Raw genomic sequence first — 57,671 nt, 5'->3', positions numbered from 1 at the left:
AGTGCCGGTGTTTGGCTACCTGTACAGTTTGGCCTCGGGTTATCCGGTGGTGTGGTTTGGTGTAATCGAGCTGCCGGTGCTGATTGAAAAAAATGCGGAATTGAAAGAGTTGTTTAAAACCTTGCATGAACTTTCAGGCAAAGGCTTGGTCTTGTTGGTGGTGGGCCATGTGTTGATGGCCTTGAAGCATCACGTTCTGGATCGCGACGGCATTTTGGGCCGCATGATCCCCGGAATGCGAGCCGACTAATTTTTTCGATCAATTGCCGATTGTTTTAAAGCCCTGCAGGATTCATATGAATTACTCATTCGCCAAGGCGTTGACAGGCCTGGCATTCTCAGTTTGTAGCATGTCCGCCCTGGCCGCGCCAATTGATGTAACACAAAGTGAAGTCAAGGCCACATTCAAACAGTTCAATGTGCCAGTGAGTGGCAATTTCAAGAAATTTACAGGCGACGTGCAGTATGACCCAGCCAAGCCAGCTGACACCAAAGCCACCCTTGGCGTAGACACCGCCAGTTACGACCTGGGTGACCCCGAGTACAACAAGGAGGTTGCCGGAAAAGACTGGTTTGATTCAAAAAATCACCCCAAGGCCACCTTTGTGATTACTGGTGTAACCGGCAGTGGCAACAATTTGCAGGCCACCGGCGATTTGACCATTCGAGGCATCAAAAAACCATTGAAGTTTCCGGTAAAAATTCAGACAGCGGGTGGCAAACACACCTTCACCGGCAAAACCCAGATCAAGCGCCTGGAGTACAAAGTGGGCGCCGATGGAGAGTGGGGCGACACCAGCCTTGTGGCCGATGAAGTGGTGATCGATTTTAAATTGGTGATGCCTGCCAAGTGAGCAGGCACGCCATGATATATACAGCAACAACAAGGACAACAAGGAGTTAGGGATGTTTAAGCAAGTATCAAAAACAATGTTGGGCGGTGCGCTTGCACTGGGTATGTTCGGTGCTTTGAGCGCAGCCAATGCGGCGGTGGACACTTACATCATCGATCCAAGCCACACTTTCCCGTCATTTGAGGCGGACCACATGGGTGGGCTTTCGCTGTGGCGTGGCCAGTTTGAAAAAACCAAGGGCATGGTGACTTTGGACCGTGCGAAGAAAACCGGCACCGTGGACATTGAAATTGATGCGGCCAGCCTTGATTTTGGCCATGGCAAGATGAACGAGCATGCCAAAGACGTGGACATGTTTGATGTGGAAGCCCACCCCACGATTACCTACAAAGCCAGCAAAATGCGCTTTGAGGGTGACAAGCCTGTTGAAGTGCTGGGCGATTTGACCTTGAAGGGGATTACCAAGCCTGTGCCTTTGAAGATCAACACCTTCAAGTGCATTATGCACCCCATGAAAAAAGCCGAGGTGTGCGGTGCGGATGCAGTGGCTGAATTCAAGCGCACTGACTTCGACTTGGGTTACGCCGTGGACCGCGGTTTTTTCCCGGAGGTGAAAGTGCTGATCACCATTGAAGCTGTGAAGCAACCCAAGTAAATGATGAGGTAATAAAAAAGGCCGGTGACTTTAAAATCACCGGCCTTTTTATTTGCCGCGAACTTTACTTGCTTTCTGTGGCGTGTTCCAGTTTTTCAGGCTTGTTGTCGCCGCGTGTTTTCCACAGCGAGAACAACACACCACCTGCGATCAGGCCCAAGGTTACGCTGAGCGAGAAGGCAGGGGGGAATTTGCCGATGAAGTTCACCAAGAAAATTTTGCTGCCAATGAACACCAGTACCATTGCCAAGGCGTACTTCAGGTAGTGGAAGCGATGGATCATTGCGGCCAGTGCAAAGTACAGGGCACGCAAACCCAGGATCGCAAAAATATTGCTGGTGTACACAATGAACGGGTCGGTGGTGATCGCAAAAATTGCGGGCACGGAATCAACCGCGAAAATCAGGTCCACAAACTCGATCAATACCAAGGCCAACAACAGGGGGGTTGCAAAACGCACCACTTTGCCGGTTTTTGGGTCGGGTTCGTTCACCACAAAAGCATTGCCGCGCAGGCCTTCGGTGACACGCATGCGTTTGCGCAAAAACTTCAGGATCGGGTTGTTCTCGATGTCGGGTTTGCTGTCCGCCATGAACCACATTTTGATACCGGTGATCACCAGGAAGGCACCGAACAGGTAAAGCACCCAGCTGAATTCTTTTACCAGTGCGGCACCCAGGCCAATCATGATGGCGCGCAGCACGATCACGCCCAAAATACCCCAGAACAACACGCGGTGCTGATACTGGCGGGGAATGGCGAAGAACGAGAAGATCATGGCGATGACAAACACGTTGTCCATCGACAGTGATTTTTCAATCGCGAAACCGGTGAAGTAGTTCATACCGCTCTCAGAACCCAGGTACCACCACACCCAGGCACCGAACAGACAGGCTGCAGTGATGTAACCGCCCGAGAGCAGCAAACTTTCCTTGACCCCGATTTCGTGGTCATCTTTGTGCAGCACGCCGAGGTCGAAGGCGAGCAGCGCAACCACAATACCGACAAACAACAGCCAAATCCATGCGGCTGTGCCGAGAAAGTCGGTGTGCATGAATTCCATTAAAACGTCCACTTTGATACTCCATGAGGGTTGAATTGAACACGGCGCCATGGTGTACCAGTTGTGATTTCGAAAAAACCAGTATTTAATGAACTATTACTTCGGTTTTTACGCAGTTAAATTGTTGAGGTGCCGCAGATGATGAACTACCGCCACTTGCATTACTTCTGGATGGTCGCCAAAGAAGGTGGTTTTGCACGTGCTGCCGAGCGAATGGACATGGCCATTCAAACCATCAGCGCGCAGGTGCGCGAACTTGAAAAAGACTTGGGGCATCAGTTGCTAAAGCCGGATGGGCGTGGCGTGGCATTGACTGAAGCCGGGCAGGTGGCCTTTGCCAAAGCCGAGGAAATTTTTCAACTGGGCCAAAGCCTGCCGGAGTTGGTACGGGCGGTGGCCAGCAAACCGGTGAAGCGTTTCCGGGTGGGTTTGTGCGATGGCATCTCGAAACTGGCGGTGCATGCCTTGTTGAAGCCTGTGTTGGATACGGAAGACCTGCACCTGACTTGCCATGAAGGCGAACCCGAGCAGTTGCTGGCGGAGTTGGCTTTGCACCACCTTGATTTTGTGTTTGCCGGGCAGCCCCCGCCAGCCAACCCCAACTTGCGCATGCAAAGCCGGGTGCTGAATACAACCACGGTGGATTGGTTCGGCGCTTCGAGGTGGGTGAAAAAAAGCAGTGTGAACAATTTTCCACAATGCCTGGCTGAATTGCCGGTGTTACTGCCCACTGGACATTCCCGCTTGCGGATAGACTTGAATTACTGGTTTGAGCAGCAGGGAATTGTGCCCCATGTGGTGGGCGAATTTGAAGACAGTGCCTTGATGTCGGTGTTTGCAGCCCGTGGCCTGGGTGTGTTTCCAGTGAGCCGTTTGGGTGTGTACGACGCGGGTACCTTAAGCGGTTTGCGTCTGCTGGGGCAATGCCCTGATTTGCACGAGGAAATTCATGGCGTGTGGAATGTGAAGGGAATCGACCACCCTTTGGTGGTCGAATTGTTGAAAGCTTAAGCGGCGGCCACTGCGGCTTCAATTTCCGCGAAGGTGCTGGCCTTCACTGGGTCCATCACTGGGATACCCATTTGCCGCGCAATTTGTGTAGAAGAGAACAAACCCACTACACGCATTTTGCCTGTGCGGTTGTCGACCACCAGTGCGTGTTGCCGGTTGTGTTCGCGCAGTGTGGCAATAATGTGACCCACTTCAGCGCGCGATACGGCACCGAACTCCAGAAACTCCAGGTCGGGCAGTTTCACCATCACGTCATTCACCGTGAGTTCAGGCACATTGCGATTGCTGGAAGAAGCTTCCTTGATTGCGCGCTCGCCGGCCAGGTCATTGGCGGTGAGCAGGCCTTGCAAATGACCATGGCTGTTTCTAACGAACAGCAGCTTGACGCCACACACGATCATGGTGGTGCGGGCTTGCTCCAGCGTTTCAGAGCCCGAAATGCTCACGGGGTGTACACGCCGAAGGTCTGTCATGGCGTCGAAGGCTGGCGAATCGGCTGTCAGCTTCAAAGGGCGACTGGGGTCGCTGACCGTAATGGTGTCGGTGGCGCTGGCGCTGATGTGTTCGAGTGCTTGGTAGTGTTGTCTGATCATGTTGAAACCCTTTTTGACACACAGTCGTATTGCATCCGCAGGCTTGGGGCCGACGGGCGAGTTTGCAGGACGGACTGCATGCAAAAGAGGGTACAGGCACAAGGGTTTGTTGCCTTGTGTCGTGGCAGCGCAAGCACCGTCCACTAGAAATTTAGTCTACGCTGCTGGCGAAAAGTTTCAAGTCAGTAAAAGCCCGGAGGACACAGGTGAATACCCGTCTATTTCAGCGGTGTACCCAAGGCATAAGGCAGCAGGTTCATGACTTCCTTGCTGACGCCCATGGCCAGGTGGGGGGTGTCGATTTCGATGTGCTCAACATTGGGGCTGAAACGGTCGATACAGGCTTGCCAACTTACGATGGAGTCTTTCTTGCAGTACAGCGCGACGATGGGGCAAACAATTGGATGCTCGAACCGTTTCAGCGTGCTGTTTTCAATGGATTCCACATCCAGCCCTCGAATGTCGTAGAGCGTTTTTACTGCCGTGTATTTTGGCCCGCCAATGACCGGGCTGCCAATGGTGACGATGCGGCTCACGTTTTGTTGCACCTCACGTGCAGCCTCGCGAGCCAGGTAGCCACCCAGACTCCAGCCCAGCAGTTTGATGGGTGCCTGAGCCTGCTCGGAATGTTCCTTGATGTCGGCAATCACCTGTGGAAGCAGTTTGCCCACTTCACCGTGATTGAAACCGGCAGACCAGTGCACGGCCTTGTAGCCCAAAGAATTCAGGTAGCGTTTGATGAAGGTCATGCTGCTGGAACTGGCACCAAAGCCCGGAAGCAACAACACGGTTTGGCCCTGGCCTACATTCTTGCGGGCAAGAAAACGCCAGCCCACGGCCAGCTTGGCGGCTTCGAATGGTGTTTTGGCCTCGCCCAATAACAGGCTGAGTTTGGGTTTGCCAATTGAATTGCCGTAACGTTTCTGGAATTCTGCTTTGTTCATGGGGTGTTACAAGGTTGTGCACACCCGAGAAAATACGGCAAGGCGGGGCTGTACACAAAGAGGAATTCCTCTAGTGGTGCACGGTTTATTGCAGCAGCGCGAGGCTTTGGTTGGCCAGGCGAATGCGCAGGGCCAGTTCGCGGGCGAGGTTGTTCTGAAGAATCTGGCTTAATTCGGGCTGGTATTCCTGCAACTGGTCAAATTGTGCAATGGGCAGAAATAGCAGTGTGCAGTCGGTGTCTGCGCGCACTGTGGCTGAACGCGGTTTGCGGTCAATCAGTGCCATTTCGCCAACCATGCTGCCGGGGCAAAACCGCATCAATCTTTCATTGCTGTGGCCGGTGTGGTGCCACGCACTCAATTGCCCTTGCCGCAACACATACAAGCCGCAAGGCTCAGCGCCTTCGGTGAACAGGGCTTGGCCTGCGGGCAGGGTCTTGGTTAACCAGTGTGCACAAAAGGCCTTTTTTTGTGCAGGGCTCATGTGATCGCACAGGTGGCTGTTTTCAAGGGTGCTATCGGCGCTGTATGCCATATTGTCGAAAGCGATTTGACCCAGCAACAGGTTTTCAATGTGCCAAAAGGCGTCGTCAATGTGGCCTTGTGTGGCAATCCCCAGACGCGCAAGGCAACTGTGCAACAGGGGTTCACCGCCCATGGCTTGTTCGTGTGTGGGCAGCACGGCCACGGTTTGGGTGCGTGGCAACCCTTGTTTGAAAAGCCGCTCAAGGCAGTCGCAGGCGGTGTCGTCAATGTAGCGCAGGTGGGTGAAATCGAGCACAGCGGATTGCGCCGGTGCCAATTCGTCTTGTAGTCGTATTGCAATGGCAGGGGCATTGCCAAAAAACAGATTGCCCTCAAAGCGTACCCAGGCCAAGTGTTCAAAGGCGGCGTCGAGTTGTTGGCGGTGGGCGCGCGGGCGCATGCTGCGTGAACGCGCCGCGGGCTTGGATTCAATGCTGCGCAGACCACTGCCGGATTGTTGTTGCAGAAAGTAAGCTGCCACAAACAGCACGCCGACCAAGGTGCCGATGAGCAAATTGCTGATCCCGGTGACAAATACCATGCTGAGCACCACCCACACGGTGAAGCGTTCTGTGGGTGCCATTTTGCGGCGCGTGCTGCGCGCTGCGAAACGCCTGATCAAGTCCAGTGTGTTGCCTTGAATCAGAAACAGGGAGCTGACTGCCACCGCAGTGGCAAGAATGTGCAGGGGCAGCTGAGCCAGAATTGGCCAGGTGAGCAGCAAAAGCAGGCCCAGCAGGCCCACGTACCAGGCTTCGCTTTGGCGGTGCTGGGCACCCACACCCAAGGCAGCGTTGCTTCTGGAAAAGTAGTTTGAGCTGGGCAGCGCCAAGGCCAGGCCGCACAGAACATTGGCCAGTGCCAGGGTGTTCAATTCTCGGCGGGTGTTGTGCCGGGTGCCGAGCGTTTGGTCGACTTGCAACAGCGATTGCATGCTTTCCAGCACCACCAGCAAGGCCAGCACCGTCGCACCCACCAACACCTGAAGCAGCAGGCCAGGTGTACCCAGCAACAAGGCAGACACCTGTTGAACGCTGCCCACAAGGCTGGTTGTATCCAGGTTTTGCCACAATGGGTGGTTGGGCATGGCGGCTACGGTTTGCATGGGCAATGTGCCGGGCCATGTCCAAAGCAGCACGCCGTGCAGCGCAAAGCCGCAGGCCAGGCCGTACACCAGGCCAAGAGGGTTGGGGCGTATGGCGCGGAAGTACAGCAGCACGGCAACTGTAATTGCCGACACACCGAGAGCCATGGGTGAAAACGAGGCAGGGGTGCTGGCGGCTTGCAGGGCGGTGGTGTACACAGCAAAGCCCAGCATGGCGGGTAGCAATTTGTAGGCTGAGAAAAGACCCAGTGTGGTGTTCATGCCAATGAGCACCGGGGCTGGCAAAAACTGCATCAACTTGCCTACACCCTGTTGTTGGGCCAGTGCGATCAACAGGCCCGCGAGTGCAATTTCAAGCATCAACAACAGCATGAGCTCTGAGTGGTTGCTGGTAATTTGCAGAAAACCGAGCAAGGAACCAGCGACAATCAGTGCGGTTGAAGAACGTGGTCCACCGAATTGAACAGGCGCTCTACCAAACAAAGCGCCCAGCAAGCCGCCCAGAAATGCGCTGGCCAAACCCGCGTAAATGCCATATGCCAGACCGGCCTGACCCAATGGGGCAAAGGCCAACATGCCATACACAATTGCCTGAGCGTATCCACCGAATGCGACCAGTGCGCCCGCTTTGAATTCGGTGTTCAAGGAAGAGTTCGCGCAGCCGAAGTTGAGTTGGACTTAGTCTACGCGAATTGCTTTATTTCGAGGTGGGCATGACGAATTCAGCACCTTTCTCGATGCTGTCTGGCCAGCGCTGCATGATGGATTTCTGGCGGGTGTAGAAGCGAACTCCTTCTTCGCCGTACGCATGCATGTCGCCGAACAGGCTTGCCTTCCAGCCGCCGAAGCCGTGCCATGCCATTGGCACAGGAATGGGCACGTTGATGCCTACCATGCCCACTTGCACCTGACGGCCAAATTCGCGGGCCACATTGCCGTCGCGGGTGTAGCAGCTTACGCCGTTGCCGTATTGGTGGCTGTTGATCAAATCCAGGCCTTCTGCAAAGTTGGCCACGCGCACGCAGCTGAGCACGGGCCCGAAAATTTCTTCCAGATAAATGCGCATGTTGGGCTTGACGTGGTCGAACAAAGTGCCGCCGGTGTAAAAGCCAGTTTCGAAACCGACTGGTTTTTGGCCGCGACCATCCACCACCAGTGTGGCGCCTTCGTCCACGCCGATTTGGACGTAGTCCTCAATGCGCTTCAATGCCTCGGCGGTCACGATCGGCCCCATCTCAGCTGACAAATCCATGCCGTCTGTTACCTTCAATGTTTTCAGGCGGGCGGCCAGTTTGGGGATCAGCTTGTCGCCCACATCGCCCACCATCACAGCCACGGAAATGGCCATGCAACGTTCACCCGCGCTGCCGTAGGCGGCACCGATGAGTGCGTCAGTGACCTGGTCCAGATCTGCATCGGGCATGACCAACAGGTGGTTTTTCGCGCCGCCCAGGGCTTGCACGCGTTTGCCGTTGCGGGCACCGGTTTCGTAAATGAATTTGGCAATGGGGGTAGAGCCCACAAAGCTGAGTGCGGCCACATCGGGGTGATTCAGCAGGGTTTCCACAGCCAGTTTGTCGCCGTGTACCACGTTGAATACACCATCGGGCAGGCCGGCTTCTTTCAGCAGCCTGGCCATGAAGTTGCCAGCGCTGGGGTCGCGTTCGCTGGGTTTCAGAATGAAGGTGTTGCCGCAGGCAATCGCCACGGGGAACATCCAGCACGGAACCATGCAGGGGAAGTTGAACGGGGTAATGCCGGCCACCACGCCCACAGGCTGGCGCAGGGTCCAGTTGTCGATGTTGGTTGAAACCTGTTCGGTGTAGTCGCCCTTGAGCAATTGTGGAATGCCGCAGGCAAATTCAATGATGTCGATGCCACGGCTAACCTCGCCCTGCGCATCGGTGAATACTTTGCCGTGCTCGGCAGTGATGATGGCGGCCAGTTCGTCGCGGTGCTGGTTCATCAAGGCCAAAAATTTGTTCATGATGCGCACGCGCTGAAGCGGCGGCTTGTTGGCCCAGGCTGGCAATGCTGCTTTGGCAGCTTCCACGGCTTTGTTCACAGTGGCTACATCGGCCAGCTCAACCTGGCGGGCGACCCTGCCCAGCGACGGGTTGAATACATTGGCTGTTTTGCTGCCAGCCACGCTCACGGAATTGCCGTTGATGAAGTGGGCGACAGTTTGATCGTTTTTGTAGGGTTGCATGTATCTGGGCCTGCTTGTTTGCTTCGGAAAGACTCACATTGTCGCGCAAGCACGGGGTGGGTTGAATCGGTGCTAACACCAAGCTTCCGGAAATTTTCGATGAGCGCACCATGCACTGGCAATTTACTGAAGCCTGTCAGTAAAGCCCTGATTTTTAATCCAATTGTAATTGTCGGAGGTATTACTGACATAAGGCCTGTCACTAAGGTGGGCCCAGAATGAAAGCAGAGGAGACAGCAGTGATTACAGGCTTGACGAACAAGGCCGCGTTGCGGCGTGGTCTACAGGTGGGCGCAGCCAGTGCTGCCCTGTTGATGTTGGTGGGTTGCCTGGGCAGCAGCAACAACGACATTGCTGGCACCGATGGGCGAACCAATCCCAACGAGAATCCCAACCTGAAATACGATGTGAGCATTACCCGCACCACTTACGGTGTGCCGCACATTCGAGCCAAGGATTACGGCAGCTTGGGTTATGGGCAGGGTTACGCCTTTGCGCAAGACAACCTCTGCGTATTTCTTGAGGACCTGTTGACCATTCGAGGCGAGCGTTCACGCTTCTTTGGCCCCGACGGCACCTACACCATTGAGCCCAATGGCTCGACGGCCAACAACGTGGCCAGCGACTTCTTCTGGAAAAGCCTTTTTGCCTTTGAAGAAGAAGGCGCCGATGGAATTACCCGCAATGCCTGGCAGCGCACCCGCGACAAGACCATTCCCGATTTTCAGAACGTAGTGGCCGGTTATGCCGATGGGGTGAACCGCTACATTACAGAATTGAAAGCAGGCGAGCATGAGTATGAACAGCCCGACGGCAGCAAGGTGCCCGCGCATGCCGCTTGTGCTGATGCTGAATGGCTGGCCCCAATTACGACAGACGACATGTATCGCCGCTTTGTGCGCCTGGCTGTGTTGGCCAGCAGCTCGGTGTTTGTGACTGAAATTGGCAATGCACAGCCACCGGGTGTGTTGCCCGGTTTGCCTGCGGGCGGTGGAGCCCCTGCGTTGTCTGTAGCCAGTGCGGGTAAAAAAGCCAAAACCCCTGGCGTTGCCGAGCAAGTGGCTTTGCTGAAGGCGAACCCGAACCCTTTCACTGCCATGCAGAACAAGGATCACTTCGGTAGCAATATGTACGCGTTTGGCAAAGACGCAACCGCCAATGGCCAGTCGCTGGTGTACGGTAATCCTCACTTTCCTTGGAAGGGCACCGAGCGTTTGTACCTAAGCCACAATATTCTTGAACTGAATGGCGAAAAGGCCATGGACATCATGGGTGTGGGCCTTTATGGCGTGCCCGCGGTGTTGATTGGTTTTAACGAGCACGTGGCCTGGAGCCACACGGTTTCAACTGCTTTCCGCTTTACGCTTTACCAGTTGCAAATCAACCCGGCCAACCCCACTCAGTACATGTACGAGGGTGAGATGCGCGACATGATCGCCCTGCCCACTGAAATTGAGGTGAAGCAGGCCGATGGCAGCATTACGACCATGCAGCGCACCATGTACCGCAGCCACTACGGGCCCATGTTGGTATTGGAGGCCAGTGGAGTACCGGTGCTGGGCTGGAACCAGTTGATGGCTTTTACCCTGCGGGATGCAAACGTGGAGAATGATCGCCTGATCAACCAGTTTGCCAAGTGGAACATGGCGAAGTCGCTGGAAGAATTTATTGGTTTACATGGCAGTGAGCTGGGTGTGCCTTGGGTCAATACCGTGGCCAGTGGCCCGGGCAAGCCTGCTTACTATGGTGACGTGACTGTGGTGCCGCATGTGACCGATGAAAAAATTGCCGATTGTGCAGCAGAACCTTTCAACACGGTGGTGGGCCAACTTTCACCAGGCTTGCCCGTACTGAATGGATCTCGCGAGGCCTGCGAATGGGGCAGCGACCCCGATGCACCCGCGCCCGGCATTTTTGGCCCGGGTAACTTGCCCACGCTTCAGCGTGACGATTATGTAACCAACTGCAACGACAGCCACTGGCTGAGCAACCCACGTCAGCCGCTGACTGGTTTTAACCGGATTATTGGTGATGAAAATGCGGAGCGTACCTTGCGTACCCGCTTGTGCACCCTGCAAGCGGAACGCCGTTTGGGCGGGGCTGATGGACTGCCCGGCAACCGTTTTACGCAAGACAACCTGAAAGACATTGCGCTGAACAGCGAAATTTATTCCGCTACTTTGGCCAAGCAATCGGTGGTGGATGCGCTGTGCCAAGTACCCGTGTTGTTGAGTACCAGCTTGATGCCAGTGCAAACCGCGGACGCTTGTGCCGCTTTGGGTGCTTGGGATGGCAAAGCCAACCTGGATAGCAAAGGTGCACACTTGTGGCGTGAGTTTTGGAGCCGGGCGATTGCCAACCCTGGTGGTTTGCCTGTGGGCGTGCCTCAACTGCATTTGCCGTTTGATGTGCCAGTGCCATTGTCATTGCCAACCAATTTGTGGGCCAATGGCTTCAATGCGGTTGACCCGGTGAACACACCCAACACATTGAACATTGCCAATCCGTTTACCTCAGCTGCTTTGGCCGATGCAATTTTGGCGGTACAAGCCGCTGGTTTTGCGCTGGACGAGCCTTTGGGCAATATTCAAAAATCTGGAGTACAGGCCAGTGCCACGCCAATTTTCGGGGGTACAAGCCCTGAAGGTGCGTTTACGATTGTGAGTACAGAACCAAGCCGTCTGAATTCTGAAGGCTACAAAGTTACGTACGGCAACAGCTACATTCAGGCTGTGACCTGGGATGCGAATGGCAAACCACAGGCCGACGCCATGTTGACCTATTCACTCTCGACTGACCCAGCCAATCCGCACTTTGACGATTACACCAAGGCGTATTCCCAGAAAAACTGGGCTCGTTTGCCTTACACCGATGCTCAAATTCAGGCAGCAAAAGTGGGTCAAACCAAGGTGTTACGCCAGCAAAGGGCGTCAAACTGAGCGTGTTACAAATGTTAAATTGACAATAAGTGTAAAGTAACAATAAAAGGGGGCGAAAGCCCCCTTTTTCTTCGATTGCTTCCTTGCAAAACGCGCACTGTGGGTGAGTTATCACTTTGATTTCAAGCCCCCATGTTCAGTCGCCTGCGTCTTGCGCGTTTCTCCACCGTCATGTTTTGTGCATTCATGGGCTTGTCTTCCTTGGGATGGGCCAGTGAGCCACGCATTGCAGTGTCCAAATCGCCGTTATCTTTGCCATTTTTTGTGGCCAAAGACAAAAACCTGTTTGCAAAGCACAAGGTTGAGCCGGTGTTGATTGAATGCCTGGGTGGCAACCGGTGTGTGAAGGAACTGACGGAGGGGCGGGTCGACATGGCCACTTCTTCAGAACTGCCATTCATGTTTGCGGTTTTTCAAGGCAAACCAATTGGCCTGGTGACCACTTTCAACACCAACAAAGACGACATGAAATTCGTGGTTCGGAAGGCGGCGGTGAAAGGTGGCACCAAGGGTTTGACTGGCAAGCGAATTGGTTATGTGGAAAAGGCCTCTTCCCATTACTACATGGATTTGTTTTTGTTGTACAACGGCATTGACCCTAAAACCACAGTACCGGTGCCCATGGGGCCAGAGGCCTTGGCGGCTGCCTTGGCCAAAGGCGAGGTGGATGCAATTTCGGTGTGGGAACCCTGGGGGCATATTGCACTGGAGCTAGGCGGCGCAGATGTTGCGGTAATTGATACGCCCAAACTGTACAGCCAAACCTTCAACCTGCTGGTTAGCAACGAATACCGCTTGGCACAAACCCGCAAATCGATTGCCGTGTTAGGCGCGCTGGATGAGGCAATTCAATTTATCAAGAAGAATCCCGACGAGGCCAAACGAATACTGGCACGTGATGTGGGTATTGATCTTGACACAGTAAAAGCAGCCTGGTCCACCTATCAGTTCGAGCTGACCTTGCAGCAGTCCTTGTTGACTACCGTGCAGGGTCAGGCCCGATGGGCTCGGCGTGAAGGGCATGTTGGCTCAGCCTTGGCCGAACCCGAGTTCTTGAATTTCATTGATTCCAGTCTATTGCGAAAAATAAAACCCAACGCCGTTGATTTTGTGTACCCATGAAACCTTTGTTGCGACTTAAACAAGGCGTATTCATCGCCTTGGTTTTGCTAATTGGCCTTGTCCTGGTGGCAACGGCCACAGTCGTTTCCATTAACCAGCAACGCAATGACGTGCTGGAACAAAGCGTTGCTGCGCGCAAAATTTCCCGCTTGTCCACGCGTATGCTGGTGTTGACGCACACTGCATCGACCTACATGACCGAGACCAATATTCGCCAGTGGTGGGTGGTGCATCAATCGATTTCCGATGAGCTTGATCACCTTCATTTTTCGGATGAGAGCGGAGAAATTTCCACCAGGCTGGAGGAGCGACTTAGCGACTTTGCAGCCCTGTTCAGTGGTTTTTCGCACATGCTGACTTCTCAGGAAATTGATTTGGACGAAAGGCGCAGCAGTGTGTTGACCGACCGTTTGATTTCCGAGGCTGAGCAACTTGCGGAACTGAGTTACAAAGTCTCAGATGCTGCGTTTTCACTGCAGGAGGCCCTGACACAGAAGCGCAGAAATATCCTGTTCATTTTCGCTGTGTTGTTTACTGCGAATTCTTTCTTGTTGTTGCTTTTGATTCGTTATCGGGTGGTTAGGCCGCTTGCGCAAATTGAAAATGTGGCCAATGCAATGCGCGCGGGAAATTTGAATGCACGTTGCAATTTGCCGGAAGGCGATGAACTTGGTGATGTGGCCGCAGCGCTCGATTCACTGGCCCTTGAACTCAACAACAGACTGGCCGATTTAACATCGACCACGCACTTGCTGGAGGTGGCTGGCCGAATGTGTGGTGTCGGGGCATGGACTCTGGATGTCAACACCCATGCGTTAAGTTGGTCAAAACAAATTTACGACATTGTTGAAGCAGACTTCACGCATCAGCCTACGCTGGAAGAAGCGATTGCACTTTATCCCGAGGAATCCGCTGCGAAGCTTTCCAAAGCGTTGGATGACGCTGCCCGCACCGGCAGTGATGTGAACATGGAATTGCAGTTGCGCACCTACAAGGGCAACTTGATTTGGGTGCATGTGTTTGGTGAAGTGATTTGGCAAGGTGAAGGCACCAAGCGCAAACCCTGGATGATTCGGGGGGCCTTCCAGAACATCACCGAGCGTCGCTGTGTTGAGGAAGAAATTCGACGAGCCAAAGAAGTGGCCGAGTCGGCCAGCAAGGCCAAGGGAGAATTTCTGTCCAATATCAGCCATGAAATTCGCACGCCGCTGAATGCGGTGGTTGGGCTGGCTTACATTTTGAAGCAAAGCAAGCTGGACTCATCTCAACTGGAGTTTGTTGAAAAACTTGAAAATGCAGGCCGAGGCCTGATTGATTTGGTCAGTGGCGTGCTGGATGTTTCCAAGATTGAAGCTGGTGCCATGGAGTTGGAAACCCGGCCATTCTCAGCCCGCCACTTGATGGATTCGCTGGCTGATTTAATGACGGGTTCCCTGGCGGACAAGCCCATCGAGTTTGTAGTTGCTGTAGCCCCCAATGTGCCCGACCAGTTGGTGGGTGATGAAACCAAACTAAGGCAGGTACTGGTGAATTTGGCGGGCAATGCCATCAAGTTCACCGAGAATGGCTATGTCAAGGTGGGCATAACTTTGGATCAGCTGGACACCCAACATTGCGTGTTGCGTTTCATTGTTCAAGACACAGGTTTGGGCATGGATGCTGGTGCCATGAAGCGTTTATTCCAGTCATTCTCCCAAGCAGATTCATCAATTTCTCGCCGTTTCGGCGGCACGGGCATTGGCTTGGCCTTGAGCCAAAAACTGGTGGAGTTGATGGGCGGCACTATATCGGCCGTGAGCGCACCGGGGCAGGGTAGCCTGTTTGCATTCTCGCTGATGTTGAACCTGGATTCGCAGGCCAGCGCAGCGCCTGTTGCCACCGGGTTTGCTTACGATGTGGTGGTCATTGACAGTTTCCAAACCCAACTTGAAAGTGTGGCCCAAATGGTGGAGTGGACCGGCGTGGTTCCCCAACGTTTTGTGAACCCGGAGCAGGCTTTGAGCTTGCCCCCTGGGCAGCGGCCACGATTGTTCGTGGTTAACAACCAGTTGAACCACACCAGCGGGCTGGAATTGGCTGACAAACTGAAAGCCGCGCATGGCCCGGCATCTGCCAAGGTTGCCCTGATGGTGCGGCCCAAAGATGTGAAGCAAGTACAAAACCCGCTTTCCACAGGCCAACTTGATGCGGTGTTGATGAAACCCGTTTCTTTCTCGGCTTTGAAAAATGTATTGCAAGAGGCCACGGGCAATTCGCAGGGCAAGACCAGCGCTGTGAACCGTTTGTTGAATCAAAACGAGTTGGTGTTTCTTGCTGGCTTAACCGTGTTGGCAGTGGACGATCACAAACTGAATTTAATGATTCTGAAAAAAATTCTGGAAACCCATGGGGCCAAAGTTATTTTGGCTGAATCGGGGCAAATTGCCATTCAGGTACTTAGTCAGCCTAATCACAGCGATGTGGATGTGTGTTTGATGGATGTGCAAATGCCAGACATGGATGGCATGGAAACCTGCCACTACCTGCGAGACCAGATGGGCTTGCGGCAGCTGCCCATACTGGCTTTAACTGCGGGCGTAATGGAGGCCGACCACCAGTTGGCCCTGGCTGCGGGCATGGATGAAGTGCTGGTGAAGCCCTTGCAAATTGACAAAGTGCTGGACGCTGTAAAGCGTTGGGGAGCGCAGATCAAGTTGAGAGCTCAAATACACTGAATGTTAAATTGTGAACTAGTGTAAAGTAACAAACTAAGGGGTTGAAATCACCCTTATTCACCCATGCGAGTTGTTCTCATCGATGCAACATGGAGTTGTTAAATCGTGAGGGCAGGCGCTATGAAACAATTTCAGTTGAGCACATGGATCTACTCCCTGCTGCTGGCTTTGCTTTTGGCTGCTCAAAGTGCAGACGCTGCCGATGTGGTGCGAATTGCAGTGCCGCCCACTGTCATGTCTTTGCCGGTGTACGTGGCCACGGAGAGAAAGTTCTTCGAGAAACACCAAGTGAATCCCGTGCTGATTGAGTGCAGCAGTGGACAGGACTGCATCAAAGCTCTGGGGCAGGGAAAGGCTGACCTTGCCAGTTCTTCGGAATTGCCGGTGATGTTTGCTGCATACGACAACAATCCGATTTCGGTGCTGGCTACCCTGGTGACCAACAAGGACGATCTGAAGTTTCTGGTGTCACGCAACTTGCTCCAGAACGGTCGCTTGAGTCTGGCTGGCAAGCGAATTGGCTATGTACCCAAATCTTCATCGCACTATTACATGGATACCTTTTTGTTGTTCAAGGGGGTTGATCCTCAGCAGGTAATTAAGGTGCCCATGGCCGCATCTGAACTTCCCCAAGCCTTGCAGCAAGGCCGGGTGGATGCAATTTCGATTTGGGAACCCATGGCTGAACAAGCCCTACAACTGGGTGGCCGTGACATTGTGCAAGTGGATGCGCCACGCCTTTATACCCAAACCTTCAATGTCAGTGTGCGAAACCAATTCAAAAACAAACACGCGGCGCAAGTGCGCGGTGTGATGAAAGCCTTGAGCGAGGCAGTCGATTACATTCGCGATTATCCCTCCAGGGCGCAGGCATTGCTGCTGAGAAAAAAAATGGTCAGCCAGGAACACATCGAGAAAAACTGGAATGACTACACCTTTCGAATGACTTTGCAACAGTCGCTGGTGAGCACCTTGCAAGGCCAAGCCAGGTGGGCCATGCGCGAGGGTCACGTTCAGAATAATTTGCCCAAAGAACCCGAATATTTGAACTATATTGATGCGAGCTTCCTGAGAGAACACAAATCGGATCAAGTTGATTTTGTGTATCGCTAAACGATTTTTATCCAAGTGATTGGCCAATGAACAATGTGATCGAGTACCTGCCGCACGGCTTTTGTATTGCGTGGAATCCACAACTGCTGGCCATGCACGTCATTTCAGACCTCTTGATTGCCATCGCCTACTTCTCGATTCCAATCGGCATTGTGTACGTGGCCAAGAAGCGACCCGACGCTGAATTGCAGCCCATTTACTATCTGTTCGCTGCATTTATTCTGGCCTGTGGTGTGACGCATGTCATGGGCATTCTCACCTTGTGGGTGCCGCTGTATTACACACAGGGCATTACCAAAATTGTGACAGCTCTGGTCTCTGTGGCCACTGCAATTTATTTACTGCCCAAGTTAAAACACATCATGGCCTTACCTGACCTGGGCAAACTGACGCAAATTAATACCGCATTGGCACAGGAAATTGTGTCGAGACGTCAAAGCGAAGCGTCGCTAAGGCAGTCCCAAGAACTCGCCTTGCAGGCTCAAAAAACGCAGGCTGCTTTTTTGGCAAACATGAGCCACGAAATTCGCACCCCCATGAACGGCGTGCTGGGAACGCTTGATCTGTTGCTCGACACGGAATTGAAACCTGAACAACTTCAACTTGCTGCCGCATCCAAACGCAGCGCAGCCTCCTTGCTTAGCTTGTTGAATGACATTCTCGATATTTCAAAAGTGGAAAGTGGGCAATTAACCCTGCGGCACAGCCCGCTCGAGCTTGCCGATGTGCTCGCCGATGTAGAGGCTGCACTGGCTTTTGATGCCAACAGCAAAGGCATTGAACTGAAATGCCCCGCAGAGACATTACCCAAAACCACCTACCTCGGCGATTCGGTGCGCATGCGTCAAATTTTGTTGAATCTGGTGGGCAATGCGATCAAGTTTACCGATGTGGGCCATGTGAAGGTTGTGTGCCGGGAAGTGTCCCGAACCGCGCAACAAGCCGTGCTTGAGTTTTCTGTGAAAGACACTGGCATTGGAATAGCACCCGAGCATCAAACAAACTTGTTCAAGCGATTCACGCAGGTCGACAACTCCAGCACGCGCCGCGCCCAGGGTAGCGGGCTTGGCTTGGCAATCGTCAAGGAAATGGTTGAACTGATGGGCGGCAAAGTGCGCTTGCACAGTGAGCCCGGCCGTGGCACTGAAATTGTGTTTTCCCTGAAACTGGGTTTGCAAACCGTGGCTGCTCAAACCATGACCGATCAAGCCACCCAACCCACGCTCGCGACACAAACTGAAATACCACCCCCCGTGCAGCAATTTCATGGAAAAATTCTGGTGGTGGAAGATGCACCCATGAACCAGATGGTGGTGTGCAAAGTGCTTGAGCGCCTCGGCCTTTTCAGCAAGGTGACCAACAATGGCCAGGAAGCGGTGGACCTGCTTGCACAAGAGCCATTTGATTTGGTGTTGATGGACGGCCAAATGCCGGTGATGGACGGTTACGAGGCCACTGCATTGATTCGGAGTGGTAGCGTGCCAGGTGTGAACCCGAACATACCGGTGGTAGCACTGACCGCACATGCCATGGTGGGTGAGGACAAAAAGTGCCTGAACGCTGGCATGAATGACTACCTCACCAAACCACTGGACCGCGACAAACTGATTGAAGTGTTAGGCAAGTACCTGAAAAAAGCCTGATCGAATTTCAGGCAGCTTGCATGTTCTTTCTTATGGCCAAAATGCGGCATGCAATTTCATGCAGGGAATTCAGTGCTTGAACGCAGCTAGTCGAATCGTTTTGTTTTGCTGCCTGCTCAAGCAACTGAACTTCAGGCAAAAATTTCAGTAAGCCCAGGTTTTGGGCAACACCCTTGAAGTAGTGCGCCTTGCTGGCCAAGCCTGCGTAATCACCCACGTGAACCCGGCCCAACAAGTTGGTTTGTTCAGTGGCGAATTCGTCGAGAAACAAATCAAGAATTTCAAGCAACAAAGCCGAGTCGCCACACAGGCGATCCAGCGTGGTTTCCAAATCAATCTCAGTCGACAAATTGCTCAAGTCCATTGGCAAAGTCTACTTCAAATTGTTCATTCGCTCTTCATGTTCTTTGCGCAATTCCTTGCGCAATTCAGCGTTGGCATGTCGCTTCTTTTCCTCGTCGGTGCGGGGCTCCAGAGGCGGCACTTTGCCGGGTGTGCCATCGGCATTCATGGCCACCATGGTAAAAAAGCAACTGTTGGTGTGCGTGGCAATGCCTTTGTGAATGTCTTCTGACACTACTTTGATGCCCACCTCCATGGAGGTGTTGCCGGTGTAATTGACACTGGCCAAAAAGGTGACCAGTTCACCCACACGAATGGGCTGGCGAAACAACACCCTGTCCACTGAAAGCGTAACCACATACATGCCCGCATACCGGCTTGCACAGGCATAGGCCACCTGATCAAGTAATTTCAAAATATGCCCGCCGTGCACCTTGCCGCTGAAGTTGGCCATGTCGGGGGTCATCAGCACGGTCATGCTGAGTTGGTGGTTGGGAAAGGGCATGTTGGCGGGCAAGCATGAGTGGTTGAAGAAAACAGTTTAACGCGCTTGTGCGCACGGTGGCCCGTCTACAATGGGTCATGAAATAATTTGTGGAGAACGCTGTGGCTGCCGAGCTGACCAAGTACGCCATTTGGCTGTTGAGCCCCCTGGGTTTGTGGATCGCCCTGACTGCGATGGCGGGCTTGGGCCTGTTTGGTCGCAGGCAATGGCGCGCGCGCATCATGGTGTTGGCACAGCTTCAGTTGCTGGCGTTCAGCTTGCCTTGGGTAGGAGATACTTTGCTGGGCCAGCTTGAAGACGAGGCACTGGTAATGGAAGCCAACCGGCCCTTGCCCCCGAACGTGGATGCGATTGTGGTGCTGGGCGGTGGCCTGGAGGGGCGGTACGACGGCGTGCGTGCATTGCCCGATTTGAACGATGCTGGCGACCGCGTATGGCAAGGCGCAAGGCTTTACAAGCAAGGCGTGGCCCCACGCATGGTGCTCAGTGGTGGGCTGTTTCAGGCCGACCCGCGCAAGGAGGCGGAGGCCCCAGGCATGAAAATGTTCATGCTCGACATGGGGGTACCCGAAAATGCTTTGGTGATTGAAGGCAATTCCCGTACTACCTTTGAGAATGCCTTGCGCACGCGAGAATTACTGGGCGAGGATTCCAGCAATATTGCGTTGGTGACTTCTGCATTTCACATGGGGCGTTCGGTGTTGTGGTTTGAAAAAGCGGGTTTTACTGTGTACCCCGTGCGCACCGACATTCGTGTGCTCAATGAAAGCCGTGCCTTTTGGGAGTGGTTGCCCAAGCCGCAAGCACTGGATGAAAGCACTATTGCAATTAAAGAATACCTGGGTCGCCTGCAATTGAAAGTGAGCGGTGCCTATGAAACAGGGGGAAGCCAGTGAAGGTACTCAAACTGTTGGCAACTGGTTTGTTGGGTTCTTTGTTTTGCCTGTTGTTAACCAGTACTGCACACGCAGGCCCAGTGCTGGATGCCATTTACAAACGCGATGCAGTGCGTTGCGGTGTGAGCAGTGGCGTGGCCGGTTTTTCTGCACTGGGTGCCGATGGCCAATGGCGTGGGCTGGATGTGGCTGTGTGCCGCGCCGTGGCCGCTGCTGTGTTGGGTAGTGCGCAGAAAGTACAGTTCACGCCCTTGAGTTCGCAGCAACGTTTTGCTGCTTTGCAGGCCAATCAAATTGACATTCTTTCCCGCAACACCACCTGGACCTTGGGCCGCGATGCTGGCCTGAATGCGCATTTTGCCGCCATTACTTATTACGATGGTCAAGGCATTTTGATGCACAAACGCTTTGGCGTAAAAAGCGCCAAAGAATTGAAGGGTGCCGAAATTTGTGTGCAATCGGGCACCACCAATGAGAAAAACCTGAGCACTTATTTGGGCACGCAAGGCATTACCGCCAAAGCCATTGTGTATGACAATTTTGAGGCTGCTTACAAAGCCTTTTTCAGTGGCCGTTGCCAGGCTTTTTCAACCGACGTGTCGGCACTGATTGGTTTGAAAAGCAGCCAAAGCGGCCAGCCTGATGACTACATGGTGCTGCCCGAAGTTTTTTCCAAAGAACCCTTGGGTCCCGCAGTGTTGCGCGGCGATGACGAGTTTTTTGCCATCGTGAAATGGACTGTGTTTGCCATGATTGAAGCGGAGGAACTGGGCGTTGGAAAAGCGAATCTTGATCAAGCTTTGCGTAACAACAACCCGGCAGTTCAGCGCCTGTTGGGCGGTGCAGAAAACCTGGGTAAACCACTGGGCTTGCCGCGTGACTGGGTGGTACAAATTCTTCGGCAAGTGGGCAATTACGGTGAAGTGTTCGATGCCAATTTGGGCAAGCAATCGCCCTTGAAACTTGAACGAGGTTTGAATTCGCTGTGGACCCAAGGCGGGCTGATGTACGCCCCACCTTTGCGCTGAAGGTGCTTGCCCGTGAACTTTGAATTTCTCAGTGACCCTGCCGGTTTCGGCCTCAGTGAAGGCTGGCTACAGGTGGCATTCAATTCACCCTACTGGCAAATACTGCTGGCGGGATTGTTCAATACCTTGAAAGTTGCCCTGCCCGCCTTGTTGCTTAGCACCGTGCTGGGCCTTTTCATTGGTCTGGGCCAACTGGCACAGCACCCTTTGTTGAAAGGGCTGTGCAGGGGCTACATTCACCTGTTTCGCAATGTGCCTTTGTTGCTGCAACTGTTGGCGATTTACTTTGCCATTACCCAGTTTCTACCCATCGCCAGCCAGGCATGGTCGCTGGGCGACCATGTGTTTTTGAGCAAAAGTGGCTTGGCGTTTCCCACGTTTTCAGAAGCGCCGGTGCGCGGGCGGTTTTCGATTGAAGGTGGCTGGGCACTAAGCCCGGAATATCTCGCTGTGTTGCTGGCGCTGGTGGTTTACACGGCCGCTTTTGTGGCCGAAATTGTGCGCGCAGGCGTGCAGGCCGTGAGGCCCGGCATGCGTCAGGGCGCGCTGGCCTTGGGCCTGAACAATGCGCAAACCACCCGCCATGTGGTGTTGCCATTGGCCTTGCGTGTGGTGGTGCCTTCGCTTTCCAACCAGTACTTGAATTTGCTGAAAAATGCTTCACTGGGTGTGGCAGTGGGTTACCCGGAATTGGTGTCGGTGGCCAACACGGCGATTAACCAAAGCGGGAAAGCGGTGGAATGCGTGCTGATCATCTTGGTCACTTACGCACTGCTCAGCGCCGTGGCTGCGGGCTTGATGAATGTGCTCAACACCCGTGTCAACAGGGGAGCCTTGTGAACCCCAGCCTTTTGATCAATCGTTTTTTGTGGCTGGCCTTGCCGCTGCTGTTGGCCCCGTTGGCGTGGGCCTTGCTGGATTGGGCAGTGCTGAGTGCGGTTTTTCGCCCCGATTTGCAAGCTTGTCAGCAGGCCACCGGGCAGGGCGCCTGCTGGGGAGTGGTGGCTGAGAAATGGCGGATTATTTTGTTTGGCCGTTACCCAGTGGCTGAACAGTGGCGCGCAGCCACCGTGTTGGTGCTGTGGTCGGCATTGCTGTTTGCCACGGCTGCAAATGTATTCAAAAGCAAAACCACATTTGCGCTTTGGGCGCTGTTGTTGCCTGCCAGTGCGGTGTTGTTGCATGGTGGTTTTGCCGATTTGGCGGTGGTGCCCACCAGCCTGTGGGGCGGCCTGCCGCTTACGCTTATTTTAAGCACCGTGGGCTTTGCCATGGCCCTGCCACTGGCGGTGTTGCTGGCCTTGGGGCGGCAATCAGCATTTGCCCCATTGCGCCGGTTCTGCATTGCTTACATAGAGTTGTTGCGGGCCTTACCCTTGGTCACAGTGCTGTTTCTCGCTGCCTTTGTGTTGCCCCTGTGGTTGCCAGGTGAGGGGCTGGACCTCTTCACCCGTGTGTTACTCACCATCGCATTGTTCAGCGCCGCCTATTTGGCGGAAGTGCTACGTGGCGGCTTGCAGGCCGTGCCAGCCGGTCAGGCGCAGGCGGCCAAGGCCCTGGGTTTGAATGTGGTTCAACGCAATGTGCATGTGGTGTTGCCGCAGGCGATTCGGGCCTGCTTGCCCAGCCTTACCAACAGTTTTGTTACCCTGTTCAAGGAATGTTCACTGGTCACGATTGTGGCCTTGTTTGAATTGACCGGTGCCCTCAGCCTGGCCCTGGCTGGGGATGTGCAGTGGCGCAGCTTTTACCTGGAGGGGTATTTGTTCATTGGCCTGGTGTACTGGGCCTATTGCTTTGGTTTGTCGAAAACGGTCAAATAGAAATTGACAGTTGCTTCTTAGAGTGGAATTTCTAGCGCAGCAAAATAATTAAGTGTACATTTGTACACTAATAAAAACACACCGTCGAATTCCGATTCGGAGACACCGCATGAGCAAAAAAGAAGAACCCAGCACCGGCGAGAAGCTGGAAGGCACACTGATGTTTGTGGGTGACACCATTGCGCAGGCCGCCACGCGAGTGCATGAATTTCACCGCGCCATCAGCGACATGCCATTCAAGGCGGTGGGTGCCGCCACGCTCAATGCCAGCAAACCTGTTGAATCGGTTCACAACGAAATTACTGATTTGGTTTACGGCGCTGTTCGCGAAGCAGGCAAAGGTGTGTTTTCGGGTGCAGCCTGGGTGGTTCGGCAAGCCAACCAAAGCCTGGCCTCGCCTCAGGTGATTGACCAGGCCATGGGTGGCGAACTCATGGATGATGTGAACCACCTGCCCGTACCCAGCATGCCGAATGCTAAAACCGACAAACGGGTGTCGGCGATTTCCAGCGCGATCAACGGTGTGTTTGGCGACCATTTGGCCGCCACGCGCAACCCCATGCAAGTGCACATGAATCTGTATGCCAACGGCCAGCTTTTGCAGGCCGATCAGGCTGCGTTGATGGCGCAGTTTCCCAACGCTCAAAACCACCTTGTTATTTTTGTGCATGGCCTGTGCTGCAATGAAGACAGCTGGCAGATGTACTACAACCCCAGTGAGCCAGCCACCCGCCCTTATGGTGACAAGCTGCAAGACGATTTTCCTGTTACCGCGCTTTACCTGCGTTACAACACCGGCCGCAACATTGATTCCAATGCAAGACAATTCAAGCGCATGTTGAACAAGCTCGTGCGCAATTGGCCTGTGGCTGTTGAGGGAATTACCTTGGTGGGGCATAGCATGGGTGGTTTGGTCAGTCGCGCGGTGGTTGAAGCACTGACCGACGACGATATTATTTTGAAACGCGCCATTCGCGATGTAGTGTGTTTGGGCTCACCCCATGCCGGTGCACCGCTTGCGCGACTTGCGGCGGCGGGTGAGCAATTGTTCAGCAAGTTTGAATTGGCCAGGCCGATTGGCCGGGTGCTGGGTGTGCGTTCACGCGGCATTCGCGATTTGGACCACGGCTTGGGCGCGCTGCAAACTCGCGATGGACAGGAAGTGATGTTTCACCTGATCGGATCAACGATAGGTGACCATACTTCGTCTTGGTTGAACACCACGGTGGGCGACGGTTTGGTCACACCCGATTCTGCTCTGGCCGACGACACTGGCAAAGCACAACGCGTGACCTTCGCGCAAAAGCATCACATGATTTTGCTGAATGATCCTGATGTGTTTCTTGAACTGAAAATGGTGTTGCGCCAACACCTGCGTCCACGAGTGGGTCGCGATTAAAAGTTGTACGTGGAAGTTTTGCTTTCCTGCAAAAACACACGTTGCGTCGTTAGCAGGTAGTTCACCAACAGGTCGGCGTAGGTGCGCTTGAATTTTGATTCACGCATGCCTGTTTCAACCAGGTTCAGGCCGTAGTACTTCAAGGCCAGGTGTGCTTGCTGGCATTCTTTGGTCCAGCAATCCAGTGGTTCCAGAATTTGATTCACCGCATCCTGAAAACCTGTGGTGAAATTCAGGAAGTCTGCTTCGTTCATGTCCTCAATCAACTCCAGCGCATTGTGCTCGGCATGCATGTGCTGTGCATGTGCACCATTGCGTGGTCGGGTTTGAAATACATTCAGAAACTGAAACAGCAGTGTCTCGGGCAAATGAGAGCTGGGTACACCGTAGAGTAACTGCACACGGCTTAAGTCGATTTGCAGTTGCATGGCAAACAGGCCACTGACGTTGCGAGAACTCAACGCCCAACAGGCACCCAGCGTTTCAAAAAACACCTCGCGCTCGAAGGAATATTTTTTGTAAGGGCTGCTGTGCAGCACTTGGTAGGGTGCTCGAATGGTCATGCTGAATCCAATGCTTTGCCGTTCATCGTTTAAGTATTGTCGACTGCATTGCTTTGGCGTGGCATCGCATAGGTGAGGGTTCACCGTTTACGGGGAGGTTCACCATTTCAGGGGGTAGGTTTCCCCTAGGTGGGGGTGGCTTTCTCAGTCAGTTCAGAATACTTCTTCACCAAGGCAGGCCACACGGTGCGAATTTGATCCAACACCTCTTTGGCGCCCATGGTTTGGTTGTTCAAGCCTTGCTCAAAATCCCGAAATACATGGTGCAAAGCCTGTTCGCCCAGCAAGGCCAACAGGCTGACCATGGAATGTATTTCACGCACAAAGGCCACTTCATCCAGCTGCTCAAGGTGGCCGCGCAACTTGGCCGGCAGGTCGGCACAGTGTTCCATGAACAAATTGGGCAGCGCTGGTGGTGTGGGCAAAGGTGAAGGTGTTTCGGCGTGCAACAGGTCGGCCAGGGTGGCGTACAGCACGCGGGCTTCCACGGGCTTGGCGATAAAGTCATCCATGCCCAAATCCAGACAACGGTTGCGTATTTCCGAGAAGGCATGCCCGGTCAGACCCACCAGGGGGGTGTCCATCCAGCGGGTTTGGTCGCGCAGCCAGGTTGTGAATTCATAGCCGTCCATCACCGGCATTTCAAGGTCGGTAACGATGACATCAAAGTGGGGGGCATCGTCGGGGTCCAGCAATTCCACGGCCTCCTGGCCATGTTCACACAGGGTTACCTGCATACCTGCCGCTTTCAGGTAGGAACACACCAGTTCCTGATTCACCGGGTGGTCTTCCAGCACTAGGGCACTTTTTCCGTGCAAGGCCTCAGGATACTCCCGGGTTGCATCGGGCCGTGGCAAGGTGGGTAAATCAAGGCGCGGCGCAGCGCAAATGTCTTGCATCAACACCGGGTGCGCCAGGTGTATCAGTTGTTTGGTGAGTTCAGAGGGCAATAGTTGCAGCAGAGCACTGTCGGCTGAAAGCAGGTCACGGTCAATGGCCACCACGCGCAAGGCCGGGTTGCTCAAGTGTTCAAGCAGTTCAGCGGGCAGTGGCTCGCTGGGGTCGAGCAAATCCGATTGCAGCAAGGCCCAGTCGCAGGTGTTCTCGTTCAGGTACCGAATGCACTGCCCCAGGGTACTTACCAGTGTGGCTTGCATGCCGGTGGCATTCAACACCGACATTACGCAGTCGGCCACAGGCCCCGGCTGGTGCAACAACACACCATTCTGGTAACCCAAGGGTAGGGGTTCAATCAAAATATCGCTGTCATAGACCACGGGTACAGAGAACCAGAAACAACTGCCCACACCCGGGATGCTTTCGACTGAAATTTGGCCGCCCATTCGAATCACCAGCTCGCGGGCAATGCTCAAACCCAGGCCCGTGCCGCCATACACACGGCTTACGCTTGAATCACCCTGTGCAAATTTCTCAAAAATTCGCTCGACCTGCGATTTGCTCAAACCTGAGCCGGTGTCGTGCACTTCAATTCGCAAATCAAGCCCGGTGTCTGAACGGGTTTGCAGTTTCGAGAACACACGCACCGATCCGCTTTCCGTAAACTTCACTGCATTGCTCAGCAGGTTGCTCAGCACCTGCCGCAGTCGTGAAGGGTCGCCCACCAAGCGCTGGCCCAACTGGTTTGAATAGCCCGGCGCAACCTCGTTCAACAGCATCAGTTTGCGGCTGGCTGCCTGGCTTTGCACCGCAAGAAATGAATTGGCCAGTACTTCATCCAGAGTGAACGGAATGTGCTCGAATTCCACCATGCCAGCCTCGGCCTTGGAGTAATCCAGAATGTCGTTGAGCAAACCCAGCAGCGATTTCGCGGCATCCTGTACTTTTAGCAGGTAGTTGCGTTCCTGCTCGGGCAAATCCGACTTCAAGGTGAGCGCGGTCATGCCCAATATGGCATTCATGGGTGTTCGGATTTCATGGCTCATATTGGCCAGCAACATGCCGCGTGCTTCTACCTGCGCCTCGGCTCGCTCTCGGCCCATTTTGGCTTCCAGGGCAATCAATTCGGCTGACCTTGCGGCTTCGCCCTGCTCCAGTTCGCGCTTGAATGAACCAATCATCAGGGCAAAGCCCTTCACAAGGTTGCTCATTTCGGTCACAAAGCGGGGGTTGGGCAGACTGATGTTGTAATTGCCCTGTGCAATTTGTTTGCTCACCTTGTTCAGTTCTCGCAGTGGCGCCACAACGAAGCGTTGCAACACCGCCAGGCCCACAAGGGCCATCAAGGTGACCAGCAAGCCCAGGTAAAGGTCGAAATTCGCAGTGGCTTTGATGTTGTCGGCCTGCGCAGCAAGCACGGTTTGAAAGCCCAGTTCAACTGCGCGAATTCGGCCTTGAATTTCAGCGCGAATGGCATTGCTCAAGCCCAGGTATTCTTCGGAGAACAGCATTTGAATGGCCAGGTCGTCACGCACAGGCGCTTCCGACACATACTTGCTCGCATCCGGGTCGTACAAGCCTTGGGTCAAGGCAAACACAATTTGCTCGCGTTCGCGCAAGCGTTTGCTTAAGCTCAAAATGTTCTCGACCGATTCTTTTATATCGCCACTCAGGTTGGGCGCAACATTTTGCGGTGCGAACAGGCGACTTTCCAGGGTTTCACCTTTGGCGGGCACCAGGGGTACGGCTTCGGTGTTGCCCGCAATCAGCTTGCTCCAGTACACATTGTCGACAGGCTGGGCATATTTGCGCGCGCCTGCGTGGGCGTCCAGCAACTCGTAATAATTCACCAGGTGCTGGCTGTTTTTGCTGACCACAAAAGCGGCCACCAGGGTTTGCAGTGCATCGAATTCGGATTGCAGCAAGCGCAATTCATTGATGGCATTCAAGCGGGCGGTGAGCAGCGCTGTTTGCGAAGTTTGCAACTGGTCTGCCCGCTCGCCCATCCACACATTGGAGGCCAGGCCGAGCAAAGTGGCAAACAACACGAAACGAAACAGGGCCGCCAGCTTCATCAGGCAAACAAGGCAAGTGTGGACAAGCCCCTATTCTTACCGGAAAAGCTTAGTGCGTGTGTAGTGATTGCAAAATGAGCCAGAAAGCGGCAATGATCATGACTGCCGCAAAACTTCGGCGCAGGGCCTTTTCAGGCAGGTAGTGGGCGATGGCCACACCCGCCGACACGGTAAATAGCCCGCCAAAAGCCAGGGGCAAGCCCAATTCCCAGTTCACGCGGTGGGCATTGGCGTAGGTGCTCAGTGCCATTACCGAGCTGGGGGCCACCAAAGCCAGCGACAAAGCCTGCGCCGTGGTTTGGGTGTGTTTGAACACGGTGGTTAACATGGGTGTGGCCACCAGGCCGCCCCCCATGCCCAGCAGGCCCATGCTGGTGCCACCGAGTACGCCGACGATGGGCATGGTGGCTGTGCGAGGTTGATCGCTGTTGTTTGAATTGGCGCTGGGGTTTTTTCGCAGCAGCAGCATGCGCAGGCCCACCGCCAGAATGAACAGGTTGAATATCCAGTGCAGTATGTCTTGATCAAGGCGTACGGCCAGCTTGGCTGTTAACCAGGTGGTTACAGTCGCAGTAATGCCAATTGCAGCCACGGCCAGCCAGGGCAGCTTGTGATGCTGGTTGTAACGCCACCAGCCAATCAGCAAATTGGGCACCATCAGCACCAGTGCGGTGCCTTGGGCCAGGGCCTGGTCCATGCCAAACCCGATAATAAAAAGCGGGACGGCGATAATGCCGCCCCCGATACCAAACAGCCCACCGAAGAAACCCAAAGCCGCGCCCAACGACAAAACAAGGAGCAAATCAGGAAGAGCGAGCCAAGACATGGGTGGTGTGCTGTAGATGTGGAAGCGCTCAGTGTATTCGTTATAAAAATATCTACAATGATTCAATATTTAAAATATTATTAACAAATACGCACGAATCCTTGTTGGAGCAAGTTTTGAAGCAGTTGTCTGATCTCGCTTTTTTCAGTGAACTGGTGCGCCATGAAAGCCTGGCCAGCGCTGCCATGGCCTTTGATGTTACTCCGCCTGCCGTTAGCCGCCGACTGGCTGCACTGGAAAAAAGGCTGGGTGTTCGCCTGCTTCACCGCAGTACGCGGCGCATTGGTTTGAGTGCCGAGGGTGAACGTTACCTGGCCGAGGGGGCCAACATTCTTCGTCAAATTGATGTGCTGGAGGCCACCTTGCGTGCCGGGCAAGACACCCCGCGCGGCCTGCTTCGGGTCAACGCCAGTTTGGGTTTTGGTCGCAAACACGTGGCCAATGTGGTGTCGGCTTACCATGCCGAATTCCCGGCGGTGGAGGTGATTCTGGAACTGACGGATCACCCCATTGATTTAATCGAGGGCGGCTTTGATTTGTCGGTGCGCTTTGGCGAGCCGCCTGACCAAAGGCTGATTGCCCAGAAGCTGGCCAGCAACCGGCGAATATTGTGTGCAGCGCCTTCCTATTTGGCTGGGGCGGGTGAATTGAACACCCCTGGCGATTTAACCCGGCACGACTGCCTGGTGATTCGGCAAGAGAACCACACGTTTAACAATTGGCAATTGCGCAACGGCAAGCAGGAGACCACCGTCAAGGTGCATGGGCCAGTGAGTTCAAACGATGGGGATGTTTCCGTGCAATGGGCCTTGCAGGGCAAGGGTGTGTTGTTGCGCTCGGAATGGGACATTCAGCAGGAACTGAAAACCGGTGCGCTGGTGCGAGTGTTGCCCGAATGGGCGGGTGCACCGGCCGATATATTCGCCGTGTGCCCTTATGCCAATCCCATGCCCGCCAAAACCCGCGAATTTATTCGGGTAACCCGCGAGGTATTGGCCAGCCAGGCGGGGTTTATTGTCTAGTTTCTAGTAGCTCACTTGTTCACAGCCACACCCAGTTCCATCGGCACGGTTTTGTCATCATTGGTTTTGGTTTCCTTGGGCGTATCGGTTTTCACGCGCTCGGCGGGCACACCTGCTGAAGTCAGCCCACTGCTCACCAGTTGCTGGCGTTCTGTGGCCAAGGTTTGCAATTGTGCAGTGCTTACTTCTTCAGAATCTTGCAGCTTTTGCGCAAGAACGGCGTAGAAGTTTTTGCCTTTCAGTGCATTCACTTCAGCGTCGCTCAGCTCGCGTGTGTCTTTGAACAAATTGGTGATTTGTCCCAAGGCTTTGCCTGCCACACCCTGTTCCAGTTGGCCCGGGTTGGCTTTTCTGAAACCGGTTTTCAGCGAGGCCAGTTCGCCACCGCTGAAGCGTTTTTCAAACAATGCTTCAATTGCTTTTTGAGTGGTTTCATTGTTCAAGGCCAGTGGGCCGGGGTTTTCACCCGGCTGCAGTTTTTCGCCTGCCTGTGTGGCTACAGCGCGGCGCATTTGCAGGTTTTGAATTGCGGTTTTGTCGGCTGGTGCCCAAGTGCCTTGCACGGTCAGCGCGAGGTTGGGGCGGGTGGTCAGTGCTTCGCCCAATTTTTTCAAGCCTTCCCGCTGAGAAGGGCTGAGCGTATTGGCCCCGGCGGTGAATTCAATCTTGCCCAGTTCATCTGAATCGCCACCACCGAACAGGGCACCCAGGGCCAGGAAGGGTGCCGTCACGATTTTGGTCAGCACATTGCCAATGGCTTTCCAGACAATGGCACCGTAGCTGAACTGGGGATCGTTCAAGTCGCCTGTGATGGGCAGGCCCAAATCGATTCGGCCATTGCTGTCTTCCAGAATGGCAATTGCCAACTCAAGGGGCAGGTCGCGGCCTTGCGGGCTTTGCACACGTTCGCCCAGTTTCAGTTTGTCGACAATCACTTGGTTGCTGCTGTTGAGTTGCTGGTTTTCAATGTTGTACACCAGGTTCAACGACAACTTGCCCGACTCGATTTTTCGGTTCGCAAAGGTGCCGGAATAGGGTGTCAGGTTGCGCATTTCGACATTGCTGAATTTCACGGCAATGTCCATGTAGGCGGTGGGGTCCAGCAGGTTGATGGTGCCTTGTGCATCGGCCTCACCAAACTCATCGACTGCGCCCTTCAAAGCCAGTTCACCACGGGTACCGGGCTTGTTCGACAAGCCATTCACCACGCCCTCCAGGCTGTGAATACGCGTACCAAACGGAATGAACAGCGACTCGTCAGCAAAGTCCATTTCACTGTTGGCAATATTGAAGCGGTCAATATTGACTGCGAATGCAGAGGGAGTGTTGTCGGCCGGCTTTGCAGGTTCAGCTTGTTGCTGCGTGGCCGTTGTTGGTTCTTCCTTGTTCACCAGAATTCGGCTGATGTTGGTTGATTTGTCTTTCGCAATCAACAGCGCTGTATCCAGGCCTTCAAGCGTCAGGCGTTGAATATTCAAGCCTTGGGCATTCACACGCAGGCCGGGGGTAAACAGCTTTTTGAATTCGAAAAACGAGTTGTTGGTGCCCGCTTCATTCAGGCGCAAGCCTGCCACAGTGAGGCTACCTGAATAGCCCCGTTCCCTGGCGTTGTAGGTGGCTTTGCCCTTGGTGTAAATGGCACCGCTGACCAGGTTCAGTTTGGCAAATTGGCCGATGAAAGGCTGTGCGGGTTTCAAGGCCAGCGCATTCACCTCCACGTTCATTTGAGTGGCTGCGGTGCTGGGGTTGATGTCGCCATTCACGGCAATGTTTCCACCACTGGCCACATTCAGGCTGGCTTTCAGTGGCAGGGTTTTGGAAAGGTCTTGAGTAACGCCGTTCGTGGACACTGCAATATTGTTCAAGCCAATATTCAGCGCAGGGTTCACTGTTTGGTCTTCAATGCTGGCGTTAATACCCGAAACATCGATGGTATTGACAGCGTAGGTCCAAGGTTTTGCAGGGGCTTCGTCGCTTGTTTCAGGCGCGCTTTTATCCACCGGTTTTTTTGCGGGAATCCAGTCGTTGATCGCCGCCATCAAATCGAGTTCGCCTTGGGCGTTGCGCTTCACATTCACAGCGCCACCTTTCACCGTGGCGGCGTTAACCTCTGCATGTTGCTCGGCAAGGTCTACGAGGATTGGGCCAACTTCAATCGTGTCCAGACCAATCGCCTTGGCTTTGCTGCCATGGTTCAACTGCAGGCCAGCCAGCACAATTCCGGCAAGTTCAGCTTTGTTGGCTTGCAAATCAAAACTGGCGTTGTTGATGTTCAGTTTCCTGAATTGGGCAGCAGCACTGGCACCATGTGGCTTGGCGGCCATGTTGAAATCACGCACCTCAGCATTGATGTTGTTGATCAGTACTTTGGGTTGCGCAGCTTGATTGGCTTGGGGGGCACCATCGGCAGGGGCGGTTTCATTGGTCTGCGACGTGGCTGCTGCTTCCTTCAGGTTCACATCAAAGTTCAATGCCAGGTCGGCGCTACCAGCGGGCGGTGCTGTGGGCAAAAGCGGTGCCAATAGGGGTTCAAGCTTGGCAAGGTTCAAACCAGTCAGCGAGAACTCACCCGTGGCCGAAGGGTCGGCCAACTGAATTTGCGCGCGCAGTTTCAGTTCGGCGTCCAGCCCGGTCACGGCATTCAGCACAAAGTCGCCATCGGTTTCAGAACGGGTGGCCAGATCGCGCAGCTCTAGGTTTAGCGGTGCAAAGCGGGTTTTCAGGCCATCGGGTTTGCGGCGGTCTTCAAAATCAACAGCTGCATCGCTGATCAACAAATGGCTTAACAAAAACGCCGGCGGCTCGGTGTTTTCCTCTTCAGGCTCTTCGGTTTTGAAAGCATCCAGAAGCGCGGTGAAGTTGTTCTTACCCTCGGGCAGCAACGCCACATTCAGGTTCAGATTTTTCAGGTCAATTTGATCCAGCGCCACAAGGCCGGTGAACAGGTCCGTACCGGAAACGTCTACAAACAGGTGATCAAACGCCACCAGCTGCTCGCCCTCGGGTGTGGTCAGGCTCAGTTTGGGGATCCGAAAGGTCAACTTGAAGGGGTTGACCTCGGGCAAGTCCATTTTCAGCACATGGCCCGAGCGTTCAAGCACCTGCTTTTCGGCCTGCCAATGCACCAGGCGCGGTAGCCCGGCCCAAGCGAACAGGTAAACAAAAACGAGGATGAAAAGCGGTATTAACACCACTTTGGAGCGAAGAATATTGGCGATTTTCATTTTTATTGGTTATACGGTGGACATATGCCGTCAGTATCCTAGATCCCAGCGCTGGTGTACACTAACGCCTTCTTGCGCGGCTGTAGCTCAGTGGATAGAGTATTGGCCTCCGAAGCCAAGGGTCGTGGGTTCGATCCCCGCCAGCCGCGCCATTCTCGGCTCCTCGTAATATTCGCCAGTTCGGTGACGTTCGCAAAAACCTGCCTGCAAGATTCAATACTGCGAGCCGGCTACTTTATGATGCCCCCAAATTCAGTGTTGAGAAAAACCACGTAGGGCTAAACTGAACCCAGCAAAAATGGGCGGTATCGTAAATACTTTCTGGACACTGTCGAAATTGCGGTTCTCTGCTCGACTAATAGAAGACACCGTACAAAGATGTCGCTATTTCAACAACCTGGGGGAACCAAACCATGTCCAAAATGATTTTCGTGAATTTGCCCGTAATGGATCTCGACGCATCAATAACTTTCTACAAGTCCATCGGCTTTGAGAACAACCCACAGTTCACTGACGATACCGCTGCTTGTATGGTGTGGAGCGAGGCGATCAACGTCATGCTGCTTACACACGCCAAGTGGCGTACTTTCACCAACCGTCCTATTCCGCCAGCAACATCTAGCGAAGTCATGCTTGCCTTGTCGTGCGATAGTCGCGAAGCCGTCGATGCCATGAACGAGGCGGCTGCAGCAAATGGCGGAACAGCAGACATCAACCCCGCTCAGGAGCTTGGCTTTATGTATAACCGTAACCTTGCGGATCCCGACGGTCACGTCTGGGAGGCGATGTGGATGGACCTAGCAGCTATGCCTTCGAGCGGTTCAACGAGTTAAGGAGCGGGGCTCCCAGCCATATAAAAGCAAGATCGAATCTCTGGCGCAGCACGGTTGCATGGCATGCTGCTTCTTGGAAACTTCGCTATTGGAAGCGGGCTGTGGAGTCTCTTCATATTGACTATTGGAATCGGTTTTCTAGTTGCAACCAATCGGTATGTTCATTTGATCTGTGGGCAAGAAAATATTAGCTTCGATTCATGAATGATCTCCCAGTCTCAATTAATCTAAAGTATTGTCGAGTCAAATGCACAACGCCCTACACATCGCCACCGCCATCAACCGCAGACCTGTCGGCTTGGCAAACACTTCTCGGAATTGAAATCTAATGCAGCCACGTCCTCCCACCGTTCCACTGGCGCCCAACGCGATTCAAAAAGGCACACCATTGAAGGTCTTGATGAACCGGGAGTTGATTGAGTGCCTGGCTCAAAACATTTTGTATGCGTACAAGACATTTCCAGCCGAGGCGTTTTGCAAGCATGCACTGACCAATCTTGAACCCCTGGAGCTGATGCAGCGTGCCCAACATATTGCAAAATCGTTGCGGGAATTTTTACCCGGCAATTACCAGCAAGCTGTGTCCATTCTGATTGATTCCTTCACTCCGGCAGACACTGAAGTGGGGACCTTGGGACTGGCTGGGTTTTTCTACATGCCACACAGTTTTTTCATTGCTGATTTCGGTTTGGACCCAAGTTACAACGACGGCAACGATCCATTCGATATCTCCATGCAGGCGTTGCGTGAACTCACCATGCGGTTTACGGCAGAGTTTGCCATTCGACCTTTTCTCATACACCATCAAGTGCGCACTCTGGAACAAGTTGGCAAGTGGCTAATTGACCCTAACCCGCATGTAAGGCGACTGTGCAGTGAGGGCACACGCCCCAAGCTGCCTTGGGGAAAACGGATTCAGTCATTTGTAGCGAACCCGCAGCCCACATTGCCCATACTCGAACACCTTAAATACGACGAGTCGTTGTATGTGCGCCGCAGTGTGGCCAACCATCTTGGGGATATCGCCAAAGACCACCCAGAGATTGCCTTTTCAACTTGTGAGCGCTGGCTTCAGGCGAATGCGTCCGATGAATTGAAGTGGGTGGTGCGCCATGCGGTGCGTTACCATGCGAAGAAGGGCGATGCCAGGGCTTTGGAAATTCGGGTGAAGGCGAAGGCCAGTTTGATGCGCACAAAGCGAGGGCAGTGAATAGTACTTGAAATTATTCAAGCGAGCGGTTCAATAGACAAGTCAATATTGTTTCAAGCCCGGCTGCGGGTCTTGATGTGCTGTAGCCTCCCCCCTCAAATTTGTCGTTCTAACTCGCTTACGGGTGCCCTAGAATTGTGATCTTCTGATCACTTCATTAATGTCCTTCGAAGGAAATTCTTTCAATGCGTTTAGTTAGCCTTCTGTTCCTTGCTGCCATGCTGGCTGGTTGTGCCACGGCCCCTCAACTGCCTAAAATCGAATCGTCTCGAGGTGACCGAATCGGCGTCTTGGTTGAGGTGGGTGGTAATCCTGCGCACACCCACGTTGGCACCACGGTGTTTAACAACTTTGTGAAAAAGTATCCTTACCAGTGGAATTTGGGTGTGGACGTCCGACGCACCATTGAGCGTTCAGTGAAAGAAGCAGGCTTCACTGTAGTGGATCTTCGCCAGGAGGGATTTGATTATCAGAAAGTGACAGGTTTGATTCAAGCCACTGGTGACCAGTGGCAAGTGGCAGCAGGCAAGAAAGAAATATTTCGTCAATTGCGTGAGCAGCACAAGTTAAAAGCCTTGATCGTTGTGAAAGATGCCCGGGTAGTGGCAACACTGGAATGCGGTGGAGGCCCCTGTACAGAGCGGTACGTGGATCACTCCGGTTTGTACACTCGCAGTGTTTTTGGTTATACCAGTTACAGGGCAGTGGCGGCTTTCCCTTGGGAGGTATACGTGCTTGATCCTGTTGCAGATATCGCCAAGGCCGAACCTTTGCGCCGAAGTCTTGGAGAGTCCTCATATTTCTTGCGTGGTTTTAAATCGCCCGCCGATTTTGAGAACTTGACTGAGGCGGAATTTGCGCCAGTCCGAGACGGAATTCTGAGTTTCACGCAAGAAGCATCCAATGCGGTGGTCAGGGCTTTGAATGTGAAGTAAGTAACTGAGTTATCCAAAACATTCCTGTCAATAACAACCATGGTGAGCGAGGGGTACTTGGTATTGACATAAAGCATTGTGTGTTCCGGTAACTTGGTTACCCACTCAGTGTTTGCGCGCAGCGTCACATTCGCGATACATGGCATATTTACATCGTTATTCAAAAAATTGCTGAAAGGAACTGGGGCTACCAGGGCGTGTTGACCGACGACTGGAAGAAAGTCCAATCCCGGTAATTGATCCATAGCATCCTTGAACAAAAAGATTTCTGTACAACTGTCGATTCTGCCTTGTCCCGTTCGACTATCCAGGTAGGCACAATTTTCAAGGAGATGACGATGTCGAACAACACAGGTACAGTGAAGTTGCACAGGGTATTGCGCGCGCCAGCAGAACGGGTTTACAAGGCGTTCACCGATAAAAGTGCGTTGGAGTATTGGCTGCCGCCTTATGGTTTCACTGGCAGTATTCAAGAGATTGACGCGCGTGTGGGTGGTGGCTACCGTATGTCGTTCATTAACTTCAGCACTGGCGGTAGGCACTCATTCGAGGTGAAATACATTGAGCTTGTACCCAATCAACGCATTCGCCACACGGATCGCTTTGACGACGAAAGCCTTCCTGGTGAAATGATGGTGACCATCGATTTGAAACCTGTGTTTTGTGGAACAGAACTGCACATCGTTCAAGAAGGGATTCCCGCCGTAATTCCCGTTGAAATGTGTTATCTGGGCTGGCAAGAATCGCTTGAACAACTTGTCAAATTGGTTGAACCCAGTATTCCGGACAACGGCTAAAAGAACATCAGATCAAACTCTGGGGTGTCGGATTTTTGTTGGCGTGAAGTCCGTTTTTTCTGCTGAGACACCCCTTTTCAACCATAATCTGATTTTGAGTAAGGCCAACCATGATCCAGTTCTCCTCGATCCCGTTTTTGATGGTTGCTGTGTCAGCATTTCCATACCTGCTTGCGCGCCATGCGTATGCCAACAACTTTATCGACAAAGCACAGCGCAACAGTGTCGCAGCTTTGTCATTCCTGGTTTTTACATGGGGTGTTATCTCGGCTGCTCTGGCTTATCAGGGTTTCTATTCCAGCCCAGAATTTTTTTCGCTCTACCCAGGGTTGTGGTTTCCTTTCATTCCCCTCTTGGTGGTGGCCATTCCATTGCTGCTGTTCCCTCGATTACGCAGTGCATTAAACACAGCAGGTAAGGTCGTGCCCTTGCGTTGGTTTGCATATTTCCAGGTACTGCGTGTTGCGGCAATTGGCACTGCAATAAAAACTTATCAAGGCGAGTTCCCACGATCCGTTGAGCTTTGGGTGGGTGTACCCGATTTGTTGTTCGGATTGTCCGCAATCGCAGTGGCATGGCATATGACAAAACGCCCTGTCACACGCAATTTCTGGATTACATGGCATGCGATTGGAGCGGGTATTATTTTGATGCTTGGCATGGTGGTCATCAACATGAGTCTGCCCGGCATTTTTCAGGTGTGGGCTGAGCCACCTACTTTTGAGGTGGCCATGCAGTTTCCAATGGCCTTGGCACCCAGCATGATTGTGCCATTGCTTGTAGCGGGTAACCTGTGGGCGATTTATGCATATGTACAGCGCCTGAACTGAAAAATTTGTCCGCAAATCATCCGGTTCAGATTAAACTAATTGTATTAGTTGCCTAATACATAGATTTCACATGAACAATCACTATTCATTCATCGGTGGCCACGAGGGCCAGTGGCAGGTTACCCGCTGCGCTGCGATTGTGGGCGCACCTGTTGAGGCCGTAGAAAGGCTGAACGTGGTGAACACCCCAGCAAGCCAGCTAAACCAGCTAAACCAGCGCGGTACTTGGGTACTTCAGGGTTTTACCAGCAATGTGCGTTATGCCGAGCGCCATGAAATTACCCAACTACGCGCCAGGCAAGAGGGCTTGAATCGACCTGCCTCTACCTGTGCTGCGCTTATTCCAATCAAGAAAAATGCGCAGTGGTGGGCTTTGTCGCAAGATGAACGCCGTGCAATATTCGAGGCACAGTCGCACCACACTGAAATTGGATTGGCTTACCTGCCCGAAATTGCCCGGCAATTGCATCACTCGCGTGATCTTGGTGAGCCTTTTGACTTTTTAACCTGGTTTGAATTTGCGCCAGAGCACACCGATGTATTTGATGAGTTGCTCGTGAAATTACGGGCTTCGGAGGAATGGAAGTATGTGGAGCGTGAAGTGGACATTCGCTTGATCAAGGACCCAGCGTGAAAACACGATGTGCAGTATTTATCGCAACCAGCCTGGGTGGTTGAAAAGTCGTAACTGGTCATGCTCTGAGGCAATACGTTGGAGAAAAGTATGGAAAAGCGCAAACAGGTTCTCATTGTTGGTTTGCAACCGGAGTTAATTGACTTTTCCAGCCCTGAATATGCGGCCTTCCCTGGGCTGACGGCCGAAAAGGTGATGGCAGGGTTGAATGCCGGCGCGGCTAGTTTGAAAGCACAAGGTTATGAAGCTGAACTGTGCCTGACCGACTTTGGTGCCACGGCTGAAGACGTGCTTCGAAACGCTTTAATCCAGAAACAATATGATTGCGTGTTGGTGGGTGCAGGCGTTAGAACAGTGCCCACACATTTTCTGCTGTTTGAGAAAATAATCAACACCATCCATGCGCATGCACCGAGTGCGAAAATCTGCTTTAACACCAATCCCGGTGACACGGCCGAGGCTGTAAATCGCTGGGTTTAAAAGGGATTCTGCCGAGGTGCCAGTTTTACCCGACGTTCTTCAGCCGGACTTAGACATCATATTCTGCGGCACCGCCCCCGGTACGGTATCCGCCCAGCGTGGTGCGTATTACGCCAACGCAGGCAATGCCTTTTGGCGAACGTTGTTTGAGGTGGGCTTAACGCCGCAGCAGGTTTCACCGGTAGATTTTCAAAGCATCACCCAGTACAAGCTTGGGCTAACTGACCTGGCCAAGCAGGTGTATGGCGCAGACAGTTCACTGAAGAAAAGTGACTTCGCGCCAAATGACTTGCGTAGAAAAATTCTGCACTGCACCCCTAAAGTTCTGGCCTTCACCAGCAAGCGTGCTGGGCAAGAATTTTTGGGTGGTAAAGTGAACTATGGTTTACAAGCAGAAAAAATTGGCAACACAGTTTTGTTCGTATTGCCTTCACCTTCCGGCCTGGCGCGCAGCCATTGGAGTATTAAGCCATGGTGTGATTTAGCCAGGTTAGTAAACAGTGTGCCCAGCACTTCAACTATTCAATCAATCTAAAAGCATTCGATGAAATTACTAATTTCGTGTTTAACGAGTTTCATGATTCTCGTGCCCGCACTTGCGGCCAACCCGCCTCAACCGCTTCAAACAATTCAGTCGCTGGATATTCCCCGTTACATGGGCACCTGGTTTGAAATTGCGAAGTATCCAAACCGGTTTCAGAAACAATGTGTGCGCAATACCAGCGCTGAGTATTCATTACAAAAAGACGGCACTGTGAAAGTATTGAACCGTTGCCAACAGGCCAGCGGCGACATGGATGAAGCCGAGGGCCAGGCTCGTCAAATTGGAGGTTTGAAGTCGCCAAAACTGGAAGTGCGTTTTGCACCCGCGTGGTTAAGTTGGCTGCCCATGGTATGGGGCAAGTACTGGGTGATCGACCTGGATCCCGAATACCAGTTGGTGGCAGTGAGCGAGCCCAGCCGTGAATACCTGTGGGTATTGGCCCGCACGCAACAAGTGGACAAAGCCAAATACGATGCACTGCTGCAACGCCTGAAAGCCAAAGGTTTTGATTTGAACAAGCTTGAACTGTCGCCGCAAGGCAGTTAAACCATGCGCCAGTTGAACCCCAAGAAATTGCTGCTCAGCAAGTGGACCGCCGCAAAGCCCGTGAACAAGGAAAAGCATTTTCTGGTTCGCAGTGCGGTGAAGCCAGCCAGCGAAGATTTACCCATTGAACACTTTGAACTGGAAGCTGTGCATTCAGGCCGAACACAAATTATTCACTGGCGGGATTTGCAAGACGAAGCGCAATGGTTGCAGGGGTGGAAGTAATTACTTCCACCTACCTTGCGCTTCAATCACCAAACCTCGTGGCCCGCGCACTTCATTCTGGTTTGCATAGGCCCAGTTCAAGGCCTTGCACATTTCATCTGAAAACTCGTTTTCGTGTTGCTGATGCAAATCCATGAACTGTTTGGATGCCACCATGGCGCGCAATTCCTCAAGCAGGCCCGGCTCGTTGATGTAACGCACCACGCCATGCACATAGTTTTCAACTGAATCGGCCACGCAGTATTCAGCCAGTCCTAGCGAAGCCAAAATGTCGTAGTCACTGCGAGAATGGGGTTCGGCACCGATCAGGCTGACCACGGGCAGGCCCAACACCATGCAATCGATGGTGCTGGTGGCGTTGCCAAACGGGAAGGGGCTGAGTGCCAGGTGGTGCTGGTTGAGCATGTTCAGGTAGGCTTCATAACCCGTGCGGCGGGCCACCACGGCGGTGGGGAAGAAGCTGCGCAGGCGTTTCTCGGTTGAAAGGTGACCAACACCATATTCATTGGGGAAGAAGGTGAAGCGAATCGGCTTGGCCGAGAGGCGTTCAATCTCCTTCAGCGTAGTCATGAAGCCCAGGTTGATCTTCATGGTGTTGCAGGGCACCGCAATCGACACCACAGCGTCATCCAGCACCGCGGGTGGTGGCAGTTTCAAGTCTTTGTGGGCCTCGGCCACATTGCCAATTTCACTCTCCAGAATCAACATGTTCTCATTCACCACGCCGGAGCCGCCAAATACACGGGTGGTCACAAATGCTACGTCCATCTCGCTGCTAAAGCTGCTGGCCGGGTGGCCAAAGCTCATCGCTTGTAGTGGGGCCCAGCGCAGGTTTGCGAGTGAAATTCCCCAAGAGCGCATGCCCACGCTCATGAACCAGGCAATGTCGGGTGTACATTGGTTCAGCACCGGTTGCAGGTTCATTTCTTCTTCGGGTACTTCAATGAAGTCATCGAACAGGCCAATGGATTGGTCATCCACATCGGCTTTCATTGATACCACGACCATGTAGTAATCGCGTTTCAGGCGTTTGATCATGGGCGCATACCAACGGTACATGGCGTGCACCGACTTGAACGTTTCTGCAATCACCACCATCACGGGTTTGTTGTCGATATTCCCGGTGTGTCGCACGCTGCCAGCGGGTTTGGGCTGAATGCCTTTGGCCTTGTGCACACGCTTGAACCAGTGGTTAAGGTGCTTTTTAATTTCATGCTTGCGCGGGCTGGTACTGTAGCTGCACAGCATCCAGATATTGGAGATCAAAGCGCGGTATTGGTCCAAGGGGCGCAGTGCACTGTAGGGGTTGTACTCCTCCAGCAGGAAGGTGCGGCCAGCGTCGCCTGTCACGGTCAAGGGCAGGCGGTCGAGCAACAGGCCAATCGCCAACAGGGCCGAGGTTTCCGTGCTTTCCAGAGTCAGTTCTACCAGGTCGGCGGGGTCCAGATCGCCCACGCTGGCCAGCAGCAGGGCGCGTACCAAAGCGGGGTTGTCTGTCAGTTGTTTGGCTTTGCGCTCGTGTGCCTTGTTCAGCAACAGCTTGAGTACTGCGCGGTTGCTGCCGTAGCCGGACACCTCAAACACATGACTCATGAAGCGCTTTTGTTTGGTCAACACCAGCAAGCTATTCAAGCTCAGGGTGTGCTTCAGGTCGGTGAGTACATTCACGTATAGCGCGGCAAACCGCGTGCACAATTCGGTTGTGCCTTGTATGTTCAATTGCATCAAGCTGGCATACGGTTTGTTCTGGCACTCATTCACCAACACAGCCAACTGATTGATGGTTTTTTCTGCGTCCTGCTGTTGAATGAATACCCCACTCTCGATGTTTTGCAATTTTGCGTCAATGTCATCAAACAGCGGTTGTAGTTGTTCTTCCAGGCTTGCTGTGGTCATGGCTTAGACAATCTCAAACTTAAAGTTGAACGGTGCGGCCAGTGGCCGAGGCTTGTGCAATCGCCTGGCTCAAGGTGAGGCCTTCTGCAGCGACACCAGTCGACAAGGTGTAGGCATTCAGCTTCTCATCGCGCATGGCTTGTGCAATGTCGGCGTAGTAGTTGGCAAAGGCTTCGATAAAACCCGAGGGGTGGCCAGCCTTGAAGCGGTTGTAGCGGGGCTGTGCGGTTATTTCACTGCCCGTTGAAATTCGGTCAAGCAGCATGCGGTTGCCTGCTTCATCAGCGGCCTCAATCATTTCGGGGCTTTCCTGATGCCATTGCAAACTGCCCTTGGTACCAAACACGCGTATGCGCAAGCCATTGCGATAACCCAACACGGCTTTGCCATACCACGCATTGACCATCAGGTTGTTGCTGTATTGAATGACAGCATCCACTTCATCAATGAGCCCCGGCGATACGTTGGTGATTGCGCGTTGCCAGGCGTTGACTGTTTGAGGTGTGTTGCCGCACACAAAGTTCACAAGGCTGTGCAGGTGCACAAACAGGTCGAGCGACACACAGCTGATGTCGCCGTCTTCCAGCCGCCACGATTGAATGGCGTGGGTTTTGTTTTGGTTGCTCAGCCGCATGTAGGAGTCTTGTGGCATTTCCACCATCACCTTGAATACGCTGCCAATTGCCCCGCTTTCCACACGGCGTTTCATCTCTCGCACCGCGGGGTAGCCGGTGTAATTGAAGATTGAAAATACCTGGGTGTTGTCGGGCTGGACACGGGCCAGTAGTTCTTTGCATTCCTGCACATTGGCCAACAGGGGCTTGTCGGAGATGACCCGCAAGTTGTGGTCGAGTGCCAAATGAATGTACTGCGCATGCGACTTGATCGGCGTGGCAATCACCACCGCATCCACTTCGTGCTCTACAGCATCGATCAGCGCTTCTGCGCTGGGGTACAGTTTGTTGGCCGGCACATTGTACTGGCGGCCAGATTCAGCATTGAATTCCGGATTGCGGCTAAAGCACCCCGCCACCAGGTCGAATTCATTGTCCATTTTCATGGCAATTTCATGCACGCGGCCCACAGCCGAATTCACACCGCCGCCTATCATGGCGACCCTGATGGGTTTGTGCAGTGGTTTCAGTGCGTTGTATTTGCTCATGTTCAATGTCCTTTGCGTGGGGCTTTAACCATTGAAGGTGTAAAGCCTGCGCTGTGTGGCAAGGCTGGCCAGTGTTTGAAGTTCAACCGCGTTGGTGCAGCGTGCAAACAGCAGGGCGATGCGGCCTACCGGGCTGGGCGCAATGAAGTCGCCAGTGGCGGCAATGGGCACCCAACGCTCCATGTGTACCGGGTGGTTAAAGTGCAGGTGTTGCAACAAGCCTTCGTGGGGCAGGGTCAGTGTGTGGCGCAAAATGAAATTCTGCTTCAAAGGGCCAGGTGCTGCACGTTGACCCAAAAACCCTTTGGCGTAGCTGGCCACATAGGGAAAGCCGGTTGAAAGTTCAATCAACTGACTGTACAAATCGCCGGGGCAACGGCGGGTAATTTCAACCAGCCAGAATTCATTGCCTTTCAGCAAAAACTGGGTGTGCACCAAACCATCACACAGGCGCAGGCTTTGCGCCAAATGTTCAATTTCGCGGCGAATACGGGTGTGAACCTCCACCGGAAAATCGATGGCCAGGTGGCTGGTGTCGACCACAAAGCGGTTGGCCGAGCCATGTTCTATCACCACAAAGTCTTGCGCCACGCGGCCATTCACTACAAACGCAGAATGGCTGTACAACTGGCCTTCCACATATTCTTCGACCAAACAATCACCACTTCTCGATTCGGCTTTGGCGGTGCCAATTGCCTTGTGCAACTGACTGGTTTCGCCGGCCTGCACCACTGTAATGCCGCGGCCACTGTAGGCATCGACCGGTTTTACAATCACGGCGCAAGCAGGTGTTTCATCGTTGCCAAACACACGGGGTACCGACAAACCCTCGCGTTGTGCATAGCTGCGAAACTTCTGCTTGTGGTTGATGGTCTCTGTGGCCTCCAGGCGATCAATGCCAGGAAAGTGCAAGGTCTCCGACACTTCTGCGCAGGAGTAATACGAACGATCATTGCAACCGGGCACCAGGTACTCGATGCCCAGTTGGGTGCACAAATCGGCCAGAGCGGCGGGGCTGGAATAATCCAGTTGTTGGTAACCCGGCGTGGCCTTGGCCAGAAAGTCGTTGGGCTTGCCACCCGCAAACATCACCGTGTGCCCGGCGTTGCGCAGGTAGTTCAGGATAGGTCCTGAAGAGAAATTGGTGTCGACCAACAGCACCTTAGCCACGGCTGGCCTCGTCGATAATCACGCAAATGCGCGCCACATCTTCCAGTGGCAAGTCAGGGTAAATCGGCAGGCACAACACTTGTTCAGCGGCTTTGTGGGCATTGGGCAAATTGCGTGGCGCGGCGGAGGACAAACCACGGTACATGGGCATGCTGCTGATCAATGGGAAAAAATAGCGGCGACCATGGACACCGTGCTCTTGCAAACGGGCGTACAGCGCGTCGCGCGTAATGGGGTAGTGGGCATTCACGAAAATCGGAAAGTAAGCGCCGTTCCATTCCACATTCTCGGGCACAGCCATGTGTTCGATTCCGGGGACATTGGCCAGCAATTCGCGGTACAGGGCCTGTATGCGGTGGCGCTTTTCAATGGCCTGGTCCACATACTTCAATTGCAGCATGCCCATGGCGGCGTTCAGCTCGCTCATCTTGCCGTTGATGCCCGGTGCCATCACGGTGACCTCATCGGCAAAGCCGAAGTTTTTCAGGTAATCAATGCGTTGTTTCGTTTTGGCGTCTTTGCAAACAATGGCACCACCTTCAAAGGTGTTGAACACTTTGGTGGCATGCAGGCTGAGCACTGACAAATCACCGGCATTCAAAATGCTCTCGCCGTTTTGCTTTACGCCAAAGGCGTGGGCCGCGTCGTAAATCACCTTCAGGCCGTACACATCGGCAATGCGTTGAATCTCGGTGGTGTTGGCGGGCAGGCCATAGCAATGTACCGGCAAAATGGCACTGGTTTGCGGGGTAATGGCTTCTTCAATGCGGCGTGGGTCCAGGTTCAATGTGACCGGATCCACATCCACAAACACCGGTTGCAGGTCGTTCCACAGCAGCGAGTGGCTGGTGCACACGAATGAATAGGGCGTGGTGATCACTTCGCCTTGAATGCGCAAGGCTTTCAACGCAGTCATCAAAGCAATGGTGCCATTGCAAAACAGGGAAATGAAAGGCACACCCAAATTCTCGCACAGCGCCTTTTCAAGCTGCTGGTGATAAGGACCGTTGTTGGTCAGGGTTTTGCTGTCCCAAATCTGTTCCAGGTAGGGTATGAACTCCGCAAGCGGCGGCAGCGCTGGCTGCGTCACATAAATTTTCCGATGGTCCATACCCAAGCCTTTCTATTTGATTTTCCTCATTATCCCGGCTGGGTTGCACAATCATTTGTTAAATATCAGGCCTCTTTCCCCTTCAGAAAAATGTTTTCCCCCATTCAGGCTTGCTATAGTTCGCATTGAATTTGGCTTGAAAACGGCCTTTATTGATCTATTTACCGGGAATTCACTATGTTTGTTGCCGGCAACGGTGTGGGTTGGCTTGAGGCCGTTATCTTGGGGCTGATCCAGGGGCTAACCGAGTTTTTGCCCATTTCATCGAGTGCGCACCTGCGCATTATTGGCCCCATGTTGCCCTCGGGGCTCGACCCTGGCGCAGCCTTCACCGCCATTACACAACTTGGAACCGAACTCGCGGTGCTGGTGTATTTCCGCCAAGACATCGCCCGAATTTTTCTGGCCTGGTGTGGGTCCTTCAGACGCAAGGCCGCCAGTGGTGTGCCCATGAACCCCGATGCCCGCTTGGGTTGGCTGGTGATTGTGGGCACCTTGCCCATTGCTGTTTTGGGCCTGTTGTTTCAAGACCTGATTGAAACCTATCTGCGCAACCTGTACCTCACCGCGATCATGTTGATTGTGTTTGGCCTCATCCTAGGTTTTGCCGACAAGGTGGGCAAACGCCAAACCGAGCTGAGGGAAATGACCTGGCGCGACGGCATTGTGTTTGGTTTTGCGCAAGCCTTGGCACTCATTCCCGGTGTGAGCCGTTCAGGCGGAACCATCACCGCAGGTTTGCTGATGGGCTACACCCGAGAGGCAGCCGCGCGTTATTCCTTCTTGCTCGCGGTGCCCGCGGTGTTTGCTTCCGGTTTTTACCAGTTGTACAAAAGCTGGGGCGTGGCCGGCCCGGTCAGCCCGGCCAACACGGCCTTGGCAACCTTCATTGCCTTCTTTGTGGGCTATGCCGTCATTGTGTGGTTCCTCAAGCTGGTCAGTACGCGTGGCTACGGCCTGTTTGTGGTGTACCGTGTGGTGCTGGGTGTGGTGGTGTTGGCGCTGTTGGCAGCCGGGGTGTTGCAGCCGCTTTAAAGTTGCAGGAACGCAGTATGCAGGTGTTGTGGTTCAAACGGGATTTGCGTTTAAGCGACCACCTGCCGCTGTTTGAAGCCATGCGCAATGCCAAGCATCACGGGCTTGTGCTGCCCTTGTACATTCACGAACCCAGCCAAATTGCAGATGCGCACACTGCGCGCCAACACCAGTTGTTTGTGCATGAATGCCTGGATGATTTGAAGCAACAGTTTGCCCATGTGGGCGGTTATCTGCATGAGGAATTGGGCGAGGCGGTGGATGTGTTGGCCCGCCTGCATGCACAGTTCAAATTTACCCACGTTTGGGCACACCAGGAAACCACGCAGCTTGCACAATACCGACGCGATCAAGCCGTGGCGGCGTGGTGCAAAAGCATGGGTGTGGCGCTTCATGAATTTCCCCAAAACAATGTGCAGCGTGCCACCTTCATGGCCAATCCGTTTGCTGAAAAAATTAATTTTCAAACTTACCTGGACCGGGCGGCCCAAGAAGAAATCAAAAACCCGGCCGGGCGAAATTTGCAGGCCTTCTTCGCACCCCAACCCGCTGTTGAACTCAACCGTGCCACTGTGCCGCAGGCTGTGGGCGATGACAAACCATTGCGCATGAAAGGTGGCCGTGCGCAGGCCCGGGCAGTGGCCGCGAAATTTTTTACACCCGCCAAGTTGAGAAGTTATCCCTTCTCAATTTCCAGCCCTTTGAAAGCATGGAGTGGTTGTTCACGCCTGTCGCCTTATCTGGCTTATGGTGTAGTGAGCGACCGCGAGGTGCTGCAAAAACTCAATGCCTTGGTGAACAGGGTGCATGGGCAGGGTGATGCGACACACATTGCAAAAGTTGAAGATGCTGCGCGGTTTTATGTGGACAGGCTGATTTGGCGGCAAGGTTATTTGCAGCAGCTGGAGAACCACACGGGTTTGGAAACCGATGCTTTTTACTGCGATGAACCTGCGGAGGTGAATCAGGAATTCTTGAATGCCTGGCAGCAGGGCCGAACAGGCTTTGCCTATGTGGATGCCTGCCAGCGCTTTTTGCAACAAACAGGTTGGCTGAACATGCGGGCGCGGGCCATGTTGGTGTCGTTTGCGTGCGTGCAATTGGGTTTGCCGTGGCAACCCGTGGCCTTGTTTTTGGCACAGCAGTTTCTGGACTTCGAGCCCGCCATTCACTATGGGCAGGTGCGCATTGCAAGTGGCACCAGCCACTTTTCGCAAATGCTGGTGTACGACCCCTTGAAACAACAGGCCGAGCAAGACCCCAAAGGCGAGTTTGTGAAGCGCTGGTTGCCAGAACATGGCACTGCCAATTACCCAGCGCCTATCGTCGACAATGCGGAATCGTTAAAGCTGGGCAAGGCGCGCTTGCATGCCATGCGCCAGAGCCGGCTCGATTAAATAGGATTGTGCGTCAGGAGTACCCCTTCAGCCCCGCACTGATATATTCGTGAAACAGCCGTCGCATTTCCTTCAAACCACCGCTTTGGTTGACCAAGGGCAATAGCCTTTCATCGTGCATCACCATTGAAAAGTCGGCCAGACCATGAATGGCCGTATTCACGGCCAAATGCACCTTAAAACGCAGCTGTGCCTCAGAGTATTGCGGGAAAAATTCAAGCAAAGTGGGCGCAAACACATCCATGTAGGGGTTGAAGTAGCGGGTCAGAAACCGCTGTCCCTGTTCGCCGGTTTGCCAAGTGAGGCGGGACAAAAACTGTATGCACACCGCACCGGTTTCGCCGCTTGAAAACAGTTGCACAAAGGGATCAAAAATCAGTTCGCACAGGCGGGTCCATTCTTTGTGTTCGGGCGCGTTGCGTGCAAATTCGGTGTGGGCCTGCTTGCAGTGAACATCAAGCTGACCTGTCACAAAATCCACCACCTCTTCCACCAATCTATCTTTGGTTTTGAAGTGATAGTGCACCGCCGACCGGTTGCCCTGGCCTGACAGCTGCCGAATTTTGCTGAGCGTAACGCCCTCAATGCCGTGCTGTGCAAATTCATTCAACGCAATCCGTAACAGCTGTTCGCGAGTATCAACAACAAGGGTTGGGTCGGCTGCTTGATTCATGTATTTGTTTTTGTGAGTAAATTTCCGCTTGCCTGAATTAATACCTTGGTATTAATCTAGGGTGATTAAACACACTATAACGACAATTTCGGGAGACATGCGTGAAACTTTCTCAAGTATTCACGGCGGCTGTTGCTGGCACTGCATTCGCCTTGTTGGGTGCCTGTTCGTCTGAAGACGTACGCACCACAGCCAACCCTGGCGCTTCGCCTGCGGCCAGCAGCAATGTGCTCAGCAGTGAATCCTTGGCCCAGGCCATGGGCGGCAGCGAAACTCCCTTGGGTTTGGGGTGCGGCTGGATTGCCGCCAGCGATCCCGACAAAGCGAATATTGCGTTTCCCGACAGCGAGGCCAAATACTGGGTGGCCGCTGCGCCTGTCTCGCCGCAAACAAGGCTGCGAATTGACGGCCGTTACCCGGATGCCCGTTATTTTTCCTACAACGCATACGATGCCGCGCTGCGCCCAACAGATGCGGTGGCCGACTTTGAACTCACACCTTCTGATAAAGGTCGTGAAGGTAATCCCTTCGCGCGCAAGGGTGCCAAACCAGGTGGTGCTTACACGGCTTATCTGGAGTACGGCGCATCTCCAGTTCAAAATCCGGATGTGCAACGCAAGCCCAACACGTTTTACACAGGCGAGATCGGCCTTGGCCCTCTGAAAATTCCAAATGCCCTGGCCGTGTTTATTTACCGGGTTTATGTGTCGAACACCGGCGAGTTTTTCGACGGTGGTGTGGGCCTGCCTACCCTGACGCTTGAAACTGCCGATGGCAGTCGTGAGTTGGGAACACTCCCGAATTGTGCAGAACCCCTATTACCCAACGCCGGGGGCGCGCTCCCACCCTTGGGCCTCAATCAGCTGCTTTTGGGGCTTGATTATCCCAATCAGTTGGCTTTGCCCTTCCCAACGGCCACGAATCCGCCCAACACCTTGAAGTTTTTTAGCCTCGGTGACACCGCATTTCGAATTGCAGGCAATGTGACCGGGCAAGACACCAGCATGCTGGGTGGCCGGGTTGATTCAGGCTCGGGCGGCTTTTTGAGCAATGTACACAATGCCTACACCAGTACTGGTTTTGCTCGCCGCTACGGCAGCCTTGCCATGGTGCGTGCCAAAGCGCCTACCTATCGTGGCCAGGCAGGCGTGGAATTTGGGCAGGAGCAGTTGCGTTACTGGTCGCTGTGCGGCAATGAATTTGCCACACAACGCTTCACCGATTGCGCCGCCGATTTTCAAGTGCCACTGGATGATCAAGGATTTTTTACGGTGGTAATTTCCGATCCCGCTGATCGTCCAGCCAATGCCACGGCCGAGAACGGATTCCTGTGGTTGCCTTGGGGACCGTATCCTGATCAACTGCTGTTGTATCGCCACATGCTTCACAACCCGGAGTTTACGGAGGCGATCCAGAATGTGGAGAAGGGCGACGCGCTGGCCGATGTGATGAAAGATTTCGCGCCTGTCGGCATTTATTGCGATCCAAACGTTTTTACACAAAGCAATCGCAGTGGCGAGGTGTTCGCGCTGTGTGAACAAGATCAAAACACCAATCAATAACCACTCATTCTTGAGGAGACTATGAAATGGCAGTGCAAAAGTTGAAACACGGGTTGCTGGCCGCAGCAATCGTTCTGGGGAGTGGCGCAGCACTGGCCAATGACCTGTCTGAACTGGGCAAAAGCCTGACACCAGTGGGGGCTGAGAAAAAAGGCAACGCTGCTGGCACGATTCCCGACTGGACGGGTGGCTTGGTGGCAGTGCCCAAGGGTTTTGATCCAGCCAAAGGCTACATCAATCCTTTTGCAGACGAGAAACCACTGTTTACCATCAGTGCAGCCAACATGGCGCAGTACGCGGCCAACTTGACTCCTGGCCAGATGGAAATGATGAAGCGTTACCCCACTTACAAAATGAACGTGTACAAAACACATCGCACAGCCGGGTATCGCCAGTCAGTTTATGACAACGCCAAGGCTGAAGCACCGAATGTGAAGCTGGTCGATGGTGGCAATGGCGTGGAAGGCATCAAGAAGTCCAACATTCCTTTCCCGGTGCCCAAGAGCGGCGTTGAGGTGATCTGGAATCACAACTTCCGTGATCTCGGCGGCTCGTTCACTCGCTATTCAGCGGACTTCCCGGTTCAGACCGATGGATCCTTCACAGTGGGCAAGCGAATTGAGACTGTGTCGTTGGCATCTCACATGGACAGCCCGGAGCCCAACCGAATTTTGTACTTCATGAACCAGATTACAGCGCCCGCCAACGCGGCCGGCGAAGTTGCTTTGGTTCATGAGCCTATCAATCAGGTGGCTGAGCCGCGTTTGGCCTGGCAGTACAACCCCGGACAACGCCGTGTCATTCGTGCTCCTGAGCTGGCTTACGATTCACCCGGTATTGGCGCAGACGGCTTGCGTACCAACGACGACTTGAACGGCTTTAACGGTTCCCCCGATCGTTACGAGTGGAAGTTGGTGGGCAAGAAAGAAATGTACGTGCCCTACAACAACTACAAGTTGGCCGATCAAACCTTGAAGTACAGCAACATTATTCAGAAAAGCCATGTGAATCCTGACATGGTTCGTTATGAGTTGCACCGCGTTTGGGTGGTTGAGGCTACGCTGAAGCCCGGCAAGCGTCACATTTATGCCAAGCGCGTGTTTTACATCGACGAAGATTCATGGGGTGTATTGCACGCGGACCAGTACGACAGCCGCAATACCTTGTGGCGTGTTCGTGAAGTGTTCGGTACGCAGGCTTACCATGCACCTGCGTTTGCATCCTCTGGCGAGGTTATTTACGACTTGCAATCTCGCCGATACCTGGTGGGTGGTTTGACCAACGAAGAAAAGTTTGCCGAGTTTGGCAAGAAGTACTCGCCTGCGGACTTCTCCACGGCCGCCCTGCGCCGCATGGGTCGTTAATCCTGCAGTAATCGGTGATAATCGCGGTTTGAATGTTTCAAACCGCGAGTCGCCCCATGGCCCTTCGAGCCACCGTTTACAAAGTTCAACTGGATGTGTCCGACCTGGACCGCAACCACTTCGCCCAATACCCACTTACGCTTGCATTGCACCCTTCGGAAACCGAAGAGCGAATGATGGTTCGCCTGCTGGCATTTGCCATGCACGCCGGGCAAGACGTTCAGTTCGGGAAAGGTTTGTCGGCGGAGGATGAAGCTGCGGTGTGGGAAGTGGACCCCACTGGTCAAATCAAGGTGTGGATTGATGTGGGCCAACCCGATGAAAGCCGCATTAAAAAAGCCTGTGGCCGTTCAGACCGCGTGGTGATTTACTGCTATACCCGCTCAGCGGAGGTGTGGTGGAAACAAAACCAGGATTGGTTGAACAAACTGGACAAAGTACAGGTGCTGCAACTTAGTGTGGAAGATGGCGCAACGCTCGCTGGGCTGGCCCAACGCAACATGAACCTGGCTTGTACCATTCAGGAAGGCATGGTGTATTTGGGTGAGGCTGCGGTGCAGCCGATCACTTTGAAAAATACAACCGTGTAGGGAGGCAATGTTCGCATGTACTTCAACACCTCAGAAATCAGCCCCCGTGAAAACTATCAGTTGCTGACTGGCGCAGTGGTGCCGCGCCCCATCGCGTGGGTTAGCACGCTGAGTGAACATGGCATCGCCAATTTGGCGCCCTATTCATTCTTTACAGTCGCCAGCTGCAAACCACCCGTGCTGTGCGTGGTGCAAGTAAACCCTCGCGACCGCAGCGAGAAAGACACCCTGACCAATTTGCAAGCCACGAAGGAATGCGTCGTGAACATTGTGAGCCATGTGCTGGTGGATGCAATGAACACCAGTTGCGGCGACTACCCACCCGAAGTGGATGAATTCGAAAAGGCGGGTTTGAAAAAATCGCTGAGCAAAGCCGTGACGGCACCTGGTGTGGAAGATGCAATGGTGCGTTTTGAATGCAATTTGCGCGAGGTCAAACTGATTGGCGAAGGCGCCATGGGCGGCTCGATGATGTTGCTGGATGTGTTGGGTGTGGAAGTGAATGATTCAGCCATGCGGGGTGGCCTGATTGCCAACGACTTGCTCGATGCCGTGGGCAAACTGGCGGGTGATGGGTATTGCACCACCCGCAGCAATTTTGATTTGGCAAGGCCGAAGGTTTAAATAACGGGGCCTTAAGCTGCTGAGCGTGCCTTTAGTAACGGCAGCGAGGCCACCAAGTCAGCGAAGCGCTGGCCTTGCACCATCACATGGCTGCGCAGCAATTCGTTCGCCGTGTGGCCATCACCCGCCAGAATCGCTTTCACGATTGCGTCGTGTTCGTCCAGCGAAGTCGGAATGCGGCCCCGCACGCGCAGTTGCAAGCGGCGATAAGGTCGCAGCCTTCTGCGTAGGCCCCAAGCCTGTTCCATCAAAAACTCATTGTGGCTGCCACGGTAAATTACACCGTGAAATTTGTCATTGAGCTGGTAGTACTCATCGGGGTCGCCACCTTTGGCCATTGCAGCTTTGCATTCTTCGTGCGTGGCCACCAGTTCCTGCTGTTCTTCATCTGTCAGGCGGCGGGCGGCAAGCCTGCCGCACATGCCTTCAAACTCGCCCATCACCTCGAACATTTCGACCAGTTGCTGGGCCGTGAATTGCGCCACCACAGCGCCCCTGCGCGCGCGCAGCTCGACCAAGCCGGCGGTGGCCAGCTGGTTCAAAGCCTCTCGAATCGGCGTTCTGGACACGCCAAAGCGGTCTGCCAGCTCGGTTTCGTCCAGGTGTTCGCCAGGCGGCAGTTTGCCAAAAGCGATCAGTTCTTCAATTTGGTCCCGTACGTCTTCTGACAGTTTTTTCTTCATGAGGCAATAAAAAAATGAATCAACGTTATTGACAATGTATACGACCGCAATTAGTCTTGTATACAAGAAATCAAATAACGCATGCAAAATGCGATGCTCTACATACAATCATAAGAGAGCGCCCGCCCAAACACAATCAGTTTCGGCAAACCCTCGAGGAGACAGGAATGAACCACGCAGCCAGCGCAGTCAAAGCGCTTGCATTTGATGTTTTTGGCACCGTTGTAGACTGGCGCGGCAGTGTTGCACGCGAAGTTGCGATGATTGCCAAACACATGAATATTCAGGTGGATGCGCTGGCGTTTGCCGATGCCTGGCGCGCGGGTTATGCACCAGCCATGGACCGTGTGCGCAAGGGTGAGCTGCCCTGGATGCACATTGACAGCCTGCACCGGATGATTCTGGATTCCATCGTTGAGCAGTTTGGCCTTGCCAAATTGAACGATGAACAGCGCGAAAACCTGAACAAGGTGTGGCACCGCCTTAGCCCTTGGCCCGACACTGTTGCAGGCCTTCATGCCCTGAAAAAACAATTCACGATTACCACCCTGTCCAATGGCAATTTTTCTTTGCTGACCGCGATGGCAAAAAATGCCGGTTTGCCGTGGGACTGCATCGTATCGGCCGAACTGTTCAAGCATTACAAACCCGATCCCGAAACTTACCACGGTGTAGCCGGCTTGCTGAATTTGCCAATTGAGCAAGTGATGCTGTGCGCCAGCCACCCCAGTGATTTGCGTGCTGCCAAGGCGCAAGGCATGCGCACAGCCTACGTGATGCGCCCCTTTGAATTTGGCGAGCATGTGCCCTTGCCCAAAGTGGAAGCGGGCGAATTTGACTTTGTCGCACAAGACTTTGTGGACCTGGCCCGGCAACTGGCTACTTAGTTGGCAACTTAGGTCCACCTACACGGAGCATTGAATGAGCAAGATTTACCGGATTGGCCAGATTGTGCCAAGTTCAAACACCACCATGGAAACGGAAATTCCCGCAATTTTGCGGGCCCGCGAAGCCGTAGAGGCGGAGCGTTTCACGTTTCACTCCAGCCGCATGCGCATGCAGCATGTGACCAAAGAAGAGTTGGCCAAGATGGACGCCGATTCGGATCGGTGTGCTTTGGAGTTGGCCGATGCCCGTGTGGATGTGCTGGGTTATGCCTGCCTGGTGGCCATTATGAGCATGGGTTTGGGTTATCACAAAAAATCGGAAGAACGTTTGCACGGCCGCACCGTGGAAGCCGGTGGCCCTGCGCCTGTGGTGACCAGTGCAGGTGCCTTGGTCGATGGCTTGAAAGCGATCGGCGCCAAGAAAGTGGCCATTCTGACGCCCTACATGAAACCGCTGACATGCCTGGTGATTGATTACATCGAAAACGAGGGCATTGAAGTGCTCGACAGTATTTCGCTGGAGGTGTCGAACAATCTGGAAGTGGGTTTACTCAACCCGCTGGCGCCGATTGAACACACCAAGAAACTGAACACGGCCAATGTGGATGCGATTGTGGCGTCAGCCTGCGTTCAAATGCCATCGCTGGGTTCCATTCAGCCGATTGAAGACCGCGCGGGCATGCCGGTGCTGTCATCCTCGGTGGCCACCACCTACATGATGTTAAAGAAATTGGGTCTTAAGACCTATGCCCCGGGCTTCGGCTCGCTGTTGTCCGGGAAATATTGAACGAACCCAGAAATTTCGTTCGGATGTGGAAAGCGTTTGCGAATCACTCACCTGATTCAACAACGTTCAATTAGAAGCAAGAGAGGAGACTTACTCATGAAGTTCATGATCAAACCCCTGGTAGCCGGCATGGCTGCAGCCGCAATCACCTTTGGTTTCGCCAATACTGCGTCGGCACAAACCACCACCATCAAGGTGTCTCACCAGTTCCCGGGTGGTACCGAAGAAAAAGGCGATTTCCGTGACCGATTGGTGCGCAAGTTTGCGCGTCAGGTTGCAGAAAAAACCAATGGCAGCCTGAAGTTTGAAATTTACCCAGGCAGCTCGCTGGTCAAAACCTTTGCGCAGTTTGGCGCTTTGCAAAATGGCTCTGTGGACATGACTTTGTACCCCTTGGCTTACGAAGGCGGCAAAATTCCGCAAGTGAACATTACCTTGATGCCTGGCTTGATTACGAGCTACGAACAAGGTCACCGCTGGAAAGGCCAGCCGATTGGCAACGAACTGGAAAAGCTGCTTGAAAGCAAGGGTGTGAAAGTGATCACCTGGATTTGGCAAGCGGGCGGTATCGCATCCAAGAAGAAAGTGGTTGATCCATCCGAAGTGAAAGGCGTAAAAATTCGCGGCGCCTCCAAGCACATGGATTTGATGTTGAAGGGTGCAGGCGGTTCAATCACCAACGTGCCATCGAACGAAGTTTACAGCGCCATGCAAACTGGCGTGTTGGACGCTGCTGTCACATCCAGCACGTCCATCATTTCTTTCCGTCTTGAGGAAGTGGGCGATCACTTGACCGACGCCAGTCAGAATTCATTCTGGTTCATGTTCGAACCCCTCTTGATGGCCAAGTCCACTTTTGATCGCCTGACACCTGCGCAGCAGAAGGCCGTGATGGAAGTGGGTGCAAGCCTTGAGAAGTTCTCCATTGAAGAGTCCAAGAAAGACGACATGATGGCCGCTGAAGTGTGGAAGAAAGCAGGCAAGAAAGCCTATGCCATGGACGATGCAACATTCGCCAAGTGGCGTGCAGTTGCAGAGAAGTCAGCCTGGAAAGATTTCGCTGAAGAAGTGAAAGACGGCCAGAAGTGGCTGGACATGGCCACTGCAGTTAAGTAAAGCAAAGCGCACCAAACCCTCTCCACTGATGAGGGTTTGGTGTTCAAGTTCCATTCGGAGACAACTATGAACAACCCATTGTGGCGACTGTTCAGCGGCACCGTGCGCGGCATTAACCAAGCCATGGCATACCTGTCTGCATTCCTGATTCTCGTGTGTTCACTCGTGCTGGTGTACGAAGTGGTCACCCGCTACATTCTGAATATTTCCAATGACTGGGTCATTGAACTCAGCATTTTCATGTTGATCGCAGCCACCTTTCTGGCAGCAGCGCACACGCAACGCGAGCGTGGGCATGTGGGCATTGAAATTCTGGACGAAGTGATGTCCAAACGCGCCAGCCGGATCCGTTTGCTCTTCGGCGACATTCTCTCAATGCTGTTTTGTGGCTTGGTGGCTTATTTGTCGGCAGTGTATTGCCACGAGGCCTGGGATCAGGGTTGGACCACCAGCTCCACCTGGGGTCCAAAGCTGTGGATTCCATATTTTTTCATGTCGTTCGGCATGTTGTTGCTGACATTGCAATTCATTGTGCAAATTGTTGAAGGCTTGATGGGCAAGGCGCCCGAACTGCCAAAACATGGACACGCAACTACAACCAGCGGACAAGGGGGCTAACATGGGTGTTGTCGAAATTGGCCTGATCTACACGGCCCTCACCTTGGTGTTGCTGTTTTCTGGCATGCCCATTGCGTTTGCATTGGGTTCGTCGGCAGTGATCATCATGTATTTTTTCATGCCTGCAACCAATATTCATTTGATTGCAGAAACCATTTTCGGTGAACTTGAAAACTTCACTTTGCTCACCATTCCGCTGTTTATTCTCATGGGGGCAGCCATTGGCAAAACCCGGGCAGCGGTTGATCTGTACGAATCCGCTTACCGCTGGTTGTACCGCATGCCGGGTAGCCTGGGCGTGGCCAACGTGGCGGGTTGTACCATTTTTGCAGCTTTGTGTGGATCAAGCCCGGCAACCTGTGCAGCCATTGGCGGCATGGGCATTCCTGAAATGCGCAAGCGCGGATACAGCGGTGCCTTGGCCTCGGGTTTGATTGCAGCGGGCGGCACTTTGGGTATTTTGATTCCGCCCAGTATTACGCTGATCATTTATGGCGTGATGGCCGAGCAATCGATAGGCAAATTGTTTATTGCGGGCATTGTGCCCGGCATCTTGTTGGCCGTGCTGTTCTCGGTGTGGGTGGTGGTGAAGTTTATTCGTGATCGTCATGAATGGATGAAAACTGCAAGCCCGGAAGAAATCGCAAAGGTAGCCCAAAAGGAACATTTCACCTGGAAGGAAAAAATGGAGTCGTTGCCACGACTGCTGCCCTTCCTCTTGTTGATCGGTTTGATCATGGGTGCCATGTACGGCGGCTTCGGTACGCCTTCTGAAGTGGCAGGTGTGGGTGCAGTGGCTGCACTGATTTTGGTGATTGCACTGTACAAGTGTTACCAGTGGACAGACCTTCGCGCCATTTTCACAGGCACCG

53 protein-coding genes and 1 tRNA gene (2 of these 54 cut by a window edge) are annotated in these 57,671 nt (G+C 53.6%); 37 read left to right on the top strand and 17 right to left on the bottom strand.

Annotated features, from left to right (window positions below; genetic code table 11):
- The 3 genes from B4C79_RS03385 to B4C79_RS03375 all read left to right on the top strand — a co-directional run.
- Nucleotides 1–250, top strand: the end of a protein-coding gene (locus B4C79_RS03385) for a cytochrome b (RefSeq protein WP_291741108.1). 299 nt of this gene lie to the left of the window's left edge; 250 of the gene's 549 nt are visible here — the last part of the coding sequence; its start codon lies beyond the left edge, outside the window; it ends in the stop codon at nt 248–250.
- Between the two features lie 46 nt (nt 251–296).
- Nucleotides 297–854 carry a YceI family protein gene (locus B4C79_RS03380; RefSeq protein ID WP_291741107.1) on the top strand — a complete coding sequence of 186 codons (558 nt, stop codon included), beginning with the start codon at nt 297–299 and terminating at the stop codon, nt 852–854.
- Nucleotides 855–930: 76 nt separating this feature from the next.
- Nucleotides 931–1,509, top strand: a complete 579-nt coding sequence (locus B4C79_RS03375) for a YceI family protein (RefSeq protein WP_171101570.1) — start codon at nt 931–933, stop codon at nt 1,507–1,509.
- A 64-nt stretch (nt 1,510–1,573) separates the two neighbouring features.
- Here the strand turns inward: B4C79_RS03375 and B4C79_RS03370 are convergent, their stop codons facing one another.
- Nucleotides 1,574–2,572: a TerC family protein gene (locus B4C79_RS03370; protein ID WP_369907283.1), complete on the bottom strand. Its 999-nt coding sequence runs from the start codon at nt 2,570–2,572 to the stop codon at nt 1,574–1,576.
- Between the two features lie 138 nt (nt 2,573–2,710).
- Between B4C79_RS03370 and B4C79_RS03365 the strand changes: the two genes are divergently transcribed.
- Complete coding sequence (locus B4C79_RS03365) at nt 2,711–3,583, top strand: LysR family transcriptional regulator (RefSeq protein WP_105027728.1); 873 nt, start codon at nt 2,711–2,713, stop codon at nt 3,581–3,583.
- Here the strand turns inward: B4C79_RS03365 and B4C79_RS03360 are convergent.
- The 4 genes from B4C79_RS03360 to B4C79_RS03345 form a co-directional block, all read right to left on the bottom strand.
- Nucleotides 3,580–4,176, bottom strand: a complete 597-nt coding sequence (locus B4C79_RS03360; RefSeq protein WP_040512135.1) for a CBS domain-containing protein — start codon at nt 4,174–4,176, stop codon at nt 3,580–3,582. The genes B4C79_RS03365 and B4C79_RS03360 overlap by 4 nt on opposite strands.
- Before the next feature lie 218 nt (nt 4,177–4,394).
- Nucleotides 4,395–5,120, bottom strand: coding sequence for an esterase/lipase family protein (locus tag B4C79_RS03355; RefSeq protein ID WP_171101252.1), 726 nt, complete (start codon nt 5,118–5,120; stop codon nt 4,395–4,397).
- Nucleotides 5,121–5,205: 85 nt separating this feature from the next.
- The gene (locus B4C79_RS03350) at nt 5,206–7,395 is read right to left on the bottom strand and encodes a cyclic nucleotide-binding domain-containing protein (protein WP_291741106.1); all 2,190 of its coding nucleotides are present in this window, start codon (nt 7,393–7,395) and stop codon (nt 5,206–5,208) included.
- A 52-nt stretch (nt 7,396–7,447) separates the two neighbouring features.
- Nucleotides 7,448–8,959 (bottom strand): CoA-acylating methylmalonate-semialdehyde dehydrogenase, encoded by a 1,512-nt coding sequence (locus B4C79_RS03345; RefSeq protein WP_291741105.1) that lies wholly within the window; start codon nt 8,957–8,959, stop codon nt 7,448–7,450.
- A gap of 218 nt (nt 8,960–9,177) precedes the next feature.
- Between B4C79_RS03345 and B4C79_RS03340 the strand changes: the two genes are divergently transcribed.
- From B4C79_RS03340 to B4C79_RS03320, 5 genes are all read left to right on the top strand, one after another.
- A complete protein-coding gene (locus tag B4C79_RS03340; RefSeq protein ID WP_291741104.1) occupies nt 9,178–11,898 on the top strand; it encodes a penicillin acylase family protein in 2,721 nt (906 codons plus the stop codon).
- Between the two features lie 132 nt (nt 11,899–12,030).
- A complete protein-coding gene (locus B4C79_RS03335) occupies nt 12,031–13,020 on the top strand; it encodes an ABC transporter substrate-binding protein (RefSeq protein ID WP_171101244.1) in 990 nt (329 codons plus the stop codon).
- Complete coding sequence (locus B4C79_RS03330; protein ID WP_291741103.1) at nt 13,017–15,734, top strand: response regulator; 2,718 nt, start codon at nt 13,017–13,019, stop codon at nt 15,732–15,734. The genes B4C79_RS03335 and B4C79_RS03330 overlap by 4 nt, the downstream gene beginning before the upstream one ends.
- Before the next feature lie 120 nt (nt 15,735–15,854).
- Nucleotides 15,855–16,847 carry an ABC transporter substrate-binding protein gene (locus B4C79_RS03325; protein ID WP_171101239.1) on the top strand — a complete coding sequence of 331 codons (993 nt, stop codon included), beginning with the start codon at nt 15,855–15,857 and terminating at the stop codon, nt 16,845–16,847.
- A 26-nt stretch (nt 16,848–16,873) separates the two neighbouring features.
- Nucleotides 16,874–18,490, top strand: a complete 1,617-nt coding sequence (locus tag B4C79_RS03320) for an ATP-binding protein (protein ID WP_171101237.1) — start codon at nt 16,874–16,876, stop codon at nt 18,488–18,490.
- A 7-nt stretch (nt 18,491–18,497) separates the two neighbouring features.
- Here the strand turns inward: B4C79_RS03320 and B4C79_RS03315 are convergent, their stop codons facing one another.
- Both B4C79_RS03315 and B4C79_RS03310 read right to left on the bottom strand, forming a co-directional pair.
- The gene (locus B4C79_RS03315) at nt 18,498–18,854 is read right to left on the bottom strand and encodes an Hpt domain-containing protein (RefSeq protein WP_171101235.1); all 357 of its coding nucleotides are present in this window, start codon (nt 18,852–18,854) and stop codon (nt 18,498–18,500) included.
- A gap of 9 nt (nt 18,855–18,863) precedes the next feature.
- The gene (locus tag B4C79_RS03310) at nt 18,864–19,337 is read right to left on the bottom strand and encodes an acyl-CoA thioesterase (RefSeq protein WP_171101233.1); all 474 of its coding nucleotides are present in this window, start codon (nt 19,335–19,337) and stop codon (nt 18,864–18,866) included.
- Nucleotides 19,338–19,426: 89 nt separating this feature from the next.
- On the opposite strand from B4C79_RS03310, the gene B4C79_RS03305 reads away from it, so the two are divergent.
- The 5 genes from B4C79_RS03305 (at nt 19,427) to B4C79_RS03285 (ending at nt 24,483) form a co-directional block, all read left to right on the top strand.
- On the top strand, nt 19,427–20,233 hold the full coding sequence (locus B4C79_RS03305; protein WP_291751716.1) for a YdcF family protein: 807 nt from the start codon (nt 19,427–19,429) through the stop codon (nt 20,231–20,233).
- The gene (locus B4C79_RS03300) at nt 20,230–21,261 is read left to right on the top strand and encodes an amino acid ABC transporter substrate-binding protein (protein WP_291751713.1); all 1,032 of its coding nucleotides are present in this window, start codon (nt 20,230–20,232) and stop codon (nt 21,259–21,261) included. The genes B4C79_RS03305 and B4C79_RS03300 overlap by 4 nt, the downstream gene beginning before the upstream one ends.
- 12 nt (nt 21,262–21,273) lie before the next feature.
- Nucleotides 21,274–22,101: an ABC transporter permease subunit gene (locus B4C79_RS03295; RefSeq protein WP_291751711.1), complete on the top strand. Its 828-nt coding sequence runs from the start codon at nt 21,274–21,276 to the stop codon at nt 22,099–22,101.
- Nucleotides 22,098–23,084, top strand: a complete 987-nt coding sequence (locus B4C79_RS03290; RefSeq protein WP_291741888.1) for an amino acid ABC transporter permease — start codon at nt 22,098–22,100, stop codon at nt 23,082–23,084. The genes B4C79_RS03295 and B4C79_RS03290 overlap by 4 nt, the downstream gene beginning before the upstream one ends.
- A 109-nt stretch (nt 23,085–23,193) precedes the next feature.
- Nucleotides 23,194–24,483 carry an alpha/beta hydrolase gene (locus B4C79_RS03285; RefSeq protein WP_291741886.1) on the top strand — a complete coding sequence of 430 codons (1,290 nt, stop codon included), beginning with the start codon at nt 23,194–23,196 and terminating at the stop codon, nt 24,481–24,483.
- Here B4C79_RS03285 and B4C79_RS03280 read toward each other — a convergent pair.
- The 3 genes from B4C79_RS03280 to B4C79_RS03270 all read right to left on the bottom strand — a co-directional run bounded on the left by B4C79_RS03280 (nt 24,480) and on the right by B4C79_RS03270 (nt 28,844).
- Nucleotides 24,480–25,046, bottom strand: coding sequence for a hypothetical protein (locus B4C79_RS03280; protein WP_291741883.1), 567 nt, complete (start codon nt 25,044–25,046; stop codon nt 24,480–24,482). The two genes, B4C79_RS03285 and B4C79_RS03280, sit on opposite strands and share 4 nt — an antisense overlap.
- Nucleotides 25,047–25,171: 125 nt before the next feature.
- Entirely contained in the window at nt 25,172–28,018 is a 2,847-nt protein-coding gene (locus B4C79_RS03275) for a hybrid sensor histidine kinase/response regulator (protein ID WP_291741881.1), read from the bottom strand.
- Between the two features lie 49 nt (nt 28,019–28,067).
- On the bottom strand, nt 28,068–28,844 hold the full coding sequence (locus tag B4C79_RS03270) for a sulfite exporter TauE/SafE family protein (RefSeq protein WP_291751708.1): 777 nt from the start codon (nt 28,842–28,844) through the stop codon (nt 28,068–28,070).
- 116 nt (nt 28,845–28,960) lie between these two features.
- On the opposite strand from B4C79_RS03270, the gene B4C79_RS03265 reads away from it, so the two are divergent.
- Nucleotides 28,961–29,866: a LysR family transcriptional regulator gene (locus B4C79_RS03265; protein WP_291741875.1), complete on the top strand. Its 906-nt coding sequence runs from the start codon at nt 28,961–28,963 to the stop codon at nt 29,864–29,866.
- An 11-nt stretch (nt 29,867–29,877) separates the two neighbouring features.
- On the opposite strand, the gene B4C79_RS03260 is transcribed toward B4C79_RS03265, so the two are convergent.
- The gene (locus B4C79_RS03260; protein WP_291751706.1) at nt 29,878–33,090 is read right to left on the bottom strand and encodes a DUF748 domain-containing protein; all 3,213 of its coding nucleotides are present in this window, start codon (nt 33,088–33,090) and stop codon (nt 29,878–29,880) included.
- A 76-nt stretch (nt 33,091–33,166) separates the two neighbouring features.
- On the opposite strand from B4C79_RS03260, the gene B4C79_RS03255 reads away from it, so the two are divergent.
- The 11 genes from B4C79_RS03255 to B4C79_RS03205 all read left to right on the top strand — a co-directional run bounded on the left by B4C79_RS03255 (nt 33,167) and on the right by B4C79_RS03205 (nt 40,124).
- Nucleotides 33,167–33,242, top strand: a tRNA-Arg gene (locus B4C79_RS03255).
- A 261-nt stretch (nt 33,243–33,503) separates the two neighbouring features.
- Nucleotides 33,504–33,923 (top strand): VOC family protein, encoded by a 420-nt coding sequence (locus B4C79_RS03250; RefSeq protein ID WP_171101213.1) that lies wholly within the window; start codon nt 33,504–33,506, stop codon nt 33,921–33,923.
- Nucleotides 33,924–34,251: 328 nt separating this feature from the next.
- Nucleotides 34,252–35,133, top strand: coding sequence for a DNA alkylation repair protein (locus B4C79_RS03245; protein ID WP_291741868.1), 882 nt, complete (start codon nt 34,252–34,254; stop codon nt 35,131–35,133).
- Between the two features lie 185 nt (nt 35,134–35,318).
- Complete coding sequence (locus tag B4C79_RS03240) at nt 35,319–36,068, top strand: hypothetical protein (protein ID WP_291741864.1); 750 nt, start codon at nt 35,319–35,321, stop codon at nt 36,066–36,068.
- 338 nt (nt 36,069–36,406) lie between these two features.
- Nucleotides 36,407–36,865 carry an SRPBCC family protein gene (locus B4C79_RS03235; protein ID WP_291741861.1) on the top strand — a complete coding sequence of 153 codons (459 nt, stop codon included), beginning with the start codon at nt 36,407–36,409 and terminating at the stop codon, nt 36,863–36,865.
- Between the two features lie 110 nt (nt 36,866–36,975).
- On the top strand, nt 36,976–37,695 hold the full coding sequence (locus B4C79_RS03230; protein WP_291741858.1) for a hypothetical protein: 720 nt from the start codon (nt 36,976–36,978) through the stop codon (nt 37,693–37,695).
- A 70-nt stretch (nt 37,696–37,765) separates the two neighbouring features.
- The gene (locus B4C79_RS03225; protein WP_291741855.1) at nt 37,766–38,329 is read left to right on the top strand and encodes a chlorite dismutase family protein; all 564 of its coding nucleotides are present in this window, start codon (nt 37,766–37,768) and stop codon (nt 38,327–38,329) included.
- A 90-nt stretch (nt 38,330–38,419) separates the two neighbouring features.
- A complete protein-coding gene (locus B4C79_RS03220; protein ID WP_291751703.1) occupies nt 38,420–38,809 on the top strand; it encodes a hypothetical protein in 390 nt (129 codons plus the stop codon).
- 16 nt (nt 38,810–38,825) lie between these two features.
- A complete protein-coding gene (locus tag B4C79_RS03215) occupies nt 38,826–39,344 on the top strand; it encodes a mismatch-specific DNA-glycosylase (protein ID WP_291739979.1) in 519 nt (172 codons plus the stop codon).
- Between the two features lie 42 nt (nt 39,345–39,386).
- On the top strand, nt 39,387–39,899 hold the full coding sequence (locus B4C79_RS03210; RefSeq protein WP_240965847.1) for a lipocalin family protein: 513 nt from the start codon (nt 39,387–39,389) through the stop codon (nt 39,897–39,899).
- Between the two features lie 3 nt (nt 39,900–39,902).
- Nucleotides 39,903–40,124 carry a TIGR02450 family Trp-rich protein gene (locus tag B4C79_RS03205; RefSeq protein ID WP_291739976.1) on the top strand — a complete coding sequence of 74 codons (222 nt, stop codon included), beginning with the start codon at nt 39,903–39,905 and terminating at the stop codon, nt 40,122–40,124.
- Here B4C79_RS03205 and B4C79_RS03200 read toward each other — a convergent pair whose 3' ends face one another.
- From B4C79_RS03200 to B4C79_RS03185, 4 genes are read right to left on the bottom strand one after another with little or no spacing between them, the layout of a single operon-like run.
- Nucleotides 40,125–42,020, bottom strand: a complete 1,896-nt coding sequence (locus B4C79_RS03200; RefSeq protein ID WP_291751701.1) for a hypothetical protein — start codon at nt 42,018–42,020, stop codon at nt 40,125–40,127.
- Nucleotides 42,021–42,039: 19 nt separating this feature from the next.
- On the bottom strand, nt 42,040–43,182 hold the full coding sequence (locus tag B4C79_RS03195; protein ID WP_291715620.1) for a Gfo/Idh/MocA family protein: 1,143 nt from the start codon (nt 43,180–43,182) through the stop codon (nt 42,040–42,042).
- Nucleotides 43,183–43,206: 24 nt separating this feature from the next.
- Nucleotides 43,207–44,352 carry an ATP-grasp domain-containing protein gene (locus B4C79_RS03190; protein ID WP_291739549.1) on the bottom strand — a complete coding sequence of 382 codons (1,146 nt, stop codon included), beginning with the start codon at nt 44,350–44,352 and terminating at the stop codon, nt 43,207–43,209.
- Entirely contained in the window at nt 44,345–45,463 is a 1,119-nt protein-coding gene (locus B4C79_RS03185) for a DegT/DnrJ/EryC1/StrS family aminotransferase (RefSeq protein ID WP_291739548.1), read from the bottom strand. The genes B4C79_RS03190 and B4C79_RS03185 overlap by 8 nt, the downstream gene beginning before the upstream one ends.
- Before the next feature lie 177 nt (nt 45,464–45,640).
- On the opposite strand from B4C79_RS03185, the gene B4C79_RS03180 reads away from it, so the two are divergent.
- Both B4C79_RS03180 and B4C79_RS03175 read left to right on the top strand, forming a co-directional pair.
- Nucleotides 45,641–46,498 carry an undecaprenyl-diphosphate phosphatase gene (locus tag B4C79_RS03180; RefSeq protein ID WP_291739547.1) on the top strand — a complete coding sequence of 286 codons (858 nt, stop codon included), beginning with the start codon at nt 45,641–45,643 and terminating at the stop codon, nt 46,496–46,498.
- A 17-nt stretch (nt 46,499–46,515) separates the two neighbouring features.
- Nucleotides 46,516–47,895 (top strand): FAD-binding domain-containing protein, encoded by a 1,380-nt coding sequence (locus B4C79_RS03175; RefSeq protein WP_291739546.1) that lies wholly within the window; start codon nt 46,516–46,518, stop codon nt 47,893–47,895.
- Between the two features lie 13 nt (nt 47,896–47,908).
- Here the strand turns inward: B4C79_RS03175 and B4C79_RS03170 are convergent, their stop codons facing one another.
- On the bottom strand, nt 47,909–48,568 hold the full coding sequence (locus B4C79_RS03170; RefSeq protein ID WP_291739545.1) for a TetR/AcrR family transcriptional regulator: 660 nt from the start codon (nt 48,566–48,568) through the stop codon (nt 47,909–47,911).
- A gap of 101 nt (nt 48,569–48,669) precedes the next feature.
- On the opposite strand from B4C79_RS03170, the gene B4C79_RS03165 reads away from it, so the two are divergent.
- The 4 genes from B4C79_RS03165 to B4C79_RS03150 are packed head-to-tail and all read left to right on the top strand — an operon-like array spanning nt 48,670 to nt 52,708.
- Entirely contained in the window at nt 48,670–50,130 is a 1,461-nt protein-coding gene (locus tag B4C79_RS03165) for a hypothetical protein (RefSeq protein ID WP_291739544.1), read from the top strand.
- Nucleotides 50,131–50,156: 26 nt separating this feature from the next.
- A complete protein-coding gene (locus tag B4C79_RS03160; protein WP_171101184.1) occupies nt 50,157–51,494 on the top strand; it encodes a DUF1329 domain-containing protein in 1,338 nt (445 codons plus the stop codon).
- 32 nt (nt 51,495–51,526) lie between these two features.
- Nucleotides 51,527–52,084: a YaeQ family protein gene (locus B4C79_RS03155; RefSeq protein ID WP_291740994.1), complete on the top strand. Its 558-nt coding sequence runs from the start codon at nt 51,527–51,529 to the stop codon at nt 52,082–52,084.
- Nucleotides 52,085–52,099: 15 nt separating this feature from the next.
- A complete protein-coding gene (locus B4C79_RS03150; protein WP_171101182.1) occupies nt 52,100–52,708 on the top strand; it encodes a flavin reductase family protein in 609 nt (202 codons plus the stop codon).
- Nucleotides 52,709–52,719: 11 nt separating this feature from the next.
- Here the strand turns inward: B4C79_RS03150 and B4C79_RS03145 are convergent, their stop codons facing one another.
- Nucleotides 52,720–53,391, bottom strand: a complete 672-nt coding sequence (locus B4C79_RS03145; protein ID WP_291740992.1) for a GntR family transcriptional regulator — start codon at nt 53,389–53,391, stop codon at nt 52,720–52,722.
- 167 nt (nt 53,392–53,558) lie between these two features.
- Between B4C79_RS03145 and B4C79_RS03140 the strand changes: the two genes are divergently transcribed.
- The 5 genes from B4C79_RS03140 to B4C79_RS03120 all read left to right on the top strand — a co-directional run.
- Nucleotides 53,559–54,278 carry a haloacid dehalogenase type II gene (locus tag B4C79_RS03140; protein ID WP_291740990.1) on the top strand — a complete coding sequence of 240 codons (720 nt, stop codon included), beginning with the start codon at nt 53,559–53,561 and terminating at the stop codon, nt 54,276–54,278.
- A gap of 34 nt (nt 54,279–54,312) precedes the next feature.
- Nucleotides 54,313–55,065, top strand: a complete 753-nt coding sequence (locus B4C79_RS03135) for a maleate cis-trans isomerase family protein (protein ID WP_105027633.1) — start codon at nt 54,313–54,315, stop codon at nt 55,063–55,065.
- A 96-nt stretch (nt 55,066–55,161) separates the two neighbouring features.
- Nucleotides 55,162–56,181 (top strand): TRAP transporter substrate-binding protein DctP, encoded by a 1,020-nt coding sequence (dctP, locus tag B4C79_RS03130; RefSeq protein WP_291740988.1) that lies wholly within the window; start codon nt 55,162–55,164, stop codon nt 56,179–56,181.
- Nucleotides 56,182–56,247: 66 nt separating this feature from the next.
- On the top strand, nt 56,248–56,799 hold the full coding sequence (locus tag B4C79_RS03125; RefSeq protein WP_291740986.1) for a TRAP transporter small permease: 552 nt from the start codon (nt 56,248–56,250) through the stop codon (nt 56,797–56,799).
- A gap of 1 nt (nt 56,800) precedes the next feature.
- A protein-coding gene (locus B4C79_RS03120) for a TRAP transporter large permease (protein ID WP_171101564.1) crosses the window boundary here: on the top strand, nt 56,801–57,671 show its 5' portion. It continues 473 nt past the right edge of the window; the window shows 871 of its 1,344 coding nt (coding positions 1–871); it begins with the start codon at nt 56,801–56,803; the stop codon falls past the right edge of the window.

The organism is Limnobacter sp. UBA7229 (assembly GCF_002473065.1).
In the GTDB taxonomy this organism is placed as follows: domain Bacteria; phylum Pseudomonadota; class Gammaproteobacteria; order Burkholderiales; family Burkholderiaceae_B; genus Limnobacter; species Limnobacter profundi.
The sequence above is the reverse complement of the archived record's forward strand: the minus strand, read 5'-3'. Positions and strand labels throughout refer to the sequence as shown.

Bases quoted from the DNA above. Each gene is read 5' to 3' on its own strand.
- B4C79_RS03155 (WP_291740994.1), top strand. From the start codon at position 51,527: ATGTTTCAAACCGCGAGTCGCCCCATGGCCCTTCGAGCCACCGTTTAC.
- B4C79_RS03375 (WP_171101570.1), top strand. From the start codon at position 931: ATGTTGGGCGGTGCGCTTGCACTGGGTATGTTCGGTGCTTTGAGCGCA.
- B4C79_RS03315 (WP_171101235.1), bottom strand. From the start codon at position 18,854: ATGGACTTGAGCAATTTGTCGACTGAGATTGATTTGGAAACCACGCTG.
- B4C79_RS03185 (WP_291739548.1), bottom strand. From the start codon at position 45,463: ATGGACCATCGGAAAATTTATGTGACGCAGCCAGCGCTGCCGCCGCTT.
- B4C79_RS03220 (WP_291751703.1), top strand. From the start codon at position 38,420: ATGGAAAAGCGCAAACAGGTTCTCATTGTTGGTTTGCAACCGGAGTTA.
- B4C79_RS03360 (WP_040512135.1), bottom strand. From the start codon at position 4,176: ATGATCAGACAACACTACCAAGCACTCGAACACATCAGCGCCAGCGCC.
- B4C79_RS03175 (WP_291739546.1), top strand. From the start codon at position 46,516: ATGCAGGTGTTGTGGTTCAAACGGGATTTGCGTTTAAGCGACCACCTG.
- B4C79_RS03325 (WP_171101239.1), top strand. From the start codon at position 15,855: ATGAAACAATTTCAGTTGAGCACATGGATCTACTCCCTGCTGCTGGCT.
- B4C79_RS03335 (WP_171101244.1), top strand. From the start codon at position 12,031: ATGTTCAGTCGCCTGCGTCTTGCGCGTTTCTCCACCGTCATGTTTTGT.
- B4C79_RS03320 (WP_171101237.1), top strand. From the start codon at position 16,874: ATGAACAATGTGATCGAGTACCTGCCGCACGGCTTTTGTATTGCGTGG.
- B4C79_RS03340 (WP_291741104.1), top strand. From the start codon at position 9,178: ATGAAAGCAGAGGAGACAGCAGTGATTACAGGCTTGACGAACAAGGCC.
- B4C79_RS03240 (WP_291741864.1), top strand. From the start codon at position 35,319: ATGCGTTTAGTTAGCCTTCTGTTCCTTGCTGCCATGCTGGCTGGTTGT.
- B4C79_RS03365 (WP_105027728.1), top strand. From the start codon at position 2,711: ATGATGAACTACCGCCACTTGCATTACTTCTGGATGGTCGCCAAAGAA.
- B4C79_RS03140 (WP_291740990.1), top strand. From the start codon at position 53,559: ATGAACCACGCAGCCAGCGCAGTCAAAGCGCTTGCATTTGATGTTTTT.
- dctP (WP_291740988.1), top strand. From the start codon at position 55,162: ATGAAGTTCATGATCAAACCCCTGGTAGCCGGCATGGCTGCAGCCGCA.
- B4C79_RS03235 (WP_291741861.1), top strand. From the start codon at position 36,407: ATGTCGAACAACACAGGTACAGTGAAGTTGCACAGGGTATTGCGCGCG.
- B4C79_RS03210 (WP_240965847.1), top strand. From the start codon at position 39,387: ATGATTCTCGTGCCCGCACTTGCGGCCAACCCGCCTCAACCGCTTCAA.
- B4C79_RS03180 (WP_291739547.1), top strand. From the start codon at position 45,641: ATGTTTGTTGCCGGCAACGGTGTGGGTTGGCTTGAGGCCGTTATCTTG.
- B4C79_RS03285 (WP_291741886.1), top strand. From the start codon at position 23,194: ATGAGCAAAAAAGAAGAACCCAGCACCGGCGAGAAGCTGGAAGGCACA.
- B4C79_RS03260 (WP_291751706.1), bottom strand. From the start codon at position 33,090: ATGAAAATCGCCAATATTCTTCGCTCCAAAGTGGTGTTAATACCGCTT.
- B4C79_RS03245 (WP_291741868.1), top strand. From the start codon at position 34,252: ATGCAGCCACGTCCTCCCACCGTTCCACTGGCGCCCAACGCGATTCAA.
- B4C79_RS03160 (WP_171101184.1), top strand. From the start codon at position 50,157: ATGGCAGTGCAAAAGTTGAAACACGGGTTGCTGGCCGCAGCAATCGTT.
- B4C79_RS03125 (WP_291740986.1), top strand. From the start codon at position 56,248: ATGAACAACCCATTGTGGCGACTGTTCAGCGGCACCGTGCGCGGCATT.
- B4C79_RS03380 (WP_291741107.1), top strand. From the start codon at position 297: ATGAATTACTCATTCGCCAAGGCGTTGACAGGCCTGGCATTCTCAGTT.
- B4C79_RS03205 (WP_291739976.1), top strand. From the start codon at position 39,903: ATGCGCCAGTTGAACCCCAAGAAATTGCTGCTCAGCAAGTGGACCGCC.
- B4C79_RS03250 (WP_171101213.1), top strand. From the start codon at position 33,504: ATGTCCAAAATGATTTTCGTGAATTTGCCCGTAATGGATCTCGACGCA.
- B4C79_RS03370 (WP_369907283.1), bottom strand. From the start codon at position 2,572: ATGGAATTCATGCACACCGACTTTCTCGGCACAGCCGCATGGATTTGG.
- B4C79_RS03275 (WP_291741881.1), bottom strand. From the start codon at position 28,018: ATGAAGCTGGCGGCCCTGTTTCGTTTCGTGTTGTTTGCCACTTTGCTC.
- B4C79_RS03150 (WP_171101182.1), top strand. From the start codon at position 52,100: ATGTACTTCAACACCTCAGAAATCAGCCCCCGTGAAAACTATCAGTTG.
- B4C79_RS03200 (WP_291751701.1), bottom strand. From the start codon at position 42,020: ATGACCACAGCAAGCCTGGAAGAACAACTACAACCGCTGTTTGATGAC.
- B4C79_RS03345 (WP_291741105.1), bottom strand. From the start codon at position 8,959: ATGCAACCCTACAAAAACGATCAAACTGTCGCCCACTTCATCAACGGC.
- B4C79_RS03135 (WP_105027633.1), top strand. From the start codon at position 54,313: ATGAGCAAGATTTACCGGATTGGCCAGATTGTGCCAAGTTCAAACACC.
- B4C79_RS03195 (WP_291715620.1), bottom strand. From the start codon at position 43,182: ATGAGCAAATACAACGCACTGAAACCACTGCACAAACCCATCAGGGTC.
- B4C79_RS03225 (WP_291741855.1), top strand. From the start codon at position 37,766: ATGAACAATCACTATTCATTCATCGGTGGCCACGAGGGCCAGTGGCAG.
- B4C79_RS03170 (WP_291739545.1), bottom strand. From the start codon at position 48,568: ATGAATCAAGCAGCCGACCCAACCCTTGTTGTTGATACTCGCGAACAG.
- B4C79_RS03355 (WP_171101252.1), bottom strand. From the start codon at position 5,120: ATGAACAAAGCAGAATTCCAGAAACGTTACGGCAATTCAATTGGCAAA.
- B4C79_RS03280 (WP_291741883.1), bottom strand. From the start codon at position 25,046: ATGACCATTCGAGCACCCTACCAAGTGCTGCACAGCAGCCCTTACAAA.
- B4C79_RS03330 (WP_291741103.1), top strand. From the start codon at position 13,017: ATGAAACCTTTGTTGCGACTTAAACAAGGCGTATTCATCGCCTTGGTT.
- B4C79_RS03310 (WP_171101233.1), bottom strand. From the start codon at position 19,337: ATGCCCTTTCCCAACCACCAACTCAGCATGACCGTGCTGATGACCCCC.
- B4C79_RS03270 (WP_291751708.1), bottom strand. From the start codon at position 28,844: ATGTCTTGGCTCGCTCTTCCTGATTTGCTCCTTGTTTTGTCGTTGGGC.
- B4C79_RS03145 (WP_291740992.1), bottom strand. From the start codon at position 53,391: ATGAAGAAAAAACTGTCAGAAGACGTACGGGACCAAATTGAAGAACTG.
- B4C79_RS03230 (WP_291741858.1), top strand. From the start codon at position 36,976: ATGATCCAGTTCTCCTCGATCCCGTTTTTGATGGTTGCTGTGTCAGCA.